Genomic DNA, 56,463 nt, shown 5'->3' on the forward strand with positions numbered 1-56,463 from the left:
TGCTTTTCACGCTCATCATGACGGGGATCGTCTGCATTCTGATGGGCTGCGGCATCCCGACGACGGCCAATTACATCATCATGGCGACCATCGCCGCGCCCGCGCTGGGGCTGCTGGGTGTGGAGCCGATCGTGGCCCATTTCTTCGTCTTCTATTATGGCGTGCTGGCGGACATCACGCCGCCTGTCGCGCTCGCCGCTTATGCGGCGGCGGGAATGGCGGGCGCTGATCCGTTCAAGACCGGCAATACAGCCTTCCGGCTCGGTCTCGGCAAGGTGCTCGTGCCATTCGTGTTTGTGTTCTCTCCGTCGCTGCTGCTGGTCACGTCGGGTTTCAACTGGCTGGATTTCTCCGTGGCCTTCCTCGGCTGCGCCATCGGCATCACCGCGCTTGGCGCCGCACTGTCGGGCTTTTTCCTGGTGCGCACCAAGGCATGGGAAAATGTCCTGCTGATCGTGGCCGCGATCCTTCTGGTTGCGCCGGAGATTTACTCATCGCTCGTGGGGCTGGCGCTGCTTGTGCCGGTTGTGGCTCGCCACCTCGCGTCGGTGCGACAGCCTCAAGCTGCTTGAGGCGCATCGCGAAAATTGCCTGTCCGGTTCAGCCAGTCATCATCCGATAGATCGCTGGCAGAGCGAATGGCAGTTTCGACAGTTTGGCGACGAGCGCATAGTTTCTCCGCCCAAAAAGTGCGGGGAGATAGCTGCTCGCCTCGCGGTCGACCGTCACGGCAAAGACATTGACGCCTTTGGCGCGCGCTTCCTGGACTGCCCGGCGGCTGTCTTCCAGCGCGAACCGGCCTTCATAGTGATCGACGTCATTCGGTTTGCCGTCGGTCAGCACCAGCAGAAGCTTCTTTCGGTTGGGCTGTTCGGCAAGCTTTGCCGTCGAATGGCGGATGGCTGCTCCCATGCGCGTGTAGAAACCGGGTTTCAGCGCCGCAATGCGGTGTTCGACGGCTGGCCCGAAAGCTTCGTCAAAGTCCTTCACCGTCTCGACCCGCACCCATGAGCGGCGGCGCGAGGTAAACGTCTGGATCGAACAGCGGTCGCCGCAGGCGGCAATGCCATTGGCCAGAACCAGAAGCGCCTCCTTTTCCACATCCAGCACGCGCCGGTTGTCGATCCACGCATCGGTGGACAGCGACACATCGACCAGAATGGTGACCGCAAGGTCGTTCGCCTTGGGGCGGCTCATCAGATGCACGCGGTCGCTGCCCTGACCGCCAGCGGCAAAGTCGCAGCGCGAACGGACCACGGCGTCGAGGTCGAGATCGTTGCCATCGAGCTGCGCCCGCATCAATTCGCGGCCCGGACGCAGGATCTCGAACTGGCGGCGCACGCGGCGGACGAGGCTTCGCGCTTCGTCATCCAGTTCCAGAGCGTCTTCGCGGGCCTGCGCCGGTGCTGCCAGAACGCTGCAATGATCCTGAAGATAGGTCGCCTTGCGGTAATCCCATTCCGGATAGGTCAGTTTGGCGGAAAGAGCCGCCCGGTCGACGGCTTCGGGCGGCAGGTCGAGGTCGAACCGGAAACGCGCAGCCGGTCTGCCCTTGCGCTCGCCCAATGTCAGATCGTCAAGCTCGTCGGCGGATTTGGCGTTCTGCTCGTCGCTGTCGTCGGTTGGCCGGTCGACACTCACCATCTCCGCCATGGCCAGGATTTTTTCGAAGCGGTTGAGAATGAACGGGTTCCGGTCGGCCAGTCTCGGATCCTGCTTCTCGCGGTTGGCGATCTGCCGCCCGGTTTCGACGGCTTGCACCTTGCTGCCGGGCACCGGTTGGTCATCGCTGTCACGCGACGCGGTTTCCTCCCGTCTTGTCAGTTCCGGCCAGAGCGGAACGGGCAGGGCGGGCAGATAGCCCGCTGGCGCGCAATGCGGAAAGATCGTGGGAAGACTGTCGTCCGGCAATCCCGCTCCCTGCTTCAGAAGCGCCAGAATACGCTCCTCCACTTGCCATTCCGCACCATGGAGCGAACGTTTCGGACGCGCAGCAAGCACCGCTTTGCAAAGGCGCGCATAACGCTTCTGCAAACCGGGAAAAATCTCGCAGGTCTTGGCAACCGTTTCCGACGCCACTGCAAGCGACGCAAGATTGCGGCGCAGCGGATCGGCGTGAAGCTTGCCTATTTGCACCGGCATGACCGCCATGTAACCGGCAAGCCAGAGATAAAGGTCGTGATTGAGGGCGCTGTCGGGAAAGAGCGCGATCTCCGGCGGCAGCATCAGTGTCGCTTCGTCCCGCGATGGCTGGCTTAGTTTTTCCTCGCCCAAAGCCATCCGCTGTCGCAAGCCCAGCCTGTGCCCGGAGGTCCGGGCGCGGGCAGGGGCAATCTGCACCGCAACATCGCCGCCAAAACCACGAAAACAGATGGCAAGCTTCTGGCGGATATCGCCAAGTTGCACGGCGTGCTCGGGATAATGCGGCCACGATCCCGTCTTGCCGATCAGGCGATGCCACGCCCGGCCGACTGTTTCCTCCAGTTCCAGAAAATCCAGCATTGCGCGCCCGCCTATTTCAGCATTGCATCGGCAACTTCAATCAGGGCGGCTTTCACATCCGGCTCGTCGGTCAGCGGCTCGATCATCGCGGCGCGCGCCGCTTCGTGTTGCGACATGCCTGCCGCGATCAGCGTCGCGCAGTAAACCAGCAGGCGCGTGGAAACGCCTTCTTCCAGATCATGCCCTTTCAAGCCGCGTAAGCGGTGTGCCAGCGCCACCAGCGGCGCGACCTTGTGGGCCGCGAGACCGCTTTCCTCGCTCACCACTTCGATTTCCTGCTCCTGGGGCAGAAAGTCGAACGCGATGGCGACAAAGCGCTGGCGTGTGCTTGGCTTGAGGGACTTCAGCAGGTTCTGGTAACCCGGATTGTAGGATACGACGAGCATGAAGTCGTCGGGCGCTTCCAGCAATTCGCCGGTGCGTTCCAATGGCAGAAGTCGGCGGTCGTCGGTCAGCGGATGCAGAACCACGGCCACGTCCTTGCGCGCCTCGACAATCTCGTCGAGATAGCAGATGCCGCCTTCGCGCACGGCGCGGGTCAGCGGGCCGTCGACCCATAGGGTGTCACCGCCTTTCAGCAGATAACGCCCGGTCAGGTCGGCAGCAGCCAGATCGTCATGGCAGGAAACCGTCGAAAGCGACAGGCCGAGCTTTGCGGCCATATGGCTTACAAACCGCGTCTTGCCGCAGCCGGTCGGACCTTTGAGAAGCAATGGCAGCTTGCGCGTCCATGCCATTTCAAAGAGCGCGCATTCATTGCCCGACGGGCTGTATGGCGGGATCGAGGCATTGGCATTTTCTACATTTCTGAGAATGGGGTTCATGGCCGTTTTCCTTTGTGTCAGGCAATGAAGCCCCGCCGTGAGGCGGGGCCTGCGTCGATTATTCGGCGGGCTGTATCAAGGTCCTTGCATTGTCAGGGCGTTCCTTGCCCGGCACGAGCACGGCCCAGATGAACATCAAAACCGAGATCACCACCACAACGCCGGAACCGAGGCGTATCCAGTAGAATACGGCCAGCTGGTCCTGCACAGTCATGAATGCTTCTCCGAGCACGCGCTGAAGGTGGGTCTGCACGACGCCCGCGAAGGTGAGCGCAAAGGTCATCACGGACATGGCGGTGCACATGGCCCAGAAGCTCACCATGGAGAGCATCTGGTTATAGGGCGCGCGCCCGCGGATCTCCGGTATCGCATAGGCCATGACCGCGAGGTTGAGCATGACATAGGCGCCGAAGAAGGCGAGGTGCCCGTGGGCGGCGGTCAGCTGCGTGCCGTGGGTGTAGTAGTTGACCGACGACAGCGTATGCAGGAAGCCCCATACGCCCGCCCCGAAGAAGGCCATCACCGAACAGCCGATGGACCAGAGAAGGGCGGCACGGTTCGGGTGTTTGCGACCGGCCTTCCATGTCATCACGAAGGTAAAGATGACCATGGTGAAGAACGGAGCGACTTCCAGCGTGGAGAACAGCGAGCCGATCCACTGCCAGTACCCGGGCGCGCCGATCCAGTAATAGTGGTGACCGGTGCCGAGAATGCCGGAAAACAGGGCAAGGCCGACAATGACATAGAGCCATTTTTCGACGACTTCGCGGTCGATGCCGTTGAGCTTGATCATCAGGAAGGCGAGGATCGACGCCATGATGAGTTCCCACACGCCTTCAACCCACAGATGGATGACGTACCACCAGTAGAGCTTGTCGAGCGCGAGATTGATCGGATTGTAGAAGGCGAAGAGGAAGAACAGCGCCAGCCCCCACAGACCGAACAGAAGAATGTTGGTTACGGTGGTCTTGCGGCCCTTGAGCGCCGTCAGCGTGATGTTGAACAGGAACATCAGGCAGACAACGACGATGCCGACCTTGATGATGAATGGCTGTTCAAGAAATTCACGCCCCTCGTGAATATGGAACAGGTAACCGACAACGGCGATACCTGCGGCCACGAAGAACAGCCAGAACTGGATGACGGCAAGGTTGGTGCTGTAAAGCTCGGTTTCCGTTTCTTCCGGCAAAAGATAATAGGTCGAGCCCATGAAGCCCATCAGCAGCCAGACGACCAGCGCGTTGGTGTGGATCATGCGGACGATGTTGAAGGGCAGAAGCTCGGAGAGCGTGTTGGGCAGAACATAGATCGTACCGGCGAGAACACCGAATGCGACCTGCGCGACGAACAGGACGAGCGCTCCATAGAAATAGAGCATCGCGACCTTTTGGCTTTCATATTTCATGTTGTGTAACTCCGTTCATCCTGCGCTCAGCCGGCCTCATTGGGCGGCCAGTCCTGCGTCTTGATGCGGCTGGTCCATTCAAGAAAATCAGCCAGATCGTTGAGTTCCTGTTCGCTCAGGTTGAACTGGGGCATCTGCCGACGCCCTTCGATCCCCGTGGGTTGCGACTGCATCCATGCTTTCATCGTCTCGCGCGCGCCCTCGGAATCTTCTTCCCCGCCCCAACGCTTCCAGACATTGCCAAGCTCGGGCGCGAAATAGGCGCCTTCGCCAAGCAGGGTGTGGCAGTTGATGCAGGAGTTTTTCTCCCAGATGTGCTTGCCGCGGGCGACCGATGCCGTCAGCGTGGATTCATCCGTGGATGTCGTTTTCATGTAGTAGTGGCTGTGCGCCGTCAGCCCCACGAAGATCGCGAAAAAGAAAATAGACCCGCCATAGAAGACGTTTCGGGCGCCGGTCTTGGTTAGGCGTTCTGCCATCCCTTCGTCCTTTCATTGGCCGGGGACAAGGCCCGGCAATTCCCCCGTCGATAATGTGGCTGGTCATTCCCCTCGCCAGCATCACGGGACGCGACTGTTCTATCGGGCGGGCGAAAGCCTTCTTTGCGATTTGGCAAACACCGGCACGGTTGTCAGAAGAGAACGCGCACGAGGATGGAGCGCGCCAGAGCAAGCGCCAGCAGAAGGGCGGGCCAGGCCAGCAAGGCGGGTTTCAAAAGGCCATCGGTTCCGCGCATTTCCATGAAATCGAGGATGACGAACCAGCCTTTCGCGAAGGCTAAAATCAGGACGGTGACAACCGCCGCGAGCGTTCCGGCGCCGGTGGCCGCGACGAATGCACCGCTCACCGCAAGGAGAACGAGAACAAGGAATGTTCGGGTGAGCGAAGGAGCGCGGTCGGACACTGTGGGCCTCAGGCAAGATAAAGGACGGGGAACATCACCAGCCATACGAGGTCGATGGCGTGCCAGAGCGTCGTGATCAGCAGAACATTGGAGCGCGTCGGTCGCCATGCGACAAGCGCCAGAACGAGCGAGCCGAACAGCACATGCAGCAAGTGAAAGCCGGTCAGCAAAAAATAAAGCTCGAAGAAGGAACCGGCGGCGCCATCGCCTGCGAACCCGATCTCGTGCGAATATTCAACGAGCTTGATCGCGACAAAAGCCAGACCGAAAAACGCGGCATATAAAAGCGGACGGCGCGCCTGGCTCAGATCATCGCGCCTGCGCACGGCGATGGCCGCCTGCCAGCCGCTCATCAAAAGCACGACCGTATTGGTCGCGGCAAGGGCAGGGCTCAGATGCGAACGCAACCGCGCCACCCCTTCCACGTCAATGATCGACATCACCATGAAAGCGGCCAGCAGGATCGCAAAGGCGACAAGTTCGCTCCATACGAGAATCCAGAGCAGAAGATCGTCTTCCGGGCGATCCCCTGAACCCGTTGCAACCATGGTCAAATCTTCGGTTCCAGACATGGAACATGCCTAGCGCCCGCAATCGGGGGCTTCTTTGCGTTTTGGCAAAGAACGAGCGCACTGACGGCGACATTGTATCGCCGCCATAGCAAAGGAAATCTCAATGACGGACGCACAGATCGGACTCATGGTCGCGACCCCGGCAATCATCGGCTTTTCGCTGGTTCTCTACCGTATGGGGGCCTTGCAAGGCGCTGGCACCCTGTCCGCCGTCGCGGCTTCCATCGCGATTGCCGCGGTTCTTTTCCTCGGTCAATAAATGGTGGAGAGGCCTGTGGACACGCCGGTCCTGCACGCGGTCGATATCAGCCGCCTGGAAGCGCACCATCACGAGCTTCTGGAGCTGTGCCTGCAATTGGAGGAAATAGCCGATGACCGTGAAACCGGCTCTGCCGGTCAGGAGTGTCGGCGCATCGCAATGCTCATTCCCCGCCTGGTCGGCGAAACCCATGCGCTTGAAGAAGAGGTCCTGTTCCCCGATTTTCGCCGGCAGGCCCATTCGCATTTTGCCAATGCCATCATCGAACGGCTGAAGGCGGAACATCGTTGTGACCGGTTGGCTGCCGAGGAATTGTCACAGGTCCTGATCGCGCTTGCAGAAGGGCGTTGCAGTCTTGCGCCCGACACGATTTCATACATGGTGCGCGGCTTTATCGAGAGCGTGCGCCGCCATATCCTGTCGGAGAAGCTGATGATAGAAGCGCTGCTGGCGGCGAAATCCGGGGACCGTGAGGTTTTCGAATGAAACGAAGGCCACACCCCTGAATCGCATCGGGAAGATATTGCTTCAAATGTTTGTTTTTATTGTATTTTAGCGAATAAACGTCGGGGTATTTCCGCCTGAAACTTCACCTTTTTCCGTTGTTTTATCGCTCGCCATCGGCAAGCCGCCTGATGCCCGACATATTGAGAACGGTCAGTTTCTGGCGTCCGCCGCGAACAAAACCCAGCGCTTCCCAACCGGTGAGGATGCGCGACACCGTATGCAGCGTTGTCCCGGTCATTTCGGCGATATCCTGCTTCGTGATCGGAAAATCGATGCGGATACCGTCTTCCTCTTTGCGTCCGGCCTGACGCGCAAGGCGCAGAACCGTGTGCGCGACGCGCCGCTCCACTTCTTCCGTCGACATTTCGCGAATGCGCGTATGGGCTTCTTCCAGCCGCTTGCCGATGGTCTGGATCGCATTCATGGCCAGACCGGGGTTCTGCTCGACGAAATAGTCCCAAAGCTCGGTCGGCCACGCAAGCACAATGCTCTCCATGACAGCGACTGCGGTGCCGGGATAATCGCTTCTCTGCAAGGCGCGCGCAAAGCCGAAAAGGTCGCCCGGATGCACCATGCGGACGATGATCTGCTGTCCGTCCGGCGTCACCTGATTGACCTTCAACCGCCCGTGCAGGAGGAGATAGAACATGACGGCATCGTCGCCCTGTTCAAAGATCGCCTCTCCCGGCAGGACACGCTTTGTGGTTGCATATGAGACGAGTTTGTCGAGTTCGCCGTCATTCATTTTTGCGAACAGCGACAGTTTCCTGACAAGTCCGCGATCTATCATGGACATTGCATTTCTCACACTCCAAGACCCATATTTACCTTAGCACAGCAACGCGGGCTTGGAATTGTTTTCGGAGCCGGGGACCGGGCGTTCACAGTTAATCCCTCATGCGCCAATGTTCCTGATACGCTTCCATACCACGGCATGCCAGCGGTTGTCGCGCACCAGCCTGAAGCCGAGATTATCGGGCGGAACGCCAACGCTGCACCCCCCGGTTTTCGGGTTGCGGATGAACGAACTGATCGCCGCGCGGTGCTGGCCGTTGGCCACGTAAACGCCGCATGAAGACATTTCCGCAACCTGCTTGCCATAGGCATCGATATTGACACGGCGGTGGCAGGTCTGCGTCCATTCCCACACATTGCCTGCAATGTCGGCTACGCCCAGTTCGTTGACGCCGAAGGCACCGGCGGGGCGTCTCGCAGGGCTTCTGTCCTGCTTGCGGGCGCTTTGTTTTTCATAATCCTTTAGCCAGCGCAGTGCGGGATTGCTTGCGGCATCGTCCTCGATACCGAGCGCATCGTCGGGAAAGCGCGAGCCGGCTGCGAAAGCCCATTGCTCGTCGGTTGGCAGATGCCAGATCTCTCCGGTCTTGCGCGATAGCCAGTCGGCATAGGCCTGCGCATCGTCATAGCTCACGCCCACGATCGGCGCCCCGGCGGCGGGTGCATCCTGGTTATGCGGCAGGACCTCCGCCGGCTGGCACGCGCCATCCGACACGCAACGTTCGTAGTCGGCTGTGCTGACCTGATATTTCATGATCTCGAATGCCCGTGACAGCTTGCGCGTCGTCAGGGGGGCATCGACCGGATAATTGTTCTTCTGAAAGTCACCATTGGCCCTGTAGGTCATGGTGCGCGGCGCGATGACAACCGTTTCAGGACGCAGCACGGACGCATCCGGCTGCGATTGGCCCGCACGCCCCACGGCGTCAACGACGAACAGTCCCGCGACAACCGCCAACAGAACCGCCGGAACGGCTATGGCAAGCTCACGCAGGCACTTTTTTCCTGTGCACTTGGTCATCGGATTAACAAGGGACTGCACCCATTCGGGAGGCAGACGGATGCAGCCCTAGCCTTTCTTCGCAAAGCGACAGATGGAGCGGTTCTATCGATTCCGTTAGGCAGGAACCGCTCAGGGAGGGTTTGCCAAGGCGCTTCGGGAGGCAAAGCGCCTTCATGCATTGGTTACATGCCAGACGGCGCGAGAACCGATGTCATCAGGTCGTCGTTCCATTCGCCCGTGACCTTGAAATGGGCTGCTGCGCCAAGTTCAAAAGCCTCGATCAGGTTGTGGTTCACATAGGCATAGATACCGGGCTGCTCGAACGTATAGAGGGCTGCTCCGGCTGTGCCGCCCGGAATGAACCAGGTTTCCTGATCGACATCGGGCGGCGTGTTGAACTTGCCGTTCGCCCAGACATAATCCCCGTGGCCGCCGATCAGATGCGGCCTGGTATCGCGATTGGCCTGCGAATGGACGATGAAGACCCTCTCGCCAACCGCCGCCGTCATCGCCTTGTCGCCGGTCAGCGCGCCGACAGCGCCGTTGAAAACGACATGGGTCGGGGTGAGGGTGCGCATGACTTTGAGCGTGTCTTCATACGAGTCGCCCGGTGCATCGTATTTCTTGTATTTGCCATTCTCGTCACGCGGCACATAGAAATCCTGCTCGCCGACATAGTAGATCTTGTCGTAGGTCAGGGCCTTGCCCTTGCCGTCGTGCAATCCCTCGCGAGGCAGCACCATGACCGCGCCGTTCATGCCCGAAACGACATGCCACGGCACCATTCCGGTAGGCGCGCAGTGGTAGACGAAGACGCCAGGCTTGGTGGCCTTGAAACGCAGGATCGTCTTCTCGCCCGGATTGATTTCGGTCAGCGCGCCGCCGCCCAAGGCACCCGTCGCCGCGTGGAAATCGATATTGTGCATCAGCGTGTTGGTTTCGGGGTTGATGAGGGTCAGCTCGAGATAATCGTCCTGATGCACAACCATCAGCGGGCCCGGAACAGTGCCGTTGAACGCCATGGCGTGAACTTCCGTTCCCGCATCGTCGATGATGATTTTCTTTTCCTCGATCACCATGGTGAATTCGACCACCTTGGGGCCACCCTCCGCGACCTGGGTGTGAGCATGCACGAAGGGAGGGTCCACCAACTCCACCTTCTGGCGCGGCAGTGCCGCTATCTCCGCAGCGCTTGCCTTCCGCACCGCGCCCTGTCCCCAGGCCGATGTGGTTGCCAGCACCGGCCCGAGCGCCCCAGCCAGGGCGGCTCCGGCCAATATGCTGCGGCGGCTGATTTGCATCTGGTCGACCATCGATACTCTCCTTTACGATAGGACCGAGCATTTCCTGCTCTGTCCTCACGACTATAAAAAAGGCCGTATGGATGGTCCTTGACTGCGATCAAGGTGGTGCGGAAAATCGGTCAATATTAATACTTAAGTATCAAAGGGTTATGCTGATTTGTTGATTAATGTTCTGTCTTGTTTGCGCTGGCGCAAAGGCTCAGCGGCACGTTCCGGTCAAAGAGAAACCAGCGGACGGTTGGCACCGTTCGCTGGTTTCGAGGATGGCTGGAGCGGTTGCTTTTTAAAAGGAAATGTTGAAACCGCGATCTCCTGTTTTCCGATTACGCGCCAAACCGGGCCTGTACTTCAGGCGCTGCCATTTCCGGAATCCACTGCGGTTCGTAGACGAGTTCCACCTTCACCGCGTGAACGCCTTCGACAGATGCGGCGCTGGCGCGCACGGCCTCGGTGAGGAAGCCGGCCGCAGGGCAGCCGGGCGTGGTGGTCGTCATGCAGATATCGACAATGCCGCCGTCCTTAATGTCGATGCTGTAGATCATGCCGAGATCAATCAGGTTGAATCCGAGTTCGGGATCGAGCACCAGACGCAGATTTTCGACGATCTGCTGCTCCATACCGGCATGGGCTATGGCATCCATGGCAGCTACCTCGGCTCTGCGACGCGGATCATGATGCGATAGGCATTGCCGGTCTCGTCGAGATTGCCGACCCATGCGTGGCCGCGTTTTTCCAGCTCTGGAAAGAGAAACAGGGGCTCGCGGTGCAGGAGGGCGAAGAGAACGGCGCCGACGGGCATAGCCTCCACTTCGGCAAGAATGCGCACCATGGGTTCCGGCGGCTGCATGTCCGAGCAGTCGAGATAGCGCGAGGGTTCCGGCCAGACTTCCGGCGAAACGACATTCTGCGAAAACTGCAATTCTCGCTTGGCGTCCGCGACGGGGCAAAAAAGCACCTGCCAGTCGCCGTTCTCCAGAGGCTCGGCTTTTGCGGAAAAGCCTTTCCGTTCCATGACGCTGAAAAGCGGTGCCGGTTTGAACGGCGCGATCAATTGCAGGCTTTGCCCCGGGGCAAGACCGTCCACTGCTTCCATGATGGCATTGAACGGCTCCACGCCGCCCCTGATCAGCGGGCGCACGTCCAGCACATAGTGTGCGATGTCCTGAACTGAGGGTTTCATTTCGATCTCCTGAAAATTGGTTCACCGGCGTAGATCAGATGCGGCAGGCTTGCCCCTTTTGGCAGACGCAGGCCGTTGGGTACATCAAGAAGCCGCCGGGCGCGAAAGAAGTGCACGGTCAAGGCAAATATGGCGATGAGATTCAAACTTGCGGCCACGCGGAACACGGTCGGATAAGCGGCGATCAGGGCCAGCGTCCCGATTGCGACGCCGCTATAATAAAGAGCGAACCATTGCCGCGCACGGTGTTCGCTGACCATATCCTGCACGCGCGGCGTCGGCGCGCGTCCCATGAAAGGGCCATAGCATTCCAGCCAGGTCAGGAACGGTATGATCTTGTAGAGCTGGGCGAGGCTGAGGCCGCTCAGCCAGCCGAAGGCGAACAGATAGACCAGAGCGGCGATCATCTGGTCGGACATGCCAGTCCGGAACAGGGCAATCGCCAGCAGGAGCGAAAGTCCAAGCGCAATGAAAGCCGGAATACTGGCGGCGCTGTTCAATTCAATCGTCTTGCGTTTGCGCTGCCGGTAGATCGCCTGAATATCGATCATATAAAGGGCGATGCAGGCGATGCCGGGAACGAGGGCCGCTGTGACGGCAATCCCCACCGATCCCGCTTCCAGCGCTGCGATGACGATCCCGGCTGCAAGGATGGTAAGGGCGGCAACGCCCTCCCACCAGAGGATTCGGGTTGTCTGCCGCACGGCATCGGGCGACAGCATGAACATGGTCAGCAGCCTGTAGCTGACGCCCATGGCGGTAAAGGTCATCCACCCGCCAAGGCCAAGCGCGGCGTGAACCGGCAAGGCCGCTCCCGCAATATCGAGCAGAATGGCCTGTTCCGCCAGTCCGGAAAGCGCGAAGGTGAAAACGCTGCCAAGAAGGGCGGTTGTCAGAAGGCAGCAAATACCGGCTGCGACGAACCGCGCTGGCATGGCGATCGGGCGGGCAAGCCAGAGCGTCATGCCCAATATTGCAAAAATGATCGAGAAGCCGCAGGTCAGCAGAATGCCGGAGACCGGCAGCAGCCAAGCCGGGCTTTCCGCCAGCCCCGCCATGCCCGCAAAGCCGGTGAGCAGGCCGCAAAGGCCCGTCACCAGCAAAAGCAAGGCGGGGAGGCTTGCGCCGCTTCCCCATAAGGGCCTGTTCACCAGAACCGGCACGAATTGCATGAGCGCGCCGCTCATGAGCAAGGCCAGCCATCCGATGGAAATGGCGTGCACGACGATGAGCGTTTCGGCGGCGCGTATTCCATGAGCCGGAAAGCCGAAACCGCCTGCCATCAATCCAAGCCCAAAGACGAGGAAAGCCAGCGAAGCGGTAAAATAGGACAGGGTCCAACGGGAAAGCGTCGCGCCGATCATCTCAATTCGTCCCGGACATTGCGCCTACAAGACTTCAGTGATTGCCGCAGCTACATTCGTGGTCCGCGCCGTGATGAACTTTCTGGCGGCCGATCTCGACCCGCCACAACGGACCAGTTTCCTTGTAGACCCACGAGAACAGGCCTGGATTGCGGGTTTCGAGCTGGCGGCGCAGCGGAATGGGATCGTGATCGTTGATGATTTCCAGCGCATCGCCGGGTTCAAGCGCATCGATCATTGAGAAGATCGTCGCGTGCCGCGAAATGGGCGGTATGGTGCGAACGTCGATTACCGGGGAGGGGGAGACAGGTTCTGCCGACATCTTGTTGTTCCGTGGCTGTCAGGCTTCGAAGCATGATGACGACAGCCGCATCATCATTCGAGCCATTCTAGAGTGACAGGCGCAGACCGGATTTGTTGTATCTCAAAGAAGACGGGAAATTCTGTCCGATATTCATTCGATCGATGATGCGGGGCGGGCAGTCTTGTTGCCCCCCGCACTGATTCTTGAAACGGCGTTACTGGTTGATTTCCGGCTCGACGAGCTTCTTCAGCTTTTCGAGGGATTCCTGCCAACCGAGATAGCAGGCTTCGGCCGGAATTATATCCGGCACGCCTTCCTGCTCGATGTTGATTTCGGACCCGACCGATACGGCTTTCAGCGTGATCGTGACTTTCATTTCGCCCGGCAGGTTCGGATCGTCGAAACTGTCCGTATAGACGAGCTTTTCTCCCGGAACGAGCTCGACATATGTGCCGCCGAATGAATGGCTTTGGCCCGTCGTAAAATTCCGGAAAGACATTCTGTGCTTGCCGTCCACTTTTGCCTCCAGCTCATGGACAGTGCAGACAAAGCCATAGGGCGGCAGCCAGCTTGCCATGGCGTCCGGCTCGATGAAAGCGCGATAGACCTTCTCCGGCTTGGCGGCGAAGACACGGTGCAGGCGAATTGTGCTGGGCATGGTTTCCTCCCATTGCGTTTCAGCGGGTATTGGCGGGTTGCTTGAAGAGCAGGCTTATATATCGCTTGAGATGGTCGATGCTCTCGACCGCACGCTGCGGATCGCCGCTTGCCTTGGCGATGATGAAGGCACCCTGAATAACCGCCTGCGTATGCAAAGCGAGGCTTTCGGCGGTGAAATCACCGGCAATCGGATAGCGCTCCATCGCGGCTGCAATGTCGGGGACAAGCGTGTCCGCATGGCTTGAAATGCTGGCCCAGCAGGCCTCCCGGATAGGGGCATTGGTCTCGTAGACCTCCTGCGTCATGGTGCCGACGAGGCAGGTGAAATCCGGCAATTCGCCCTGAACGAGTTGCTTGCGCAACTCGACATAGGCCAGCACGCGCTCAAGCGGGTCTTCGGGAGCGTGATAGGCGGCTTCCGCAAAAAGCGCGCCCGTTGTTTCCGACCAGTAGTTGGCGGCGGCAACGGCCAGATCTTCCTTGCTGGAGAAATGGTGAAAGAAAGCGCCCTTCGACAGCGATGCCTTCGCGCAGATGTCATCGACCGACGTTGCAGCATAACCCTTGGTGCGAATAACACCGAGCGCTGCATCAAGCAGATTGGACCGGGTCGATGGGTTCTGTTTGCGTGCCATTTTCGTACTCCCTTATCATATCATACCAACCGGTCGGTATTAAATCAAGAGGGGAGCGAACCTCGTGCTTCGGTGCTCTGGAAGCGGGCAGGATAGGGATTGGAATGAACTGCCGGTATTGCATCTACGGCGCAATGCCGGCAGCGCAAAAACGCGGGCTATCAGTCGATCTGGACGTTTGCATCCTTGACGACCGGCGTCCATTTGGCGATTTCGGCCTTCACATGGGCGGCGAGTTCTTCCGGGGTCGAGCCGACGATGGTGGCGCTGAACTCCTTCATGCGCTCCTTCACCGTCGGATCTTCCATGGCCTTGTTTGCGGCTTCGTTGAGCTTGGCCACGACCTCGGGCGGCGTTCCGGCCGGTGCGAACAGCGCGTTCCATGTATAGGTCTCATAACCGGGGATCGTCTCCGCGATCGTCGGCACATCGGGGAAGGATGGCGCACGCTCCTTGGTGGTGACGCCGAGGGCCTTCAATGTGCCGCCCTTCATGTGCGAGGACGAAGAGGGCAGGTTGTCGAACATGATCGGAACCTGATTGCCGATGACGTCATTGAGGGCCGGGCCGGACCCCTTGTAGGGGATGTGCTGCATTGAAACGCCCGCCATCTTCTTGAAGAGTTCGCCCGACAGGTGCAGCGGCGTGCCGTTGCCGGATGAGGCGTAGCTGTATTTTTCCGGCTCGGCTTTCAGCAGGTCGACAAGTTCCTTCACCGAGTTCACCGGAAGTTCCGGATTGACCACCAGCACATTGGGAACGATGACGAGAAGCGAGATCGGAGCGAAATCCTTTTCCGCGTCATAGGGCTTGGTTTTCAGAATCAGCGGGTTGAGCGCGTGTGTGGCCACGGTGCCCATCAGAATCGTATAGCCGTCCGGGTCGGCCCGCGCGACATTTGCCGCGCCAAGGCTGCCGCCGCCGCCGCCGACATTCTGGATAATGACCTGCTGGCCGAGAATGTCCGACATTTTGGCCGCGATGACGCGGGCCACCACGTCCGTCGAGCCGCCAGCCGCAAACGGCACGACCATGGTCACCACCCGGTCGGGAAAGGTCTGGGACCGGGCAGGGCTGCCAAGTGCGAATGCTGACAGGATGGAAAGGCCGAGCGCGAGGCTCATGCGCCGTGTGATCCGATAAGCCGACATATATTCTCCTCCCAATGTCGAAACTCAATTGAAGTGTCCGAAAGTAGAAACCTGCTTCGGAAAAATGCGATGCGTACAAACAGAGAGATATTACGCCCGACACAGTAGTTTCGGGGCCGGGCGCCCAGATATGGCCGGGATCGATTGTCCGTATGATTGTCTTTTATTGAACTCCGGTCCGTTTTCAGTGAACTACGTCACTTGCCTGAAAGCAAGCAACGAGATTCTAGCGCTTTAATAGCGGGGAAGCAGGCGCTCTCCATTGCCGGCGGCGATGATTCTGGAAACCGGGCCGATTCCGGTGGGCTGGCGGCGCTTGTGGATAAGTTTGATGTCATTGAAAACGCCCGGAAATCGGGCGCTCCACGGCAAAATCGAAAATTCTTATCCTTTCTTCGTGACCCTTGCTTGACACTTGTTCGAGAACCCCTTAAACGACCGCTCACACCGGACGGAAACGCCGGTGCGACGCAGCCTCAGGGTTGCCGAGAAATGCGCGGGTGTAGCTCAGTTGGTTAGAGTGCCGGCCTGTCACGCCGGAGGTCGCGGGTTCGAGCCCCGTCACTCGCGCCACTTTCCTCTCAACAGATCGATAGATTGAACGTTGACACGAAAGTGGCGCCGAACCGCCTTTTCACTTCTTTTCACGCCTGAATTTGCTGACATCCAACGGGCGTTGAAACGTCCTGTGAATGATTTTTCCAATATCGCAAATCTTCTCCAAACACGCGCTTGACACTTGTTCGAGAACCCCTTAAACGACCGCTCACACCGGACGGAAACGCCGGTGCGACGCAGCCTCAGGGCTGCCGAGAAATGCGCGGGTGTAGCTCAGTTGGTTAGAGTGCCGGCCTGTCACGCCGGAGGTCGCGGGTTCGAGCCCCGTCACTCGCGCCACTTTCCTCTCAACAGATCGATAAATTGAACGTTGACACGAAAGTGGCGCCGAACCGTGCGCCTGCTACTTCGAGAACTGTTTCCAGGAAAGATACGCCACCGACAGGATAATGGCGGCAATGACCAGAAGATCGCCGCTGGCGAGCAGATAATGACTCATGCGTGATCTCCTTTCGCTGCTCTGGCCGACTATACAATCATGATAGCCGGTGCGAATGCGATCTGAAGGCATCGCTTCGCAAAGCCATCGCCATCCCGAAGGTTTCCATTCCAAGTTTGACCGCAAACGCGAACGGAATTTTCCGTCGTCTTGCAGGCGCCCTTTCGCCTTGAATTGTCGCGGCGCAAAGCGGCCGTCTTGTCCTTGCATTGCCAAGGACCTGATTTCCTGTTTTCAATCGCGTGGAACCGGATCACAGGAACGGATCGCTGCGACGATGACCCGACACGCTTTTCTTGGTGTGCTTGCAACGTTTTTGATTCTTTCCGGCTGTGACACGCCGCGCGCCGTGTTGTGGCACGGGCCGAATTCCAGCCCGCAATCGGTGGCAGCGGCTGAAGCCGCCATCGTCAAGCCTGCGAAACCGGCGGCGGTGGTCCCCATCTATGTTGCGACGAGCCGCCAGCGCTCGAACGACTTCTCGCAGCCCTACAATTCAAATCGCTCGAAGACGCTGAATTTCGCGCAGGTCGATGTCGGCATTCCCGCAGCCCATGTCAAAGGACAGGTCGAGTCGACCGGCTACAAGCCGGACCCGGCCAGGAATTTCGCGGCCACCGCATTCCAGCCCTACGACAATGCGGAGCAATTTCTCGCACAATTGAATGTAGCCCTGGCGAAGCAGGGGCCGAGGGACAGGGAAATCCTGATCTTCGTGCACGGCTACAACAATAATTTTGCCGACAGCACATTCCGCACCGCGCAGTTTGTTCATGATTACAAGATGAAGTCGGTGGCGGTCGAATATGCCTGGCCATCGGGCGGCGATCTGGGCCTTTATGTCTATGATCGCGACAGCGCCGACTTTGCGCGGGACGGTCTGGCGCGGCTGCTCGAGCTTGTCGCTCGCAGCAATGCTGAACGCATTGTTCTGGTTGGCCACTCCATGGGCGGCTTCGTCACCATGGAGGCTTTGAGAACGCTGTCGCTTCGGGGCGAGAAGGAGGTGCTGCGCCGCATCACCGCGCTGCTGCTCGCCGCGCCCGACATCGATCTGGACGTCTTTGAAAAGCAGGTAAAGGATATAGACCCGATGCCGCATCCGACCGCGGTGATGACATCGCGCAGCGATCGGGCGCTCGGCGTCTCTTCGTTCATTACCGGCGGTCATGCGCGGGTGGGGGATGGCACCAGCATTCCGACGCTCCAGAAATACGGAATTGCCGTGATCGACGCGACCCATCTGGATGGTGGCGCGCACAATGTCTTTGCGTCTTCGCCGTCACTCATGGCTCTGGTCAGCGACGGCACTCTTTCGCTGGGTGCATTGAACGCGCGGGCAAGCCAGGCGACCGGTGAGGCGGTGCTGGCGGACAGCGCTTCTGCGATCAGGGGTGCGGCATCGCTTGTGCTTTATCTGCCGGGCAGGTTGGTCGGTGCGGGGGCTTCCGCCGCTCCATGAGCGCATCCGGTACATTTCATGCGGGTGCAGACCGGCTGATTTTCATTTTAAATTGCGGGCAATTGATTCTCCCGGCAATTGCCAAGTGGGGCAGGCCGTGCGACATTTGCTCACGAAATTATGATCTTTTCATGTTATAGGGATTTTAAGGGGGATAAGCGGGCTGGATGCATGGCTTGTTAAGCATCTTGGCTCGACTTTGCCCAATAGATCGTGCCGGAGGGGTTGCGCTTGCGCGTGCGCTGCGATAACCGTCCCGGCGAAAAGCGCTTAGTTCGCACGGTATGCCTTTTGAAGCTGCTTGGGCGACGAGGTTGCAGCAGATGCAATGTGTCGCATGGCCGTGAGCTTCAAAAAGCTTATGACAGGCGGCGCAGCCTCGTATTCAAGCCGGATAAAGGACCATGAACGAGCTTTTAAGTTCCTACCTGCCGATCGTCATCTTCCTCGGCATCGCGATGATAATTGGTGTAGCCCTCCTGGTTGCGCCGTTTCTTGTCGCTTACAGACAGCCCGACCCGGAAAAGCTTTCCGCTTACGAGTGCGGCTTCAATGCCTTCGATGACGCCCGTATGAAGTTCGACATCCGTTTCTATCTGGTGTCGATTCTCTTCATCATCTTCGATCTGGAAGTCGCCTTCCTTTTCCCATGGGCCGTGTCCTTTGGTGAAATCGGCTGGTTCGGCTTTGCATCGATGATGGTGTTCCTTGGCGTTCTGACCATCGGCTTCATCTATGAATGGAAGAAGGGAGCGCTGGAATGGGATTGACCAACGCCAACACGACACTCGTGGCTCCGCAGCCGAAGGGCATTCTTGACCCGCGCACGGGCAAGCCTGTCGGTTCCGACGATGCATTCTTCAACGATCTGAACAGCGAGCTTTCCGACAAGGGATTCATCGTCACCTCCGCTGACGCTCTGATTACCTGGGCGCGTACCGGCTCGCTGATGTGGATGACCTTCGGCCTCGCCTGCTGCGCCGTGGAAATGATGCACATCTCCATGCCGCGTTATGACGCCGAGCGTTTCGGTATCGCGCCGCGCGCATCTCCGCGTCAGTCCGACGTGATGATCGTTGCCGGTACGCTCACCAACAAGATGGCGCCCGCTTTGCGCAAGGTCTACGACCAGATGCCGGAGCCGCGCTATGTTATCTCGATGGGTTCCTGCGCCAATGGCGGCGGCTACTACCACTATTCCTATTCGGTGGTGCGTGGCTGCGATCGCGTGGTTCCGGTCGATATTTACGTTCCGGGCTGCCCGCCGACCGCTGAAGCGCTGCTCTACGGCATTCTCATGCTGCAGAAGAAGATCCGCCGCACCGGCACCATTGAACGCTAGGGCCGAAGAAAAGGACATTTGATCATGAGCGAAGAAGCTCTCGGTGAACTTTCCGGCTACATCAAGGAACGTCTCGGCGATGCGATCGAAGAGGCGAAGCTGGCTTATGGCGAGCTGACCCTGTCGGTTCCGGCCGCCAGCATCATCAGCGTTCTGACCTTTCTGCGCGATGATGTGCAGTGCCAGTTCGTCAACCTGACGGATATTTCCGGCGTCGACTATCCGCAGCGCGCCAAGCGCTTCGATGTCGTCTACCAGCTTCTGTCTCCGCGCCAGAACCAGCGCATCCGCGTCAAGGTTCAGGCTGACGAAGACACGCTGGTGCCGTCCGCGGTTCCGGTCTTCGTTGGCGCTGAATGGTTCGAGCGCGAAGCCTACGACATGTACGGCATCCTGTTCTCCGGCCATCCGGACCTGCGCCGCATCCTGACCGACTACGGTTTTGAAGGCCATCCGCTGCGCAAGGACTTCCCGCTCACCGGCTTCGTCGAGGTTCGTTACAACAACGAGCTGAAGCGCGTCGCCTACGAGCCTGTGCAGTTGCGCCAGGAGTTCCGCAACTTCGACTTCCTCTCGCCATGGGAAGGAACGGACTACGTTCTGCCGGGCGACGAGAAAGCCAAGGCGAACTGAGGACATACTCATGGGCGCAGGCGAGAGATTGAACGGTCAATGTCTTTGCGGAGCGGTGAAGTTCACCGCTGTTCCGGCAAAGATGGAAATGGATGTCTGCCATTGCAGCATGTGCCGGCGCTGGTCCGGCGGCACGTTCATGGCTGTCATGTGCGACACTTCGGTCCAGATCGAGAACGAAGCCGCGCTCAGCGTCTATCGTTCCTCGGAATGGGGCGAGCGCCTGTTCTGCTCGACATGCGGTTCGTCGCTGTTCTGGCGCGGCGTGCATGACGGCAAGATGGCCGTTTCCATGCAAGCCTTCGCCGAGCCGGAGCGTTTCCATTTCGCCGAAGAAATCTTCATCGATAACAAGCCTGCGAATTACGATTTTGCCAATGACACCCACCGGATGACCGGCGAGGAGTTCTTGGCGGCTCTTGCAGCCAAACAGGAAGCTGAACATGGCTGAGACTCAGGTCCGCAATTTCAATATCAACTTCGGTCCGCAGCACCCTGCCGCGCACGGCGTGTTGCGTCTGGTGCTTGAGCTCGACGGCGAAGTGGTCGAGCGCGTCGATCCGCATATCGGTCTGCTGCATCGCGGCACCGAGAAGCTGATGGAAGCCAAGACCTATCTTCAGGCCCTGCCTTATCTCGACCGCCTCGATTACGTGGCGCCGATGAATCAGGAACATGCCTATGCGCTCGCCGTCGAACGCCTGCTCGGCATCGACGTGCCGAAGCGCGGCCAGCTCATCCGCGTTCTCTATTCGGAAATCGGCCGTATCCTGAACCACCTGCTGAACGTGACCACGCAGGCCATGGACGTTGGCGCGCTGACGCCGCCGCTCTGGGGCTTCGAGGAACGCGAAAAGCTGATGGTGTTCTATGAACGCGCCTGCGGCGCGCGCATGCACGCGGCTTATTTCCGTCCGGGCGGCGTCCATCAGGACCTGCCGGATCAGCTCGTTGAAGACATCGGCAAATGGATTGATCCGTTCTTCAAGACGCTCAACAATCTTGACGACCTCATCACGCCGAACCGTATTTTCAAGCAGCGTAACGTCGATATCGGCGTCGTGAAGCTCGAAGACGCATGGGCGTGGGGCTTCTCGGGCGTCATGGTTCGCGGTTCGGGCGCTGCATGGGATCTGCGCAAGTCGCAGCCTTATGAGTGCTACAACGAGATGGAATTCGACATTCCGGTCGGCAAGAACGGCGACTGCTACGACCGTTACCTGATCCGCATGGAAGAAATGCGCCAGTCGGCGCGCATCATGCGCCAGTGCGTCGACCTGCTTCTCGGCAAGGAACGCGTCGGTCCGGTCTCCAATGCCGACAACAAGATCGTGCCGCCGAAGCGCGGCGAGATGAAGCGCTCGATGGAAGCGCTTATCCATCACTTCAAGCTTTACACGGAAGGCTACCATGTGCCTGCCGGTGAAGTTTACGCAGCAGTTGAAGCGCCGAAGGGTGAATTTGGCGTCTTCCTCGTATCGGATGGCTCCAACAAGCCTTATCGCTGCAAGCTGCGCGCGCCGGGCTTTGCCCATCTTCAAGCCATGGATTTCCTGTGCCGCGGCCATATGCTGGCTGACGTGTCGGCAATTCTTGGCTCGCTCGATATCGTGTTTGGTGAGGTTGACCGCTGATGTCCGTTCGCCGTCTCGCAGATGATGCCGTCCAGCCAGCCGCTTTCGCGTTCAACGCGGAAAATCAGGCCTGGGCGCACAAGACGATTGCAAAATTCCCTGAAGGCCGTCAGCAGTCGGCTGTCATTCCGTTGCTCATGCGCGCGCAGGAGCAGGAAGGCTGGGTTACGAAAGCCGCCATTGAACACGTTGCAGGCATGCTCGACATGCCGCTGATCCGCGTTCTGGAAGTTGCGACCTTCTATACGCAGTTCCAGTTGAAGCCGGTCGGCACGCGCGCCCACATCCAGGTTTGCGGCACTACGCCGTGCATGTTGCGCGGTTCGGAAGCGCTGATGGATGTCTGCCGCCACAAGATCAATCACGACCCGTTCGAGCTCAATGCGGACGGAACGCTGTCGTGGGAAGAGGTGGAATGCCAGGGCGCCTGCGCCAATGCGCCGATGGTCATGATCTTCAAGGACGCCTATGAAGACCTGACGCCGGAACGCCTCGCCGAAATCATCGATGCGTTTGAAGCCGGCAAGGGCGATACCGTCAAGCCGGGTCCGCAGATCGATCGTGAAACGTCCAATCCGATCAACGGCCTGACGTCGCTGACGGAAGATCTGGACTACAAGAAGATCGGCCTCGAAACCCGCAAGGCATCGGACGCAGCCGCTGCCAAGGCGAAGGCCGAAGCGGAAGCGAAGGCAAAGGCGGAAGCCGAAGTTGCGGCGGCTACGCCGTCGAATACGGCAAAGCCCGTGACCAACGCGCCAGAAACCGCTCCGGCGCTCAAGTCGCCCTCTGATGTCAAGGTTTCAAATGCAGCCGAAAAGGCCGCTTCAGTTGAGGCCAAGCAGGTATACAAGCTTGACGACAAGAACCGTCCGGTTGCCATGGAGCGCCCGGAAGTGGTCGATGACCTCAAGCTGATTGCCGGCGTCGGTCCGAAGATCGAGGCGACCCTGCACGAGCTCGGCATCTTCACCTACAAGCAGGTTGCTGCCTGGAAGAAAGCCGAGCGCGAATGGGTCGACGGTTATCTCAGCTTCCACGGCCGCATCGAGCGCGAGGACTGGGTGAAGCAGGCCAAGGCTTTGGCCAAGGGCGGCGTCGAGGAATACATCAAGGTATTCGGAAAGAAGCCGGTATGATGACTTCGATATTGGCAAACACGAACGGAAACAGGTGAGACATGCTGGCTGATAAAGATCGCATCTTCACCAATATTTACGGCTTCAAGGATCGCTCCCTGAAGGGCGCCATGTCGCGCGGCCATTGGGACAACACCAAGGGCCTGATCGAGAAGGGCCGTGACTGGATCATCGAGGAGATGAAGGCGTCGGGCCTGCGTGGCCGCGGCGGTGCTGGCTTCCCGACCGGTCTCAAGTGGTCGTTCATGCCCAAGCAGAGCGACGGTCGCCCGCATTATCTGGTCGTCAACGCCGACGAATCCGAGCCCGGCACCTGCAAGGACCGCGAAATCCTGCGCCACGATCCGCATACGCTGATCGAAGGCTGCGTGATCGCCGGTTGCGCCATGGGCGCACACACCGCCTATATCTACATGCGCGGTGAATTCATGCGCGAGCGTGAAGCTCTTCAGGCGGCAATCGACGAATGCTACGAAGCCGGTCTGCTGGGCAAGGGCAACAAGTGCGGCTGGGATATGGACATTTTCGTCACCCACGGCGCTGGCGCTTACATCTGCGGCGAGGAAACGGCTCTGCTCGAAAGCCTTGAAGGCAAGAAGGGCCAGCCGCGCCTCAAGCCTCCGTTCCCTGCAAATATGGGCCTTTACGGTTGCCCGACCACCGTCAACAACGTGGAATCGATTGCCGTTGCGCCAACGATCCTGCGTCGTGGCGCTGCATGGTTCTCGTCCATCGGACGCCCGAACAATGTCGGCACCAAGCTGTTCCAGATTTCCGGTCACGTGAACACGCCTTGCGTCATCGAAGAGGGCCTCGGCATCCCGTTCCGCGAACTGATCGAAAAGCATGGCGGCGGCATTCGCGGCGGCTGGGACAATCTGCTGGCGGTCATTCCCGGCGGCGCGTCGTGCCCGGTCATCAAGGGCGAGGACATGATGGACGCCATCATGGACTTCGACGGCATGCGCGACAAGAAATCGTCGTTCGGCACCGGCGGCCTGATCGTCATGGACAAGTCCACCGACATCATCAAGGCGATTGCCCGTCTGGCAGCGTTCTTCAAGCACGAAAGCTGCGGCCAGTGCACGCCGTGCCGCGAAGGCACCGGCTGGATGTGGCGCGTGATGGAACGCATGGTCAAGGGTAACGCGCAGAAGCGCGAGATCGACATGCTGTTCGACGTGACCAAGCAGATTGAAGGACACACGATCTGCGCGCTCGGCGACGCGGCTGCATGGCCGATTCAGGGCCTGATCCGCAATTTCCGTCCGGAAATTGAAAAGCGCATTGACGATTATACCCGCAACGCCGTTCAGAGCCGCAATATCCGTCTGGAAGCGGCTGAATAAGTTGTGTGAGCCTGCCCGGCAGGGCATGGCCCCGAAAAGTGCCTGGCGGTTTTCGGAAAAGGCCATGCCAAACAAGGGCAGGGCAAGAGTTTGAGATCTGGAAGATGCGGCTTGAGCCGCAGGTTTGGATAAGCGATGGCAAAGATCAAGGTTGACGGCACAGAGATCGAAGTACCCGATCACTATACGCTCCTTCAGGCTGCCGAAGCCGCGGGCGCGGAAGTCCCGCGTTTCTGTTTCCACGAACGGCTTTCCATCGCCGGAAACTGCCGTATGTGCCTGGTTGAAGTGAAGGGCGGACCGCCGAAGCCGGCGGCCTCCTGCGCCATGGGCGTGCGCGATCTGCGTCCCGGCCCGAATGGCGAGGCGCCTGAAATCTTCACCAACACGCCGATGGTCAAGAAGGCCCGCGAAGGCGTGATGGAATTCCTGCTCATCAACCACCCGCTGGATTGCCCGATCTGCGATCAGGGCGGCGAGTGCGACCTGCAGGATCAGGCAATGGCGTTCGGCACCGACGGTTCGCGCTATCGCGAGAACAAGCGCGCGGTCGAAAACAAATATATCGGCCCGCTCGTCAAGACGGTGATGACACGCTGCATCCACTGCACGCGCTGCGTCCGCTTTACGACGGAAGTTGCAGGCATTTCCGAACTCGGCCTCATTGGCCGCGGTGAAGACGCCGAGATCACCACCTATCTCGAACGCGCCATGACCTCGGAATTGCAGGGCAACGTCATCGATCTTTGCCCGGTCGGCGCTCTGACCTCGCGTCCTTACGCTTTCCAGGCCCGTCCGTGGGAACTGAACAAGACCGAAACCATCGACGTGATGGATGCGGTCGGCTCGAATATCCGCGTCGACACCCGTGGCCGCGAAGTGATGCGCATCATGCCGCGCGTCAATGAAGCGGTGAACGAAGAGTGGATTTCCGACAAGACCCGCTTCATCTGGGATGGCCTGCGCACCCAGCGCCTCGACCGCCCATATGTCCGCAAGGATGGCCGTCTGGTCGCCGCAAGCTGGCCGGAAGCCTTCGCCGCTATTGCCGCCAAGGTTTCTGCAACGTCGGCTGATAAGATCGGCGCTGTTGCAGGCGATCTGGCTTCGGTTGAGGAAATCTATGCGCTGAAGGGTCTGATGGCTTCGCTCGGCACCGCCAATATCGATAGCCGTCAGGATGGCGCAGCTCTCGATCCGGCTCTGGGCCGCGCAACCTATCTCTTCAACTCGACCATTGAAGGCATTGAAAACGCTGATGCTTTGCTCATCATCGGTTCCAATCCGCGCGTTGAAGCCGCTGTTCTGAACGCCCGTATCCGCAAGCGTCAGCGCATGGGCCATTTCCCGGTCGCCCTGATCGGCGAACAGGCTGAACTGCGTTACAATTACGAATATCTGGGTGCTGGCGCCGAGACGCTCGCAGCCGTGGCTTCCGGCAGACACGCTTTCCGCGACGTGCTGGCCAAGGCTGAGCGTCCGCTGATCATCATCGGTCAGGGCGCGCTCACCGGCGAAAACGGTCGTGCCGTTCTGTCGGCTGCTGCCAAGCTCGCCCAGGACGTCGGCGCGATCAAGGATGAGTGGAACGGCTTCTCCGTTCTGCACACCGCCGCTTCGCGCGTTGGCGCTCTGGACCTCGGCTTCGTGCCGGGTGAGGGCGGCAAGGCCGCAGGCGACATGCTGGGCAATCTCGATGTCGTGTTCCTGCTTGGCGCAGACGAACTCGACATGACGAAGAAGGGCTCGAGCTTCGTCGTTTACATCGGCACGCATGGCGATGCCGGTGCACACGCCGCCGATGTCATCCTGCCGGGCGCAGCCTATACGGAAAAGTCGGGCACCTGGCTCAACACCGAAGGTCGTGTGCAGCTTGGCAACCGCGCCGGTTTCGCACCGGGTGAGGCAAAGGAAGACTGGGCGATTTTGCGCGCTCTTTCCGACAGCCTTGGCAAGCGCCTGCCATTCGACAGCCTGCAGCAGCTTCGCGCCAAGCTTTATGCGGATTATCCGCATATGGCGGCCATCGACACCATCACGCCTGCTTCCGCCGACGATCTCGTCGCGCTGGCGGCGAAAGCATCCAATCCGGGCAACGGCGCTGCGTTCGTTTCCCCGGTCAAGGACTTCTACCTGACGAACCCAATCGCGCGCGCTTCCGCCGTCATGGCCGAATGCTCGGCGCTCGCGGCCGGCGGCTTCCAACAGGCAGCTGAGTAAGCGAGAGAGAGACGGAACAATGGAAGGAATTTTTGCAGCTTACGTCTTGCCCGCGCTTATCATAGCGCTGAAGTCGGTCGTTCTGCTCGTCGTATTGCTGATCGTCGTCGCTTACCTGCTTTACGCGGATCGCAAGATCTGGGCGGCGGTGCAGCTTCGTCGCGGCCCGAACGTTGTCGGTCCCTGGGGCCTGTTCCAGGCCTTCGCCGACTTGTTGAAGTTCGTCTTCAAGGAACCGATCATCCCGTCGGGCGCAAACAAGGGTGTCTTCCTCCTTGCGCCTTTCGTTTCCGCCGTTCTCGCAATGGCTACCTGGGCGGTCATTCCGGTCAATGAAGGCTGGGCCATCGCCAATATCAATGTCGGCATGCTCTATATCTTCGCCATTTCTTCGCTCGAAGTTTACGGCGTGATCATGGGCGGCTGGGCCTCCAACTCGAAGTATCCGTTCCTCGGTGCGCTTCGTTCGGCGGCGCAGATGGTTTCTTACGAAGTTTCCATCGGCTTCGTGATCGTCACGGTTCTCCTGACGGTCGGCTCGCTCAACCTGACCGACATTGTGCTGTCGCAGAACACCGGCCTTGGCACCATGCTCGGCCTGCCGGCCTCGTTCCTCGACTGGAACTGGCTCTGCCTGTTCCCGATGTTCGTGATCTTCTTCATCTCGGCGCTTGCCGAGACGAACCGTCCGCCTTTCGACCTTGTCGAAGCGGAATCGGAACTCGTGGCCGGTCACATGATCGAATATTCGTCCACGCCGTTCCTTCTGTTCTTCCTCGGCGAATATGTGGCGATCACGCTGATGTGCGCCCTGATGACGACGCTCTTCCTCGGCGGCTGGCTGCCTCCGGTGGACGTGTGGTTCCTCAACTGGGTTCCGGGCATCATCTGGTTCATGCTGAAGCTTTGCTTCTGCTTCTTCCTCTTCGCAATGGTGAAGGCTTTCGTTCCGCGTTATCGCTACGACCAGCTGATGCGCCTTGGCTGGAAGGTGTTCCTGCCGATCTCGCTCTTCATGGTTGTCGCAACCGCGACCTTCCTCAAAGTCTTCGGTCTGGCGTAAGGAGTAAAACTCATGGCTTCATTCGCTCAAGCGGCCAAATCGCTCCTTCTCAAGGAATTCGTCGGCGCGTTCTTTCTTTCCATGCGCCAGTTCTTCGCGCCCAAGGCGACGCTGAACTACCCGCATGAAAAGGGCCCGGTCTCTCCGCGCTTCCGTGGCGAGCACGCGCTGCGCCGTTATCCCAACGGTGAAGAACGCTGCATCGCCTGCAAGCTTTGCGAAGCGATCTGCCCGGCGCAGGCCATCACCATCGAGGCCGGTCCGCGCCGCAACGACGGCACTCGCCGTACGGTGCGTTACGACATCGACATGGTGAAGTGCATCTATTGCGGTTTCTGCCAGGAAGCATGCCCGGTAGACGCCATCGTGGAAGGTCCGAATTTTGAATTTGCGACCGAAACCCGCGAAGAACTTTACTACGACAAGGAAAAGCTCCTTGCCAATGGCGACCGCTGGGAACGCGAAATCGCGCGCAATATCGCGATGGATGCGCCATATCGCTGATTGGTCCTGCCGAAACCCGGTTTCGGCATCCGGTTTGAAAAGCGGCAACAGGAAGGGGAGGCCCGTCTTGTTGCTGGAATTTAAGTTTCGCGAATATTCGCGGCAAACAAAGACTAAAGCGAGCAAGGCAATAAGGCTTTGTTCACGGAAAGGTGTTGGGGGATCCCCATGCTGACAGGTATTGCGGCAGCGTTCTTCTATCTGTTCGCCTTCATCATGATCGCGTCCGCGTTCATGGTGATCGCGGCACGCAACCCCGTGCATTCGGTGCTGTTTCTGATCCTCACATTCTTCAATGCGGCGGCGCTGTTCCTGCTGACGGGGGCCGAGTTCCTCGCCATGATCCTGCTCGTCGTTTATGTCGGTGCGGTGGCGGTTCTCTTCCTCTTCGTCGTCATGATGCTGGACGTGGATTTTGCCGAACTGAAGCGCGGCGCGCTGCAATATGCGCCCGTCGGCGCTCTGGTCGGGCTGATCCTGCTGGGCGAACTGATCTTCGTGTTCGCAAGCCGCATGTTCACGCCGAAGCTGGGGCAGGGTGCCGTCCCGATCCCGAATGTGGCCGAGCGGACCAATACCGCTGCTCTGGGCGACATTCTCTACACCGACTACGTCTTCTACTTCCAGGTTGCTGGTCTCGTCCTTCTGGTCGCGATGATCGGCGCCATCGTTCTGACGCTGCGGCACAAGCCGAATGTCAAGCGCCAGTCCATTCCGGCCCAGGTTGCTCGCACGCCCGAAACGGCGATCGAGATCAAGCGGGTCGAAACGGGCAAAGGCATCTGAGGATAAGCATATGGAAATCGGTATCGCCCATTATCTGACCGTTTCGGCCATCCTGTTCACGCTTGGCGTCTTCGGCATCTTCCTGAACCGCAAGAACGTCATCGTCATCCTGATGTCGATCGAATTGATCCTTCTTTCGGTCAATCTCAACTTCGTGGCGTTTTCCAGCCAGCTCGGCGATATGGTCGGGCAGGTCTTCGCCCTTTTCGTTCTGACCGTTGCGGCTGCTGAAGCGGCCATCGGTCTGGCAATTCTCGTTGTTTTCTTCCGTAATCGCGGCTCCATCGCGGTGGAAGACGTCAATGTTATGAAAGGTTGACGGGCAAATGCTCTACTACGCGATCGTCTTCCTTCCGCTTCTCGGCTTCCTGATTGCCGGTCTCTTCGGCAATCAGATCGGAGCCAAGGCGAGCGAATACATCACTTCCGGTTTCATGGTCATCGTCGCGATCCTGTCATGGGTCGTGTTCTTCCAGATACCGCTCGGCCACGACGCGGAAACCGTCCGCATCCCGGTCCTGCACTGGGTAACGTCTGGCGCGCTTTCCTTCGATTGGGCTTTGCGCATCGATACGCTTACCGGCGTCATGCTGGTGGTGGTGAACTCGGTGTCGGCTCTCGTGCATATCTACTCCATCGGTTATATGCACCACGATCCGCATCGTCCGCGCTTCTTCGCCTATCTGTCGCTCTTCACCTTCGCCATGCTCATGCTGGTCACGTCGGACAATCTGGTCCAGATGTTCTTCGGCTGGGAAGGCGTGGGTCTGGCTTCGTACCTCCTGATCGGTTTCTGGTTCCAGAAGCCTTCGGCAAATGCCGCCGCCATGAAGGCCTTTGTCGTCAACCGCGTTGGTGACTTCGGCTTCTTGCTCGGTATCTTCGGCGTGTTCGCGCTGTTCCAGTCGGTCGACTACAACACGATCTTCGCTGCTGCCGCCAATTACCTGCCGGCTGACGGCGCTGCCGATGCCAACCAGGTCGTTTTGAACTTCCTCGGCTACCAGCTCGACAAGCAGGGCGCGATCACCATCACCTGCCTGCTGCTCTTCATGGGTGCGATGGGCAAGTCGGCGCAGTTCCTGCTGCACACCTGGCTTCCGGACGCCATGGAAGGCCCGACGCCAGTTTCGGCGCTCATTCACGCCGCTACCATGGTTACCGCGGGCGTGTTCATGGTCGCCCGCATGTCGCCGATCTTTGAACTGTCGCAGACCGCGCTTCTGGTCGTGACCATCATCGGCGCGACGACCGCCTTCTTCGCGGCAACCGTCGCCCTCGTGCAGAACGACATCAAGCGCGTCATCGCCTATTCGACCTGTTCGCAGCTTGGCTATATGTTCGCGGCGCTTGGCGTCGGCGCTTATGGCGCCGCTGTGTTCCACCTGTTCACGCACGCTTTCTTCAAGGCGCTTCTGTTCCTTTGCGCCGGTTCGGTCATCCATGCCGTTTCGGAAGAGCAGGACATGCGCCGCATGGGCGGCCTGCGCAAGCTGATCCCCATCACCTACTGGATGATGGTCATCGGTACGGTCGCCATTACCGGCCTCGGCATTCCGGGCACGGTTATCGGCACCGCCGGTTTCTTCTCCAAGGATGCGATCATCGAATCCGTCTTCGCTTCGCACAGTGCTGCCAGCGGCTACGCTTCGACGCTTCTCATCATCGCCGCGCTCTTCACGAGCTTCTATTCATGGCGCCTGATTTTCATGACCTTCCACGGCAAGCCGCGCGCTTCGGCGGAAGTCATGCATCACGTCCATGAATCGCCTGCCGTCATGTTCGTTCCGCTGCTAATCCTCGGCGTCGGCGCGCTCTTTGCCGGTGTGGTGTTCAAGGAGCTCTTCTTCGGCCACGAATATGCCGAGTTCTGGAAGGGTGCGCTGTTCACCTCGGCTGCCAACCAGATCCTTGAGGAATATCACCATGTTCCTCTGTGGGTTAAGCTGTCGCCGTTCGTTTCGATGGTTCTCGGCTTCATCGTCGCCTGGATCTTCTACATCCGTTCGCCGGAAACGCCGAAGGCGCTGGCTGCCCGTCATCGTGGCCTCTACCAGTTCCTCCTCAACAAGTGGTACTTCGACGAGCTGTACGATTTCCTCTTCGTGCGTCCGGCTCGCTGGCTTGGCCGCCTGTTCTGGAAGGGTGGCGACGGCTGGCTTATTGACGGCTTCGGCCCGGATGGCGTCTCGGCCCGCGTGCTCGACGTTACCAACCGCGTCGTCAAGATGCAGTCCGGATACCTTTATCACTACGCATTCGCGATGCTGATCGGCGTCGCCGCGCTCGTCACTTGGATGATGCTCGGGAGCTCTTTCTGATGACCGACTGGCCAATTCTCTCAACGGTCACGTTTCTGCCGCTCGTCGGCGCGTTACTGATCCTTCTGATCAAGGACGACAGCGAGGCTTCGCGTCGCAATATCCGCAACGTCGCGCTGCTGACGACGATATTCGTCTTCATCCTGTCGCTCGTCGTCTGGGCCGGTTTCGACAATTCGAACGCCGGCTTCCAGATGGTCGAGCAGGTCGACTGGATGGGCGGCGGCATCAGCTACCACATGGGCGTGGACGGTATTTCCGTCCTGTTCGTGGTGCTTTCCGCTTTCCTCATGCCCTTCTGCATTCTGGCAAGCTGGGTGTCGGTGGAAAAGCGCGTCAAGGAATACATGATCGCGTTTCTCATTCTGGAAACGCTGATGATCGGCGTGTTCTGCGCGCTCGACCTGTTCCTGTTCTATGTCTTCTTCGAAGCAAGCCTTATCCCGATGTTCATCATCATCGGCGTGTGGGGCGGCAAGCGTCGCGTCTATGCAAGCCTGAAGTTCTTCCTCTACACGCTTCTGGGCTCGGTGCTGATGCTCATCGCCATCATGGCCATGTACTGGCAGGCTGGCACGATGAACATCGTCGAGCTTTTGAAGTACGACTTCCCGGCCGGTATGCAGACATGGCTATGGCTTGCCTTCTTCGCGTCCTTCGCGGTGAAGATGCCGATGTGGCCGGTCCACACCTGGTTGCCGGATGCGCACGTTGAAGCACCGACGGCGGGCTCGGTCATTCTGGCCGGTATCCTGCTGAAGCTCGGCGGCTACGGTTTCATCCGCTTTTCGCTGCCGATGTTCCCGCTGGCTTCCGCTGATTTCGCGCCGTTCATCTTCGCGCTGTCGGTCATCGCCATCATCTACACCTCGCTCGTCGCGATGGTGCAGGAAGACATGAAGAAGCTGATCGCCTATTCGTCGGTTGCGCACATGGCCTATGTGACCATGGGTATTTTCGCAGCCAACGAGCAGGGCCTGCAGGGCGCCATCTTCCAGATGCTGTCGCACGGTATCGTGTCGGGTGCGCTCTTTCTCTGCGTCGGCGTGATCTATGACCGCATGCATACCCGTGAAATCGCGGCGTTTGGCGGTCTGGTGAACAACATGCCGAAATATGCGGTGGCCTTCCTCATCTTCACGATGGCGAATGTCGGCCTGCCGGGTACTTCTGGCTTCATCGGCGAGTTCCTGACGCTGTTCGGCGTGTTCCGGGTCAATACCTGGGTGGCGCTGTTCGCAACCACGGGCGTCATCCTCTCGGCGGCCTATGCGCTCTGGCTCTATCGTCAGGTGATCTTCGGCGCGCTGACCAAGGAAAGCCTGAAGGCGCTCCTCGACCTCAGCCCGCGTGAGAAGCTCATTCTCTATCCGCTTGTGGTGCTCACCATCTTCTTCGGCGTCTATCCTACCCCGGTCTTCAATGTGACCGCCGGTGCCGTGAACGCCCTGGTCCAACATTACGACGCAGCACTCGCGGGCTCCGCGAGCGCCGTGCTGGCACAGTAAGAAATAAAGGCGTAGGTCATGCAGACTGATCTGATAGCTCATCTGACCCTTGCAGCACCGGAGGTTCTCCTTGCTGTGGGCGCCTTGGCACTGCTCATGATTGGCGTGTTCTCCGGCGAACGGGCGACCACGCTCGTCAACGGATTATCCGTCGCGGTGCTTATTGCGGCGCTGGCACTGGTCATCCTTTTCCCGGCAAACGGCGCCGCATTCGGCGGAGCCATCGTCAATGACGGTTTCAGCCGCTTCATGAAAGTGCTGACGCTGATCGGCTCCATCGTGACGCTGATCATGTCGGTCGGTTTCGCCAAGGCGGAAAAGTTCGACAAGTTCGAATTCCCGGTCCTGATCGTGATTTCCACGCTCGGCATGCTGCTGATGGTTTCGGCCTCCAACATGCTGTCGCTCTATCTCGGCCTCGAACTGCAATCGCTGGCGCTCTATGTGCTGGCCGCGTTCAACCGCGATAGCGTCCGTTCGACGGAAGCCGGCCTGAAATATTTCGTCCTTGGCTCCCTGTCCTCGGGTATGCTGCTTTACGGCATTTCGCTCGTCTATGGTTACACCGGTCATATCGGCTTTGTCGAAATCGCGCAGGCCGTCTCCGGCGGACAGCGCGAGCTGGGCCTGGTGTTCGGTCTGGTCTTCATTCTGGCCGGTCTGGCATTCAAGATTTCCGCCGTTCCGTTCCACATGTGGACGCCGGATGTCTATGAAGGCGCGCCGACCCCGGTAACGGCATTCTTTGCCGCCGCTCCGAAGATGGCCGCCATGGCGCTCATCATCCGCGTCGTCTCCGAAGCCTTCGCCCCGGTCACCCATGACTGGCAGCAGGTCGTGATCTTCATCGCGCTTGCCTCGATGATCCTCGGTGCCTTTGCCGCCATTGGCCAGCGCAACATCAAGCGCCTGATGGCTTATTCCTCGATCAGCCATATGGGTTATGCGCTCGTTGGTCTGGCCGCCGGAACGGTGATCGGCGTGAAGGGCGTGATGATCTACATGGCGATCTACCTTGCCATGACGCTCGGCATCTTCGCGTTCATCCTCGCAATGCGCACCAAGGACGGCAATGTCGAGAACATCGATGATCTGGCCGGTCTGTCCCGCACCAATCCGGTGCTGGCAACGATCATGACCATCTTCCTGTTCTCGCTCGCTGGCATTCCGCCGCTCGCAGGCTTCTTCGGCAAGTGGTATACCTTCCTTGCCGCTGTGCAGGCCGGTCTCCTGCCGCTCGCCATCATCGGTATCGTGGCTTCGGTCGTGGGCGCGTTCTACTACCTGCGCATGATCAAGATCATGTGGTTCGATGAGCCGACGGGCGGTTTCGTTCCGGTCGCGGGCGAGCTTCGCCTCGTTCTCGGCGTAACGGGTGCCTTCGTGCTCTTCTACGTCTTCATTGCTGGCCCGATCGGTGGCCTTGCCGAAGCCGCAGCCAAGACGTTCTTCTGATTAATGCATGAGGCGGAAGCATAGATGAGTTTTGCGCTTTCGCCTGTTGCGGCAAATGAGGGCTACCGTCTCGAAAGCTTCGAGACGGTAGGTTCCACCAACGCTGTTGCCCTTGAACGGGCAGCCGCCGGTGATCCGGGCAGGCTCTGGCTTGTCACGAAGAAGCAGGAAAGCGGCCGCGGGAGAAGGGGCCGTGCCTGGTCCACGCCGGAAGGCAATCTTGCCTCCACGCTTCTCCTCGTCGAATCCTATGAAATGAAGACGGCGGCGACGCTTGGTTTCGTCGCCGGGCTGTCGCTTGCCGATGCGCTTGACGCGGTATTCGCCGCAACCGGGCCTGCCGTGCCGCCGACGATCGGCCTCAAATGGCCAAACGATGTGCTGCTGAATGGCGCCAAACTGTCTGGCATCCTGCTCGAATCCTCTATTCTGGCGACAAACCTGTTCGCCGTTGCCATCGGCATCGGAACGAATGTAGTCGCCTTTCCCGACGATTTGCCCTACGCGGCCACGTCCCTGCGTGCGCTCGGCAGCAAATGCGATGCGGAAACCTTGTTCGCGGCCCTGTCGGATGCATGGTCTGTCAATTATCGCGTCTGGAACGAGGGGCGCGGCCTTGATGACATTCGCAAGCGCTGGCTGCAGCGCGCCCATGGTCTTGGCCAGCGTGTGACGATGCAGGTTGAAGGCCGTATCGTCGAAGGCCATTTTGATACGATTGACGAGTCATGCCGTTTTGTTATTCGCGAAGATGACGGCTCGCGGGTTGCGGTAACGGCTGGCGATGTCTATTTCGGAACTGCTGCTACAATACGCAAATAATTTGCTTTGTTTTGTCTTGCCAGGGTTGCAACAGGACAACTTTAGGTCCAGTTGATGCGGCAAGACCGCTCGATAGTCATAGAGGAAATTTCATGGCCCGATCCAATACTACGGAACTCGTCTTTCTGCCGCTTGGCGGCGTGGGCGAAATCGGCATGAATTTGGCCATGTACGGTTACGGTCCCGCGGATAATCGCGAGTGGCTGGTGGTGGATATGGGCGTGAGCTTTGCGGGGCCGGAACAGCCCGGCGCCGATCTCATCCTGCCGGATATCCGCTATCTTGAGGCTGAAAAGCACAATCTGCGCGGCATCGTCATCACCCATGCGCATGAAGACCATTTTGGCGCGCTGCTCGATCTGTGGCCGCGCCTGAAAGTGCCTGTCTACGCGACGCCTTTCACCGCCGGTCTGCTTGAAGCCAAGCGGCAGTCGGAAGACGGCGCGCCCGAAATCCCGATTACCGTTTACAACGCGGGCGGGAAGTTCGAGGTCGGGCCTTTCAAGGTCGAAGCGGTGGCCGTTACCCACTCGATTCCCGAGCCGGTTTCGCTGGCCATTACCACGCCGCTCGGTACGGTCGTGCACACGGGCGACTGGAAGATGGACCCGGAGCCGTCGCTGGGGCCGGTTATCGACGAGGCGCGTTTCCGCGCTATCGGCGATGCGGGCGTGCTGGCGCTGATCTGCGATTCCACCAATGCGCTGCGCGAAGGTGAATCCCCTTCGGAGCGGCAGGTCGGCGAGAGCCTGCGTGAGTTGATTGAAAATGCGCGTGGCCGCGTTGCGATTACGACCTTCTCCTCGAATGTCGGGCGCATCCGCTCCATCACGGAAGCCGCGCGTGACGCGGGCCGTCAGGTGCTGGTGGTTGGGCGTTCGATGAAGCGCGCAATCTCCGTTGCGACCGAGCTTGGCTATATGGAAGGCCTGCCGGAATATCTCAGCGAAGAGGATTACGGCTATATTCCACGCGAGAATGTGGTGATGATCCTGACCGGCAGTCAGGGTGAACCGCGTGCCGCGCTCGCCAAGCTGGCGCGTGACGAAATGCGCAGCCTTGCCTTGTCGGCGGGCGACACGGTCATCTATTCATCCCGCGCCATTCCGGGCAACGAAAAGGCCATTCTCGACATCAAGAACCGCCTGATCGATCGCGGCATCAAGATCATCGGCGATGAGGATGCACTGGTCCATGTGTCCGGCCATCCGCGCCGCAACGAATTGCGCCGGATGTATTCCTGGGTTCGCCCGCAAATTCTGGTGCCGGTGCACGGCGAGGCCGCTCATCTGGTCGCGCAAGGATCGCTCGGCGCGATGGAAGGCATCGAGCAGGTCGCGCAGGTGCGTGACGGCGACATGCTGCGTCTTGCCCCCGGCAAGGCCGAAATCATCGATGAAGCGCCGGTAGGCCGCATCTACAAGGACGGCAAGCTGATCGGCGACGAGGAAGAAATCGGCATGGTCGAGCGCCGCAAGCTCGCCTATGTCGGCCATGTGGCCGTCTCTGTTCTGCTGGATCGTGACCACAAGATCGTCGATGAGCCTGACCTTGTGACGTTCGGCGTGCCGGAAGAAAACGCCGTCGGCGACCTGATGGAAGACATTCTTCTGGACGCCGCAATCGAGGCCATCGACAGCATTCCGCGCGTGCGCCGCAAGGACCTCGAGCTGGTGCGCGAATCCGTGCGCCGTGCCGTTCGTGCTGCGGCAAATGAGGCATGGGGCAAAAAGCCGGTGGTGACCGTATTCGTGAATAGGATACGCTGAACCATAGCTGATAACAGCAAGGGAGGTGCTGATGCTCGAACGCTTGAACCACGTGGCGATTGCCGTTCCGGATATTGAGGCCGCCGCAGCGCTTTATCGCGGCAAGCTCGGTGCCAAGGTCACCGAGCCACAGGCGCTGCCCGAACATGGCGTGACCGTGGTTTTCATCGACGTCGGCAATACCAAGATCGAATTGCTGGAGCCGTTGGGCGAGGGGTCGCCCATCGCGGCATTTCTGGAAAAGAACCCGTCGGGCGGGATGCATCATCTGTGCTACGAGGTCACAGACATCGTTGCCGCGCGCGACCGTCTGAAGGCGGAGGGCGCGCGCATCCTCGGTGACGGAGAGCCGAAGACCGGCGCGCATGGCAAGCCGGTCCTGTTTCTCCATCCCAAGGATTTCAATGGCACGCTGATCGAGCTTGAAGAGGTGTAATCATGTCTCTGGTTTCGGGAATAGCCATCTATTTCATCATCTGGTGGACCACGCTTTTCGCGCTCCTGCCGGTGGGCCTGCGCACGCAGGCCGAAGAAAATGAAGTGACTTTGGGCACGGTCGCCAGTGCTCCCGCCAAGCCGCGCATCGGACGCGCCTTCCTGCGCACCACGGCCGTCGCAACGCTCATTTTCCTGCTCTATTATTACCTCACCCAGGTCAGCGGTTTCGGCCTTGACGACATTCCGCATTTCTTCCCGGACCTGACGTGATCTGACCCGTTCTCGCGATACGGATTTGGAGGCTGCTTAAAAATTAGGCAGCCTCTTTTTTGTATAAAGAAAAGTGGACTGATCCACCAAAAGTTGTAGTCGACAACAGCGGCCAAGCGTAACCCGTTGAATTTGCGGCGGGCTGCAACCTGCCGTCATTTGCGGGGCCGATGCAATTTCCCGGGCAATTTTGCATGCATAAATCGTTTTATACTTAAGTGAAATTTAATACTTGCAGGTGCGAAAGGCACCGTGATAAATCCCACAAAATCAATGTGTTATTCGCACATAAAAAACAGCGAAATTGCGGAGAAGGCGGCCATTCTGCAAGTGCAAAAAAAAAGCAAGGCTTTCGCCTTGCTAATCAAATACGCGTTCGATCCGTTTCCATTTGACTGGCGGCTGCGAAAGTCGCGCCTGGATCCATCCTCCCAAGACTTTGACCGCGTGAAACCAACGGTTTTATTCCGTTGTTGCTCTTATGCTGAAAAAAATAGCGAACTGCACAGCTTTTGTCACGAAAAATCTTCTTTGGCGTCATATTTCTTTCGCAAATTTTCGCGAGCGACGGTGATATATCTGTAATATATTGAATTTGAATGTGAATCTGGAAGCCCAATTTTGCGTGGCCAGTTCTTTCGGCAGGCTATCATGGCTGTGGATGGGGAAATCCGCTGCCCCGAAAGCTTTTCCAGGCGGGTTTCCAACCGGTCTATAACCCGGTAAGAAACCGACGAATATGCTTAATTTTTGCCTGATTCTTGAAGCACTCAGGCAGTCCCTCTTGATTGGTGGTTACAATGCGTCTGTCGCGGTATTTTTTGCCTATTCTGAAGGAAAACCCCAAGGAGGCGGAAATCGTCTCCCACAGGCTGATGCTGCGCTCGGGCATGATCCGTCAACAGTCGGCCGGCATTTATGCCTGGCTGCCGATCGGCCTGAAGGTGCTGAACAAGGTCTGCGACATCATTCGCGAAGAGCAGAACCGCGCCGGCGCCAATGAAATCCTGATGCCGACCATCCAGTCCGCCGAGCTGTGGCGCGAAAGCGGCCGCTATGACGCCTACGGCAAGGAAATGCTGCGCATTCAGGACCGGCAGGAGCGCGAAATGCTCTTCGGCCCGACCAATGAGGAAATGGTCACGGATATTTTCCGGTCCTATGTGCGCTCCTACAAGGATCTGCCGCTCAATCTCTACCACATCCAGTGGAAGTTCCGCGATGAAGTGCGCCCGCGTTTCGGTGTCATGCGCTCACGCGAATTCCTGATGAAGGACGCCTATTCGTTCGACCTCGACTATGAGGGCGCGAAAATGGCTTACTACCGCATGTTCGTGTCTTATCTGCGCACCTTCGCCCGCGTCGGCTTGCAGGCGATCCCGATGCGCGCCGATACCGGCCCGATTGGCGGCGACCTTTCCCACGAATTCATCATTCTGGCGGAAACCGGCGAAAGCCAGGTTTTCTGCGACAAGGCCTATCTCGATCTGGCCGTGCCGGGCGCGGACACCGATTTCCGCAACGATGCGCAACTCACCGACATCGTTCAGCGCTGGACGACGCCTTATGCGGCGACCGACGAAATGCATGACGAGGCCGACTGGGCCAAGGTGAAGCCTGAAAATCAGGTTTCCGCGCGCGGCATCGAAGTCGGCCACATCTTCCATTTCGGCACCAAATATTCCGAACCGATGGGCGCGAAAGTGCAGGGCCCGGATGGTAAGGAACATCTGGTTTCCATGGGTTCCTACGGCATCGGCCCGTCGCGCCTTGTCGCGGCCGCCATCGAAGCCTTCCACGACGATGCAGGCATTATCTGGCCGAAGGCCATCGCGCCGTTCGGTGCCGGCATCGTCAACATGAAGCCGGGCGACGAAGGCTGCGACGCCGTGAGCGAAAAGCTCTACGAGGCGCTGACCAATGCAGGCGTCGATCCGCTGCTCGACGACACGGACGACCGTCCGGGCGCGAAATTCGCCACGATGGACCTGATCGGCCTGCCGACGCAGGTGATCGTCGGACCGCGCGGCGTCGCCGCCGGTGAAGTCGAAATCAAGGATCGCAAGACCGGCGAACGCCAGAACCTGAGCGTCGAAGCCGCGATCAATCTCTTGACGGCAGAAGCATGAGCAACGCGGCGGCAGCAAAATCCGGGGACAAGGCAAAGGTGGCCCAAAAGGCTCCCAAGTCCGGTCCATTCTCGGCCTATGAGCGGATGATCGCCTGGCGATATCTGCGCGCGCGCCGCCGCGAGACTTTCATCTCGGTCATTGCCGGGTTTTCCTTCACTGGCATCATGCTGGGCGTGGCGACCCTCATCATCGTCATGGCGGTGATGAACGGCTTCCGCGCCGAGCTGCTAACCCGCATTCTCGGCATCAACGGCCATCTCATCATGCAGCCGATTGACCGTCCGCTGGACGATTATGCCGATCTCATCAAGCGGATCGACGCTATTCCCGGCATCAAGTTCGCCATTCCCGTCGTGGAAGGGCAGGCGCTTGTGCAGGGCAATATCGGCGCTGGCAATGGCGCGCTGATCCGTGGCTTGCGTGAGGAAGATCTGGACAAGCTCAAGCTCGTTTCCGGCAATATTCGCCAGGGTACGCTCCAGGGCTTCGATCAGGCCGGCGGCGTCGCCATCGGCACCCGCATGGCGGAAAATCTCGGCCTTTCCATCGGCGATACGCTGCGCGTGATCTCGCCGGACGGCGATGTCACCCCCTTCGGCGTCAATCCGCGCGTGAAGGCCTATCCGATTGTCGCCATCTTCGAGATTGGCATGTCGGAATATGACGCCTCCATTGTCATGATGCCGCTTTCCGAGGCGCAGCTTTTCTTCAATCAGGAAGGCAAGGTGCAATCGCTTGAAATCTTTGTCGATAATCCCGACAAGGTGGATGCGATGCGCGCGCCTGTGGAAGAGGCGGCGGGACGCCAGCTTTCGCTTGTCGACTGGCGCCAGCGCAACCAGACTTTCTTCTCGGCGCTGGAAGTCGAGCGCAACGTCATGTTCATGATCCTGACGCTGATCGTGCTCGTGGCGGCGCTCAACATCATTTCCGGCCTCATCATGCTGGTGAAGGACAAGGGGCATGATATTGCGATCCTGCGCACCATGGGGGCAACTCGTGGCGCGGTGATGCGCATATTCCTGATGACGGGCGCTGCCATCGGCGTCACCGGCACGGTGGCCGGTGTGGTTCTGGGCGTCGTCGTGTGCCTCAATGTCGAGCGAATCCGCGAGTTTTTCTCGTGGCTCTCCGGCACCACGCTTTTCAATCCGGAACTTTATTTCCTGAGCCAACTGCCTGCAAAAATGGACCCCGGCGAAACGATTTCCGTCATCGTCATGGCTCTGGTGCTTTCGTTCATCGCCACCATTTTCCCGGCCTGGCGCGCTGCCAAGCTCGATCCGGTCGAAGCATTGAGGTATGAATAATGGCGGCTGAAATCATCATGCGGCTGCAACGCGTCGGCCGCGCCTATAAGGAAGCCGACCGTGAACTGGTGATCCTCAAGGATGCCGATTTCACGCTGCGTCGCGGCGAGATGGTTGCGCTTGTCGCGCCATCGGGCGCGGGCAAGTCTACCTTGCTGCACACCGCAGGCCTTCTGGAACGTCCCGATGAGGGAGAGGTTTTCCTTGACGGGCGCTCCTGCAGCAAGCTTTCCGATGATGAGCGGACGGCGGTGCGCCGCAACGACATCGGCTTCGTCTATCAGTTCCATCACCTGCTCCCGGAATTTTCCGCGCTGGAAAATGTGATGATGCCGCAGATGATCCGCGGACTGTCGAAGAAGCAGGCAGCAGAGCGCGCGCAGCAGCTTCTTGAATATATGAAGATCGGCAAGCGTGCCTCGCATCGCCCGTCGGAACTTTCCGGCGGCGAGCAGCAGCGTGTCGCCATTGCCCGCGCCGTCGCCAATGCGCCGCTTGTTCTTCTGGCGGACGAGCCGACCGGCAACCTCGACCCGACGACTTCGTCTTATGTCTTCGGTGCTCTGGAAGCGCTCGTGCGCCAGTCCGGGCTTGCTGCCCTGATCGCCACTCACAATCACGAACTGGCTGGCCGCATGGACCGGCGCGTGACGCTCAAGGACGGTAAGGTCGTCGACCTTTAAAACTTCCACATTACAGTAGCACCTCATCCTGAGGAGCCGCCTCAGGCGGCGTCTCGAAGGGCGAGGTGCGGCTCCGCTATCAGCGCGTTCGTGTTTGGTCGAACAGGCCAGCGTTCCCATCTATTCTACTGTGCGTTTGATCGGGCAGGACCTTTGGGCCTTCCTATATATTCCCGTGCCCCTTGTCTTGGCGTTCAGGACGTCATGCAACCGCCCCGCCAGCACCTCATCCTGAGGAGCCGTCGTAGGCGGCGTCTCGAAGGGCGAGGTGCGGCTCCGCCTGAACAGGCTCTCGTTCAGCCTCGCAACGTTCCCATCCCACTGTTCTTCCGTAGCCTGTCCTGCGGTTGTGTATTCACTATTCGTAAACCCTAAAATAAATGCCGGTGCAAAACGGGTGTTGACTTGCGAACAAAAATAGAACAAAAAATAAACATACGTGAACACAGAGGAGTTTCTCACATGACCGATCTCGTCCACGACGTTCTGTCTTTCATTTCGGTAAGCCTGTTCATTGCAACCTTCGCCATCTGGGTGAGCGCGATTTGAAGGAAATAGAGCATGTCTTCCAAAAAGCGGGAACCGGTTTTGGGAACAAAGACATGCGTAAAAGATAGGGCATTTCCGGTGATTTCGGAAAACTGGAAATGCTTTGGCGGGTTCCTGTGAACCAGCGCCAGCGCGGCGATAGTCTTACTGGACATAGCCGCATCATTCCCCGAAACTGATGCTTTCAGGCGACAGAGTCGCCAGCCGCGATGAATCACGAATGTGGTTCATGCTTGAAGCAATGTGCTATCAGGCGGCTACTGTATCGGCTCGAAGATCGAAATCGATTTTCGGATAGTCCGATGCATGGATTTGGAGCGTCGGATGTATGTCCATCCGGGCGGCTCGGCAGATGATCGGGGTCGATGGAATGAGTGATGCAGCAGCAGCCAGTGCAGCAAATGACGGTGCTTTGACGCCACGTTTCGTGCATCTGCGCGTACACTCGGCCTATTCCTTGCTGGAGGGCGCGTTGCCGCTCGGCAAGATCATCAAACAGGCGATTGCCGATGAGGCCCCGGCTATCGCAGTCACCGACACCAACAATCTGTTCGGTGCGCTTGAATTTGCGCAGAAGGCATCGAAGGACGGGCTGCAGCCGATTATCGGTTGCCAGATCGATGTTGCCTTCGGCGATCATGCCGACAATGGACGCAGCGCCAATCGCCGCGTCGCGCTGGACCTTGCCCCCATCGTGCTGCTCGCGGCGACGGAGGAGGGCTATGCGAATATCGTGCGGCTCGTCAGCCGCGCCTTTCTGGACACCCCGGCGGGTGATCCGGTGCATGTCGAGGCGGGCTGGCTGCCGCCATTGGCGAAAGATGTCATCGTGCTTTCCGGCGGCGCATTGGGGCCGATCGGTCGCGCTTTTGCCGCCGACCGCCCCGACAGGGCCGAGGCGCGGCTTGCCTTTCTGCGGGAAGCCTTCGGCGACAGGCTTTATGTCGAGTTGCAGCGTCAGGCAGGCTATGACCGTGCGCTGGAAGCAAAGACCGTGGCGCTTGCCTATGAGATGGACCTGCCTCTGGTGGCCACCAATGAGGCTTTCTTTCTCAAGGCGGAAGATTTCGAGGCTCATGATGCGCTTCTCGCCATCGCGGAAGGGCAGATTCTCTCAAACGATGATCGCCGCCGCCTGACGCCGGATCATCATCTGAAAAGCCGTGCGGAAATGGCGGCGCTCTTTGCCGATCTGCCGGAAGCGCTTGAAAACACGGTGGAGATTGCCCAGCGCTGCAGCTGGTACACGCAGACGCGCAAGCCGATCCTGCCGCGCTTCACGGGCGAATCGGACGATCCGGAAGCGGCGCTTCAGGCCGAGGCTGACGAACTGGCGCGGCAGGCGCGTGAGGGCCTGAAAATGCGGCTTGAAACGGCGGGCCTCGCGGAAGGCTATACGGCGGAACAATATGCCGAGCGTCTCGAGTACGAGATCGGCATCATCACCCGCATGAAGTTTCCCGGCTACTTCCTGATCGTTGCCGACTTCATCAAATGGGCCAAGGCCCATGGTATTCCGGTCGGGCCGGGCCGTGGTTCGGGTGCCGGTTCGCTCGTCGCCTATGCGCTGACGATTACCGACGTCGATCCGCTGCGTTTCTCCCTGCTTTTCGAACGCTTCCTCAACCCGGACCGCGTTTCGATGCCCGACTTCGATATCGATTTCTGTCAGGATCGCCGCGAAGAGGTGATCCGCTATGTGCAGGAAAAATACGGGCGCGATCAGGTTGCGCAGATCATCACTTTCGGAACCTTGCAGGCCCGCGCTGTGCTGCGCGATGTGGGGCGCGTTCTGGAAATGCCTTATGGTCAGGTCGACCGCCTGTGCAAGCTGGTGCCGCAGAACCCGGCCAATCCGGTGTCGCTGGCGCAGGCCATCGAGACCGAACCGAAGATCAACGAAGAGCGCGAGAAGGAGCCGGTCGTCGGGCGGCTTCTCGATATGGCGCTCAAGCTTGAGGGGCTTTACCGCCACGCCTCGACCCACGCTGCCGGTATCGTGATCGGTGACCGTCCGCTGTCCGAACTGGTGCCCATGTATCGCGATCCGCGTTCCGACATGCCGGTCACCCAGTTCAACATGAAATGGGTCGAGCAGGCGGGACTGGTCAAGTTCGACTTTCTCGGCCTCAAGACGCTGACCGTTCTGGAAACGGCGGTCAAGCTGGTGGCGCGCAAGGGCATTGAGATCGACCTGTCCCATGTGCCGCTCGATGATCCGCTCACTTATGAAATGCTGTCGCGCGGCGAAACGGTCGGCGTGTTCCAGGTTGAAAGTGCGGGTATGCGCAAGGCGCTGCTCGGCATGCGCCCGGACCGGATCGAGGACATTATTGCGCTTGTGGCGCTTTATCGTCCCGGCCCGATGGAGAACATCCCGACCTATAATGCGCGCAAGAACGGCGAGGAGGAGATTGCCTCCATTCACCCGAAGATCGACCACCTGATCAAGGAAACGCAGGGCGTTATCGTCTATCAGGAACAGGTGATGCAGATCGCGCAGGTGCTTTCGGGCTATTCGCTCGGTGAAGCCGACCTTCTGCGCCGCGCCATGGGCAAGAAGATCCGCGAGGAGATGGACAAGCAGCGCGTCCGTTTTGTGGACGGCGCGATTGAGGGCGGCGTCGACAAGGCGCAGGCCAACATGATCTTCGACCTCTTGGCCAAGTTCGCCGACTATGGCTTCAACAAGTCGCACGCCGCCGCTTATGCCATCGTCTCCTACCAGACGGCCTATATGAAGGCGCATTATCCGGTCGAGTTCCTCGCCGCGTCGATGACCTACGATATGTCGAACACCGACAAGCTCAACGATTTCCGCCGCGAGGCGAACCGTCTGGGCATTGAGGTCGTGCCGCCGTCGGTGATGACTTCTTTCCGTCCGTTTGAGGTTGGCGAGAAAAAGATTTTCTACTCGCTTGCCGCCATCAAGGGCGTCGGCGAGGCGGCCGTCGATCATATTGTCGCGGTGCGGGCCGAAAAGCCCTTTGAAAGCCTTGAGGATTTCTGCGAGCGGGTCGATCCGCGCATCGTCAATCGTCGGGTGCTGGAAAGCCTCATCAATGCCGGCGCGATGGATTGCTTCGGTCGCGAGCGCCCGGCCATGAGTGCTGGCATGGACCGCATCATGGGCTTTGCCCAGCGCACGCAGGAAAATGCCGCAAGCGGCCAGTCCGATATTTTCGGCCTGTCCGGCGCGCCCAAGGAAAAGCTTATCCTGCCGCAGGCAGCACCTTGGCTGCCTTCGGAAATGCTGCATCGCGAGTTTCAGGCGGTCGGCTTCTATCTGTCGGCGCATCCGCTCGATGAATATCGCGACGTGCTGAACCGGATGCGCGTTCAAAGCTGGGCGGATTTCTCCGCCGCCGTCAAGCGCGGCGCCAATGCCGGGCGTCTGGCGGGCACCGTGACCGCCCGTCAGGAGCGCAAGACCCGCACCGGCAACAAGATGGGCATTGTGTCATTGTCGGACGCCAGCGGCCAGTTCGAGGCGGTGCTGTTTTCGGAAGGGCTCGCGCAATATCGCGATCTGCTGGAAAGCGGCAAGTCGGTGGTGATCACGGTTCAGGCGGAAAACCGACCCGAAGGCATTGGCTTGCGCATACAGACGGTGCAGTCGCTCGAAGATGAGGCCTGCCGGATGCAAAAGGCGATGCGGCTTTATCTGCGCTCGGCCGATGCGGTCCGTCATATCGCGCCGCATTTCAACACGCGCGGTGACGGTCAGGTGAGCCTCATCGTCATCAAGGATAACGGCCAGCGCGAAGTCGAAATCGAATTGCCGCACCGTTATCGCGTCAGCCCGCAGATCGCCAGCGCCATGAAATCCATTCAGGGCGTCGTGGACGTGGAGCTGGTCTGAGATAATTAAGGCAAAACGGGAACGTGCCCGTTTTGCAGTCTTCTTGCACGTAAAACCGGCGGTAATGTCGGTATTTCACCACGGATTTTGTGGCGAACGCCCGTCAAAAATGTGGCATTTTTGTGATTTCGCTCAATAGGCGGCGGTGAAACGCTTGCGGATATGCTGGCCTTTTTCAGCCTCGTCCAGAATGGCGACGGCCAGATCAGCGACCGAAATCTTGCTTTCACCCTTGTCGTCGAACACGGGTTCGTCTCCGCCGAGACGATATTTTCCGGTGCGTTCCCTCGGCTGGAGAATGATTGCGGGCGACACGAATGTCCATTCCAATCCATCCTCGCCGCGCAGGTCTTCCAGTGCCTGACGCGCCCCGAGTGCGCCTTCCTTCCATTCGGCGGGGAATTCGGGCGAGTCGACCAATTGCTTGCCGTTGATCGAAAGGCTGCCAGCGCCGCCAACAGCTATAAGGCGCTTGACGCCCGCCTTTTTGGTGGCTTCCGTGATGGAGCGGCTGCCATTGATGTGGTTTTCGCGGATATTCTCGTCGTTCCAGCCCGGATTGTAGGCCGAAATCACGATGTCGTGGCCTGCAAGCTGGCCCGCAAGCGCATCGGTGTCGAACACGTCGGCCTTCACCGCTGTTACATTGGCAAGCTTTTCCACTTTCTCGGGATGGCGAACCAGCGCGGTCACCTGATTGCCGCGTGCGGCTGCTTCCTTCAAAATTGCGGCGCCTACAAATCCCGTTGCGCCGATCAGTGCGATCCTGGTCATGGCATTTTCCTTTCCGATCTTCTCGTATCGAACGAATTGAGGTATGTTTCGTAATCAGGTTATTTCTGATAACCAGATAAGCGATGCTGCCATGCGTGTGAAGAACGCACTTTTACATGTTCAAGGTACATGGAAGTAACTGCGTCGAAGGCAAGTATTGGGAACAGGGCGATGAAGCCGAAAGGTAAATTCGATCTATCCGCTTGTTTTCATATAGTTTTGTCGGCGACGATACCCGGAATGGTGCGAAATTGGCGCGGCTCGGACGATGAAGCGCACGTCAGCGGGCAGGCGGCCTGCGCCAGGAGAAACAGATGACGATATCGACACGACCGGATGGCAAAACGCCCTTGCTCTCGTCGACCCCGGCGTTCAAAACCGACGGCGATGGCGCGTGTCCGATCCGCGAGGTGCTGGACCGGGTGGGTGACACGTGGAGCATCCTTGTCATTTTCAATCTTCAGGCAGGCTCGATGCGCTTCAATGCATTGCGGCGATCCATTGAAGGCATTTCGCAGCGCATGCTGACGGTCACGCTGCGGTCGCTGGAGCGGGACGGGCTCGTTTCCCGGCATGTTCGCCCGACATCTCCGCCCGAAGTGGAATATGCGCTGACCGGGCTTGGGCATTCCCTGGCCGTGCCGATCGATGTGCTCGGCCAATGGGCGGTGAAAAACCGCGATCTGCTGCGCGATGCACGTTCACGTTTTGATGCAGGCAACGAATAGAAGGAACCGGTCCAAATCCCATCCGTTTGTTCGTCAGACAGGAGGGAAAGCCATGCCCGCAAAATCACAGGCCCAACAGAAAGCAGCCGGCGCGGCCCTTGCCGCCAAGCGCGGTGAAATGAAGAAGAGTGAACTCTTTGGTGCGTCGAAACAAATGTATGAATCGATGACCGAAAAGGAACTGGAAGAATTCGCGGAGACTAGACGCAAGGGCTTGCCGCAGCACAAGGAAACCGAGAAGAAGCATTGAATGGACTGGCGAGCGCCATCTGGCACTCGCCGAATTTTGGAACCTTACTTTCCGGCCTTGGCGGGAGCAAGTTCGATTGCGTTCAGCTTGCCGCCGGAAATGCCGCAACGCAGCGTGATGCTGTCCCACGTCGCGGAAACGCCCTTATTGCGCGCTTCGCCCGGAACTGAAATCACCGCTGACACGTCGCGCGGGTCGCGGGAGCTGAATTTCGATGATTTGTCATCGGTTTTCGCGTTGGACATATCGTCTTTGGTGAAGCCGAGACGGTCATATTTCTTGCTCTTCTTCACATAGTCATAGCTGCTCGCGATGCAGTCCGCGATCTGCGGCGCGACCTGCTGGTCTTTGACGAGCGTCTGGTAATTGGCTGTAAAATCCTTCGATCGCTTGGGAACGGCATCGGCGTGAGCGGCAGCCGAAAAACCAAGTGCGAAAATGACAGAAAGTATGAGATTGGTCGATTTCATGCCGATATCCTTCTGGATGCCCGTCTTCCACTCGCGCTCAGGCGGGACTGAACCGATAATGGAAAGCAGCTTACAGACGCAATTCTGATTTTTTTATGAAATTCCGATGCTTGCGATAGCTCATTGGCAAATGCGTGCAAGACAGGATTTGCCGTGGCATCCCTGATCGAGATGCATGTTGGTGCGATGGGCCGCATCGCCATCCGGGCCGATGACGGTCATGAAAAGCTTGCAGCTTGCACTGTGCACCGCGCGCCAGAAAGCCTTTTCCTTATCGCTGCCATTCCAGCCGCTTTCGAGTTGGGTTTTGCTGCCGTCCGAAAATGTGAACGACATGATGTCCAGTGCATTCCCGAAGGCATGTTCGGAAACCCGCCCCGACGAGGCCCCATTTACCTTCCGGCATTGATAGTCCGAACCGACGCCGATTTCCGTGATTTTTGAACCCGGACCGTAAACATCCTTCGCGGCCTTTGCCACTTCGCTGCTCCACTGCGAAAGCGTAACGGCCATCGCGCAATTGGTGGTCACTGCATTGGCGAATTTCAAAGGCTCTTCCTTGCCGATAGCTGTCAGAGACAAGGGGGAATGAACGCCGCATTGTTCGCCGTCCTTGATGGGCGGCAGGAGCTTGCCCTCAACTTCTCCGGAAATCAGCGCCGGGCAAGCCACCTGGTAAATGCGCCCCTCGCTTTCCGGCTTCGATTCCTGACGCTGTTTGTCCGTCTGCTCCGGATTGTCGGTCGGTTCTGAAGGTTTTGCCGGAAGATTCGCAGGTGGAGGAGGAGCGGTGTGCGGCTGCTCCTGCGGTTCCGTATCCGGCTTTTCCTCGGGAACGGGCGCGGTTTTCGGTTCCGGTTTAATCTTTCCCGGTTCCTCCGGGCGCGAGGCGGGCACGGGGATGGCGATGCCGGGCGCGGGTTTTGCTTCGGCTTTCGGCGCGGGTGCTGCTTGTCTTGCCGCCTGTTTCGGGGCGGATTTCCTTTGTGTGTGTCTCGCTGCCGGGCGCTTGCGATGCTGCTTTGCCTTTTGCGCGTCCTGTTTAAGAATGCGTTCGATGAAGGTCTGCGCTTGCGCCTCGCCGGAAAAAGTGCCGGATAAAGACGATATCGCAACGAGGCCAAGCGCGATCAGAGCGGTAAATGCACCCTTGCAGGACGGACGAAAAGACAAAGCCATCGAAGCCTCATGAATAGCGGTTCCATCAGGACTAATGATGAAAGAAGGAATGGCGTTCCTTCACGCTTGATGGCAGGGCGTAGCAAATGGTAGGAAATGCGCGCCGAACACCGGTTTTTCCGGCTTTTTCGGCGGCGCTGCTTGACAAGATAACAGCTGCATGACTAAAAGCCGCCCATCGCTGGCGCGTATTCGCACCGGCGTTTCATTTGACGTGTCCCGTGGATGAAGATTGCGCTCGCGCGCTTCATCCTGTCAGTTCTCCGAAAGGAGGGCAGAGGAGGGCGCGTTTCCTCCAGCGCCTTCCGGCGCTATAACTCTTTGAAGGAAATGCGATGAGCAAGCGCGAATCCGCTAAGTACAAAATTGATCGCCGTCTTGGCGAAAACATCTGGGGCCGTCCGAAGTCCCCGGTAAACCGTCGTGAATACGGCCCGGGCCAGCACGGCCAGCGCCGCAAGGGCAAGCTGTCGGACTTCGGTGTGCAGCTGCGCGCAAAGCAGAAGCTCAAGGGCTTCTACGGCGACATCTCCGAAAAGCAGTTCCGCAAGACCTATGAAGAAGCCGCTCGCCGCAAGGGCGACACCGGCGAAAACCTGATCGGTCTGCTGGAATCGCGTCTCGACGCAGTCGTATACCGCGCCAAGTTCGTTCCGACGATTTTCGCTGCCCGCCAGTTCATCAACCACGGCCACGTGAATGTGAACGGTCGCCGCGTCAACATCCAGTCCTACCGCCTGAAGGCCGGTGACGTTGTTGAAGTCCGCGAAAAGTCGAAGCAGCTCGTTATCGTTCTCGAAGCTGTTCAGCTCGCAGAACGCGATGTTCCGGACTACATCGAAGTCGACCACAACAAGCTGGTTGCGACCTACTCCCGCGTTCCGACCCTTTCGGATGTGCCTTACGCCGTCCAGATGGAACCGAACCTGGTCGTCGAATTCTATTCGCGTTAATTCCGGGCGCGCTTTGGCGCGCTGGATATATGCCGAGATCGAAAAGCCGCGCTGTCCGTCAGCGCGGCTTTTTCCTTTCCAGCAAAAGTGCGAAGCGGTTTCGCGTCTGGAAATGTGCGGGACGGATCGATTAGGCATTTCAGGGCAAAGAATTGCGGTTTCCCGGTTTTCCCTGCGCCAGCTTTTCGGTATGAAGCCTGCAACATCCTCAATTTTTCGGGAAGCCCGATGAACGCTTTCGATCCTGATATTGCCGAAGACGCCGACGGCAGCGGCTGTCATCCCCTGTTCCGCGATGTGCCGGCCACGGTGGAATTCAACAAGTTGCGCAAGCGCCTCCTGCGTTTGACGCGACAGGCCATCGAGGATTTCTCGATGGTGAAGCCCGGCGAGCGCTGGATGGTCTGCCTTTCAGGCGGCAAGGATTCCTACGGCCTGCTGGCGCTGCTGCTGGATCTCAAATGGCGCGGCCTGCTGCCGGTCGAGCTGCTGGCGGTCAATCTTGATCAGGGCCAGCCGAATTTTCCCAAGCATATTCTGCCGGATTTTCTCAATCGCTACGGGATCGAACACCGGATCGAATATCAGGACACTTATTCCATCGTCACCGACAAGCTGCCGGAAACGAGCACCTATTGCTCGCTCTGCTCGCGCCTGCGTCGCGGCAATCTTTACCGTGTTGCGCGTGAGGAAGGCTGTTCGGCGGTGGTTCTGGGTCATCACCGGGAAGACATTCTCGAAACCTTTTTCATGAACCTGTTCCATGGCGGACGGCTGGCCGCGATGCCGCCGAAGCTTGTTAACGACGAGGGCGACCTGATGGTGTTCCGCCCACTGGCTTACGCGGCGGAAGACGACCTCGAAAAATTTGCGACTGCGATGCAGTTCCCGATCATTCCATGCGATCTGTGCGGCAGCCAGGAAGGGTTGCAGCGCAACGCGATGAAAGCCATGCTGACCGACATCGAAAAGCGCATGCCGGGCCGCAAGGACACGATGATCCGCGCCATGACGAATGTTCGTCCAAGCCATCTGCTGGATCGCAAACTGTTCGATTTCGCAGGATTGGCGCTGAACGATGCAGGAGAGGGCGATCATGCGCTTTGATGAAGGACAGATGGACTGGCTGGCCGATCTGCTGGCCGATGCGGCGCGCGAGGAGATCATGCCGCGATTCCGCAGGCTGGATGCGGGCGATATACGGCAGAAGACGTCAGCCGCCGATCTGGTGACGGAAGCGGATGTGAATGCTGAGCGGTACATCACCGCAAGGCTCAAGGAACGCTTTCCAGATGCCGTGATCGTGGGCGAAGAAGCGTGTTCCGAAAATGAGGCGCTGCTGGACGGGCTGGGCGACGCGGAACTTGCCTTCACGATTGACCCCGTCGACGGCACTTTCAATTTTGCTTCTGGCGTTCCACTTTTTGGCGTGATGCTTGCGGTTGTGTCGAAAGGCGAAACCGTCGCCGGTATCATTCACGATCCCGTCGGCAATGACTGGATCATGGCTTCAAAGGGCGGTGGGAGCTACATTCGCCGCGCCAGTGGCGATGTGGGCCGGGTCAGCGTTGCCGAACCGGCTCCGATCGATCAGATGACCGGCTCGATTTCATGGCAATATACGGCCGAGCCGATGCGGTCGCGGCTGGCGCGCAATCATACGAAATTCCTGTCGCAGATTGGCTATCGCTGCGCGGCGCACGAATATCGGATTATCGCAACAGGCGGCGCGCATTTCGCAGTCTACAACAAGCTGATGCCGTGGGACCATCTTCCCGGAGCGCTGATCCATCAGGAAGCGGGCGGCTATCTGGCGCGCTGGGATGGAAGCGCATATCTGCCGTCCCACACCGGCGGCGGGCTTCTGGTGGCGCCGAGCAAGGAGAGCTGGCAGTCCATTCAAGCCGCGCTTTGGGAAGAATAGCAGGCCATAGCCTACTCCCAACCCGTTTCGCTTCCGTAAAGAATATGACCCGCACGTAGCATTGCCAGCCCGTGCGGGTTTTCTTTATCGTCAGCGTGATCAGATCACGTGTTCTGCGCGCGGGTTCTGCGCCCGGAACAACCGTCCGCGTTCAGCGATCAGAACGCAGCCGAGCGCCACAAATCCGAGCACGCAATAGCCGGTCGCAACGGGCGTCGTGGTGCCGTCGAAAGCCTGACCGATAACCGCGCCGAGCGCCGCGCCGATCACGGTCTGGGCAAAGCCCAGAACAGATGAGGCCGTGCCTGCGACTTCGCCGAGCGGCTCCATCGCCAGCGCGTTGAAATTGGCGGTCACGAGGCTGAACGAGAACATGATGGTCATGTAGATCGCCATCAGCAGCGGGAAGGGTACGGGGCCTTCCAGCGTGACGGACAGGACCATCCACAAGAGGCTGAAACCGGTGAAGACCAGCAGCATTGTCTGCGAAATCCGGCGCATACCGAAACGGCCGACAAGGCGCGAGTTCATGAACGAGGCAAGCGCCAGCGTCATGGCGACCGCAGCGAATGCCAATGGGAACAGGGCGCCGAGCTTGTAAATATCTACAAAGATTTGCTGCGCCGAGTTGATATAGCCGAACAGCGCGCCGAGGATGAACGACGTGCCGAGCATATAGAACAGGGCCACGCGGTTCGACAGGACGATGCCGAAGCCGCCGATCACGCTCTTGACCGTCAGCGGACGCCGATTGGAAGCGGGCAGGGTTTCGGGCAGGCGAAAAAACGCCCACATGCCGACCACAAGCGCCATCAGCGCCATCGACAGGAAGATCAGGTGCCATTCGCCGAACAGCATGATGAGCTGGCCGGTTGCAGGCGCAACGACGGGCAGGATCATGAAAACCATCATGACGAGCGACATGACTTCCGCCATCTGGCGACCGGCGAACTTGTCGCGCACCACGGAAACGGCAATGACGCGCGTTCCGGCGGCACCAAGCCCTTGCAGGACGCGCAGGACGATCAGCGTCGTAAAATCGGTCACGACAGCCGCTCCGAGAGCAGCCGCGATATAGATGGCCAGTCCGCCGAACAGCGGCAGGCGGCGACCGAAGCGGTCGCTCAGCGGTCCGTAGAACAGCTGGGAAACGCCGAAGCCAAGCAGATAGGCGGTGATGACGAACTGGACATGGTTTTCCGACTGCACGCCGAGGCTTGCGCCGATCTGCGGCAGGCCGGGCAGCATGATGTCGACTGCCAGCGCATTGATGGCCATGATGGCGGCAATGAGCGCGATGAACTCCCCGCGTCCGCGCATGGATGTTTTCTGGTCCGGCGAACCGTTCTTGATGTCGAGCGGCATGACTGGCATTCCCTGGCAAGGTGGCGCATCGCGTCGAGGGACACGATACGAAAGACAAAATTTAGAAAGCAGAAGCCGACAGATGGAAATCCGTCGTTGAACATCTAGCAAAACGCAAAAGGCGCCGTGGAACGGCGCCTTGGAAAGGTGAGGCTGAAGCCGTATAACCGGCAATTAATCCTCAAGCTGCCTTGGTGGCAATACCTTTGTCGGTAAAAAGTGCCTGCAATTCGTTCGATTGGAACATTTCGCGCACGATATCGCAGCCGCCGACGAATTCGCCCTTCACATAAAGCTGGGGGATGGTCGGCCAGCTCGAATATTCCTTGATGCCCTGACGCAGTTCGTCGGAGGACAGGACGTTGACGCCCTTATATTCCACGCCGAGATAGTCGAGGATCTGGACGACCTGACCGGAGAAACCGCACTGCGGGAAACCCGGCGTGCCCTTCATGAAAAGCACGACGTCGTTGGTCTTTACTTCGTTGTCGATGAAATCATTGATGCCGGTCATTTGCGGTCCTTTCAAAATGCCGGCCCAAATTCCGGCACAGGATGGGAGGATATCTCCCATATAGTCGCTTTGAATGCTGGTAACCACCCGGATCGGGAGAAAGCAAGTCAAATGCGCGAGAAATTTGCTTTCGCGGGAGCAACATCTTGCCGCAGCCGATGCCCCTCCCGCGAAAGGGATTTGCGTTATTCCGGTACGCTCGTCTGCAAGGCGAGCGCGTGCAGCACGCCGCCCATATTGCCCTTCAACGCATCATAGACCATCTGGTGCTGCTGCACGCGGGACTTGCCGCGGAAACTCTCCGCGACAACCTCGGCGGCATAATGGTCTCCGTCACCGGCAAGGTCGCGGATCGTCACCTTTGCGTCGGGAATCCCCTCGCGTATCAGTTTTTCGATCTCATGTGCGTCCATAGCCATGCAAAATCTCCTGCCGTTTCCGGCCTTTTCTTATCGTTCTGTCGAATCGTAACGCACCATCGTGGAACGTCAACAACCATCTGTCTAACGCTTAAATCAAAGACAAGCAAACCGCCCGGACAGGGTTTCCATCCGGGCGGTAAAAGGTATCAACGATGCGAAGGACGATCAGTTGTCGGTTGCAGGCTCGCCGCTCATGAAGGCCGGGAACCAGCCTTCAAAAGCGTTGGTCAGGTCGGCAACGCTGACATCGACCAGATCGCCAATCTTCAGGCGGTCGCCGCCAACCGTGCCGAGCACGCGGAACGGAACGCCTGCGCCTTCGGCATTCAGCGCAATGAGCTTTGCCATTTCCGCCGTGGCCGCGACGACATAACGCGCCTGATCTTCACCGAAAAGAACGGCATGGGGCAGGCCGTCGCCGGCATCGAGTTCAGCACCCTTGCCGGACTTGATCGCCATTTCGGCGACCGTAATCGCCAGACCGCCATCGGAGAGGTCATGGCAGGCCGTGACCTGACCGTTGCGGATGGCAGAGCGGACAAATTCGCCGTTGCGCTTTTCAAGCGCAAGATCGACCGTTGGGGCAGGGCCATCAGCGCGGTCGAACAGATCACGCAGATAGACCGACTGGCCGAGATGGGTGCCGTCACCGCCAAGCAGAACCAGCGTATCGCCGTCCTGCATGCCGCCGATCTTCGCCATTTGCGACCAATCCGGGATGAGTCCGACGCCGGCAATGGTCGGCGTCGGCAGAATGGCCTGGCCGTTGGTCTCGTTATAAAGCGAGACATTGCCGGACACGATCGGGAAATCCAGCACGCGGCAGGCTTCACCGATGCCTTCGATGGCCTTGACGAGCTGGCCCATGATTTCCGGCTTTTCGGGATTGCCGAAATTCAGATTGTCGGTCGAAGCCAGCGGTTCCGCCCCGGTCGCGGTGATGTTGCGCCAGCATTCGGCAACGGCCTGCTTGCCGCCTTCAAACGGATCGGCTTCGCAATAACGCGGCGTAACATCGGATGAGAAGGCGAGCGCCTTGGTTTCATGGCCTTCCACGCGGATCACGCCCGCATCACCGCCCGGAACCTGCAGCGAGTTGCCCTGAATGAGCGTATCATACTGTTCGTAGACCCAGCGGCGCGACGAAAGATCGGGCGAGCCGATGAGCTTGAGCAGGGCAGCGGAATAGTCTTCCACCTGCGGCACATTGCTGGCAGGAAGCGGGGCGTGCTTGCCGGGCTCCATCCATGGACGGTCATATTCCGGCGCTTCGTCGCCCAGATCCTTGATCGGCAGGTTGGCGACTTCCTCGCCCTGATGAATGACGCGGAAGCGCAGGTCGTCAGTGGTCTTGCCAACGATAGCGAAATCGAGGCCCCATTTGCGGAAAATGGCCTGAGCTTCTGCTTCCTTTTCCGGCTTGAGAACCATGAGCATCCGCTCCTGGCTTTCCGAAAGCATCATTTCATAGGCCGTCATGTTCTCTTCGCGGACGGGAACATGGTCGAGGATCAGTTCGATGCCGAGATCGCCCTTGGCGCCCATTTCGACGGCAGAGCAGGTGAGGCCCGCCGCGCCCATGTCCTGAATGGCGATGACCGCGCCGGAAGCCATCAGCTCAAGGCAGGCTTCAAGCAGGCATTTTTCGGTGAAGGGATCGCCCACCTGAACGGTCGGGCGTTTTTCCTCAATCGACTCATCGAATTCAGCCGAAGCCATCGTCGCGCCGCCGACGCCATCGCGGCCTGTCTTCGCGCCGAGATAAACGACCGGCAGGCCGACGCCTTCGGCCTTGGAATAGAAAATACCGTCGGTCTTGGCGAGGCCCGCAGCGAAGGCATTGACGAGGATATTGCCGTTATAGCGCTTGTCGAAATTCACTTCGCCGCCAACGGTCGGCACGCCGAAGGAATTGCCATAGCCGCCGACGCCCGAAACGACGCCCGACACGAGGTGGCGGGTTTTGGGATGGTCCGGTTCGCCGAAGCGCAGCGCATTCATGGCTGCTACAGGGCGCGCGCCCATGGTGAAAACATCGCGCAGGATACCGCCGACTCCGGTCGCCGCACCCTGATAAGGCTCGATATAGGAGGGGTGGTTGTGGCTTTCCATCTTGAACACGATGCAATCGCCATCGCCAATGTCCACGACACCCGCATTCTCGCCGGGACCCTGGATGACGCGTGGTCCGCTGGTCGGCAGCGTGC

At 59.0% G+C, this 56,463-nt stretch carries 56 protein-coding genes and 2 tRNA genes (2 of these 58 cut by a window edge); 34 read left to right on the forward strand and 24 right to left on the reverse strand.

Annotated elements, in window-relative coordinates; translation table 11 throughout:
- Positions 1–572, forward strand: the 3' portion of a protein-coding gene (locus F9K78_RS15935; protein WP_121986084.1) for a TRAP transporter permease. Its footprint begins 1,480 nt before the window's first position; 572 of the gene's 2,052 nt are visible here — the last part of the coding sequence; the start codon falls outside the window, past its left edge; it ends in the stop codon at positions 570–572.
- 28 nt (positions 573–600) lie between these two features.
- Here F9K78_RS15935 and F9K78_RS15940 read toward each other — a convergent pair whose 3' ends face one another.
- The 6 genes from F9K78_RS15940 to F9K78_RS15965 all read right to left on the reverse strand — a co-directional run bounded on the left by F9K78_RS15940 (position 601) and on the right by F9K78_RS15965 (position 6,207).
- Complete coding sequence (locus F9K78_RS15940; protein ID WP_121986083.1) at positions 601–2,502, reverse strand: nitric oxide reductase activation protein NorD; 1,902 nt, start codon at positions 2,500–2,502, stop codon at positions 601–603.
- A gap of 11 nt (positions 2,503–2,513) precedes the next feature.
- On the reverse strand, positions 2,514–3,326 hold the full coding sequence (locus tag F9K78_RS15945) for a CbbQ/NirQ/NorQ/GpvN family protein (protein ID WP_121986082.1): 813 nt from the start codon (positions 3,324–3,326) through the stop codon (positions 2,514–2,516).
- A gap of 58 nt (positions 3,327–3,384) precedes the next feature.
- Positions 3,385–4,731: a cbb3-type cytochrome c oxidase subunit I gene (locus F9K78_RS15950; protein ID WP_121982512.1), complete on the reverse strand. Its 1,347-nt coding sequence runs from the start codon at positions 4,729–4,731 to the stop codon at positions 3,385–3,387.
- A gap of 26 nt (positions 4,732–4,757) precedes the next feature.
- Positions 4,758–5,210, reverse strand: a complete 453-nt coding sequence (locus tag F9K78_RS15955; protein ID WP_121986081.1) for a c-type cytochrome — start codon at positions 5,208–5,210, stop codon at positions 4,758–4,760.
- 152 nt (positions 5,211–5,362) lie between these two features.
- A complete protein-coding gene (locus F9K78_RS15960) occupies positions 5,363–5,635 on the reverse strand; it encodes a cytochrome C oxidase subunit IV family protein (protein WP_121986080.1) in 273 nt (90 codons plus the stop codon).
- An 8-nt stretch (positions 5,636–5,643) separates the two neighbouring features.
- Positions 5,644–6,207, reverse strand: a complete 564-nt coding sequence (locus F9K78_RS15965; protein ID WP_121986079.1) for a cytochrome c oxidase subunit 3 — start codon at positions 6,205–6,207, stop codon at positions 5,644–5,646.
- A gap of 103 nt (positions 6,208–6,310) precedes the next feature.
- On the opposite strand from F9K78_RS15965, the gene F9K78_RS21910 reads away from it, so the two are divergent.
- A complete protein-coding gene (locus tag F9K78_RS21910) occupies positions 6,311–6,466 on the forward strand; it encodes a hypothetical protein (protein WP_162929756.1) in 156 nt (51 codons plus the stop codon).
- A gap of 15 nt (positions 6,467–6,481) precedes the next feature.
- A complete protein-coding gene (locus F9K78_RS15970; RefSeq protein ID WP_121986078.1) occupies positions 6,482–6,952 on the forward strand; it encodes a hemerythrin domain-containing protein in 471 nt (156 codons plus the stop codon).
- A 121-nt stretch (positions 6,953–7,073) separates the two neighbouring features.
- Here F9K78_RS15970 and F9K78_RS15975 read toward each other — a convergent pair whose 3' ends face one another.
- The 10 genes from F9K78_RS15975 to F9K78_RS16020 form a co-directional block, all read right to left on the reverse strand.
- Positions 7,074–7,769, reverse strand: a complete 696-nt coding sequence (locus F9K78_RS15975) for a Crp/Fnr family transcriptional regulator (protein ID WP_121982517.1) — start codon at positions 7,767–7,769, stop codon at positions 7,074–7,076.
- Positions 7,770–7,868: 99 nt separating this feature from the next.
- A complete protein-coding gene (locus F9K78_RS15980; protein ID WP_121982518.1) occupies positions 7,869–8,789 on the reverse strand; it encodes an SUMF1/EgtB/PvdO family nonheme iron enzyme in 921 nt (306 codons plus the stop codon).
- A 164-nt stretch (positions 8,790–8,953) separates the two neighbouring features.
- Entirely contained in the window at positions 8,954–10,084 is a 1,131-nt protein-coding gene (gene nirK, locus F9K78_RS15985; protein ID WP_121982519.1) for a copper-containing nitrite reductase, read from the reverse strand.
- Between the two features lie 314 nt (positions 10,085–10,398).
- Positions 10,399–10,716: a metal-sulfur cluster assembly factor gene (locus F9K78_RS15990; protein WP_121982520.1), complete on the reverse strand. Its 318-nt coding sequence runs from the start codon at positions 10,714–10,716 to the stop codon at positions 10,399–10,401.
- A 5-nt stretch (positions 10,717–10,721) separates the two neighbouring features.
- On the reverse strand, positions 10,722–11,255 hold the full coding sequence (locus tag F9K78_RS15995) for a DUF2249 domain-containing protein (RefSeq protein WP_121982521.1): 534 nt from the start codon (positions 11,253–11,255) through the stop codon (positions 10,722–10,724).
- A complete protein-coding gene (locus tag F9K78_RS16000) occupies positions 11,252–12,619 on the reverse strand; it encodes a hypothetical protein (protein ID WP_121986076.1) in 1,368 nt (455 codons plus the stop codon). Before F9K78_RS16000 ends, F9K78_RS15995 begins: the two co-directional genes overlap by 4 nt.
- A gap of 34 nt (positions 12,620–12,653) precedes the next feature.
- Positions 12,654–12,941 carry a DUF2249 domain-containing protein gene (locus F9K78_RS16005; RefSeq protein ID WP_121982523.1) on the reverse strand — a complete coding sequence of 96 codons (288 nt, stop codon included), beginning with the start codon at positions 12,939–12,941 and terminating at the stop codon, positions 12,654–12,656.
- Positions 12,942–13,137: 196 nt separating this feature from the next.
- Positions 13,138–13,581 (reverse strand): SRPBCC family protein, encoded by a 444-nt coding sequence (locus tag F9K78_RS16010; protein WP_151682404.1) that lies wholly within the window; start codon positions 13,579–13,581, stop codon positions 13,138–13,140.
- A gap of 19 nt (positions 13,582–13,600) precedes the next feature.
- Positions 13,601–14,218, reverse strand: a complete 618-nt coding sequence (locus F9K78_RS16015; RefSeq protein ID WP_121982525.1) for a TetR/AcrR family transcriptional regulator — start codon at positions 14,216–14,218, stop codon at positions 13,601–13,603.
- Between the two features lie 161 nt (positions 14,219–14,379).
- Positions 14,380–15,369: a Bug family tripartite tricarboxylate transporter substrate binding protein gene (locus F9K78_RS16020; protein ID WP_121982526.1), complete on the reverse strand. Its 990-nt coding sequence runs from the start codon at positions 15,367–15,369 to the stop codon at positions 14,380–14,382.
- A 496-nt stretch (positions 15,370–15,865) separates the two neighbouring features.
- Between F9K78_RS16020 and F9K78_RS16025 the strand changes: the two genes are divergently transcribed.
- The 25 genes from F9K78_RS16025 to F9K78_RS16145 all read left to right on the forward strand — a co-directional run bounded on the left by F9K78_RS16025 (position 15,866) and on the right by F9K78_RS16145 (position 41,266).
- A tRNA-Asp gene (locus tag F9K78_RS16025) sits at positions 15,866–15,942 on the forward strand.
- A gap of 247 nt (positions 15,943–16,189) precedes the next feature.
- Positions 16,190–16,266 (forward strand) — tRNA-Asp (locus F9K78_RS16030).
- Between the two features lie 437 nt (positions 16,267–16,703).
- A complete protein-coding gene (locus F9K78_RS16035) occupies positions 16,704–17,888 on the forward strand; it encodes an alpha/beta hydrolase (protein ID WP_121982528.1) in 1,185 nt (394 codons plus the stop codon).
- A gap of 404 nt (positions 17,889–18,292) precedes the next feature.
- Complete coding sequence (locus F9K78_RS16040; protein ID WP_043062179.1) at positions 18,293–18,658, forward strand: NADH-quinone oxidoreductase subunit A; 366 nt, start codon at positions 18,293–18,295, stop codon at positions 18,656–18,658.
- Positions 18,649–19,230: a NuoB/complex I 20 kDa subunit family protein gene (locus F9K78_RS16045; RefSeq protein WP_121982529.1), complete on the forward strand. Its 582-nt coding sequence runs from the start codon at positions 18,649–18,651 to the stop codon at positions 19,228–19,230. The genes F9K78_RS16040 and F9K78_RS16045 overlap by 10 nt, the downstream gene beginning before the upstream one ends.
- A 24-nt stretch (positions 19,231–19,254) precedes the next feature.
- Complete coding sequence (locus F9K78_RS16050; RefSeq protein WP_121982530.1) at positions 19,255–19,863, forward strand: NADH-quinone oxidoreductase subunit C; 609 nt, start codon at positions 19,255–19,257, stop codon at positions 19,861–19,863.
- A gap of 10 nt (positions 19,864–19,873) precedes the next feature.
- The gene (locus F9K78_RS16055; protein WP_121982531.1) at positions 19,874–20,314 is read left to right on the forward strand and encodes a GFA family protein; all 441 of its coding nucleotides are present in this window, start codon (positions 19,874–19,876) and stop codon (positions 20,312–20,314) included.
- On the forward strand, positions 20,307–21,497 hold the full coding sequence (locus tag F9K78_RS16060; RefSeq protein WP_121982532.1) for an NADH-quinone oxidoreductase subunit D: 1,191 nt from the start codon (positions 20,307–20,309) through the stop codon (positions 21,495–21,497). The genes F9K78_RS16055 and F9K78_RS16060 overlap by 8 nt, the downstream gene beginning before the upstream one ends.
- Complete coding sequence (locus F9K78_RS16065; protein ID WP_121986075.1) at positions 21,497–22,636, forward strand: NADH-quinone oxidoreductase subunit E; 1,140 nt, start codon at positions 21,497–21,499, stop codon at positions 22,634–22,636. Before F9K78_RS16060 ends, F9K78_RS16065 begins: the two co-directional genes overlap by 1 nt.
- 41 nt (positions 22,637–22,677) lie before the next feature.
- The gene (gene nuoF / locus F9K78_RS16070; protein WP_121982534.1) at positions 22,678–23,985 is read left to right on the forward strand and encodes an NADH-quinone oxidoreductase subunit NuoF; all 1,308 of its coding nucleotides are present in this window, start codon (positions 22,678–22,680) and stop codon (positions 23,983–23,985) included.
- Between the two features lie 135 nt (positions 23,986–24,120).
- Positions 24,121–26,205 (forward strand): NADH-quinone oxidoreductase subunit NuoG, encoded by a 2,085-nt coding sequence (gene nuoG / locus F9K78_RS16075; RefSeq protein WP_121982535.1) that lies wholly within the window; start codon positions 24,121–24,123, stop codon positions 26,203–26,205.
- A gap of 19 nt (positions 26,206–26,224) precedes the next feature.
- Entirely contained in the window at positions 26,225–27,268 is a 1,044-nt protein-coding gene (gene nuoH, locus F9K78_RS16080) for an NADH-quinone oxidoreductase subunit NuoH (protein ID WP_021585007.1), read from the forward strand.
- Between the two features lie 12 nt (positions 27,269–27,280).
- Positions 27,281–27,772 carry an NADH-quinone oxidoreductase subunit NuoI gene (gene nuoI, locus F9K78_RS16085; protein ID WP_006466596.1) on the forward strand — a complete coding sequence of 164 codons (492 nt, stop codon included), beginning with the start codon at positions 27,281–27,283 and terminating at the stop codon, positions 27,770–27,772.
- Positions 27,773–27,940: 168 nt separating this feature from the next.
- Positions 27,941–28,558: an NADH-quinone oxidoreductase subunit J gene (locus F9K78_RS16090; RefSeq protein WP_121982536.1), complete on the forward strand. Its 618-nt coding sequence runs from the start codon at positions 27,941–27,943 to the stop codon at positions 28,556–28,558.
- Between the two features lie 10 nt (positions 28,559–28,568).
- The gene (gene nuoK, locus F9K78_RS16095; protein ID WP_006466598.1) at positions 28,569–28,877 is read left to right on the forward strand and encodes an NADH-quinone oxidoreductase subunit NuoK; all 309 of its coding nucleotides are present in this window, start codon (positions 28,569–28,571) and stop codon (positions 28,875–28,877) included.
- 7 nt (positions 28,878–28,884) lie between these two features.
- On the forward strand, positions 28,885–30,879 hold the full coding sequence (gene nuoL, locus F9K78_RS16100; protein WP_121982537.1) for an NADH-quinone oxidoreductase subunit L: 1,995 nt from the start codon (positions 28,885–28,887) through the stop codon (positions 30,877–30,879).
- The gene (locus tag F9K78_RS16105; RefSeq protein ID WP_121982538.1) at positions 30,879–32,387 is read left to right on the forward strand and encodes an NADH-quinone oxidoreductase subunit M; all 1,509 of its coding nucleotides are present in this window, start codon (positions 30,879–30,881) and stop codon (positions 32,385–32,387) included. Before nuoL ends, F9K78_RS16105 begins: the two co-directional genes overlap by 1 nt.
- Before the next feature lie 18 nt (positions 32,388–32,405).
- Positions 32,406–33,842, forward strand: a complete 1,437-nt coding sequence (gene nuoN, locus F9K78_RS16110; RefSeq protein WP_151682405.1) for an NADH-quinone oxidoreductase subunit NuoN — start codon at positions 32,406–32,408, stop codon at positions 33,840–33,842.
- Positions 33,843–33,866: 24 nt separating this feature from the next.
- Positions 33,867–34,664, forward strand: a complete 798-nt coding sequence (locus F9K78_RS16115) for a biotin--[acetyl-CoA-carboxylase] ligase (protein WP_121982540.1) — start codon at positions 33,867–33,869, stop codon at positions 34,662–34,664.
- A 92-nt stretch (positions 34,665–34,756) separates the two neighbouring features.
- On the forward strand, positions 34,757–36,433 hold the full coding sequence (locus tag F9K78_RS16120) for a ribonuclease J (protein ID WP_121982541.1): 1,677 nt from the start codon (positions 34,757–34,759) through the stop codon (positions 36,431–36,433).
- A gap of 31 nt (positions 36,434–36,464) precedes the next feature.
- Complete coding sequence (mce, locus tag F9K78_RS16125; protein WP_121982542.1) at positions 36,465–36,869, forward strand: methylmalonyl-CoA epimerase; 405 nt, start codon at positions 36,465–36,467, stop codon at positions 36,867–36,869.
- Between the two features lie 2 nt (positions 36,870–36,871).
- Positions 36,872–37,141 carry a DUF1467 family protein gene (locus F9K78_RS16130; RefSeq protein WP_121982543.1) on the forward strand — a complete coding sequence of 90 codons (270 nt, stop codon included), beginning with the start codon at positions 36,872–36,874 and terminating at the stop codon, positions 37,139–37,141.
- An 800-nt stretch (positions 37,142–37,941) separates the two neighbouring features.
- On the forward strand, positions 37,942–39,270 hold the full coding sequence (proS, locus tag F9K78_RS16135) for a proline--tRNA ligase (RefSeq protein ID WP_121982544.1): 1,329 nt from the start codon (positions 37,942–37,944) through the stop codon (positions 39,268–39,270).
- Positions 39,267–40,583, forward strand: coding sequence for a lipoprotein-releasing ABC transporter permease subunit (locus tag F9K78_RS16140; RefSeq protein WP_121982545.1), 1,317 nt, complete (start codon positions 39,267–39,269; stop codon positions 40,581–40,583). Before proS ends, F9K78_RS16140 begins: the two co-directional genes overlap by 4 nt.
- Positions 40,583–41,266: an ABC transporter ATP-binding protein gene (locus F9K78_RS16145; RefSeq protein ID WP_006466608.1), complete on the forward strand. Its 684-nt coding sequence runs from the start codon at positions 40,583–40,585 to the stop codon at positions 41,264–41,266. Before F9K78_RS16140 ends, F9K78_RS16145 begins: the two co-directional genes overlap by 1 nt.
- A gap of 458 nt (positions 41,267–41,724) precedes the next feature.
- Here the strand turns inward: F9K78_RS16145 and F9K78_RS16150 are convergent, their stop codons facing one another.
- Positions 41,725–42,033, reverse strand: a complete 309-nt coding sequence (locus F9K78_RS16150) for a hypothetical protein (RefSeq protein WP_144897709.1) — start codon at positions 42,031–42,033, stop codon at positions 41,725–41,727.
- Positions 42,034–42,185: 152 nt separating this feature from the next.
- Between F9K78_RS16150 and dnaE the strand changes: the two genes are divergently transcribed.
- On the forward strand, positions 42,186–45,677 hold the full coding sequence (gene dnaE / locus F9K78_RS16155) for a DNA polymerase III subunit alpha (protein ID WP_121986099.1): 3,492 nt from the start codon (positions 42,186–42,188) through the stop codon (positions 45,675–45,677).
- A gap of 132 nt (positions 45,678–45,809) precedes the next feature.
- Here the strand turns inward: dnaE and F9K78_RS16160 are convergent, their stop codons facing one another.
- Positions 45,810–46,451 carry an NAD(P)-dependent oxidoreductase gene (locus F9K78_RS16160; protein WP_121982547.1) on the reverse strand — a complete coding sequence of 214 codons (642 nt, stop codon included), beginning with the start codon at positions 46,449–46,451 and terminating at the stop codon, positions 45,810–45,812.
- A gap of 314 nt (positions 46,452–46,765) precedes the next feature.
- Here F9K78_RS16160 and F9K78_RS16165 point away from each other — a divergent pair, with 314 nt between their 5' ends.
- Both F9K78_RS16165 and F9K78_RS16170 read left to right on the forward strand, forming a co-directional pair.
- Positions 46,766–47,179: a winged helix-turn-helix transcriptional regulator gene (locus tag F9K78_RS16165; RefSeq protein ID WP_121982548.1), complete on the forward strand. Its 414-nt coding sequence runs from the start codon at positions 46,766–46,768 to the stop codon at positions 47,177–47,179.
- 52 nt (positions 47,180–47,231) lie between these two features.
- Positions 47,232–47,429 carry a DUF3008 family protein gene (locus F9K78_RS16170; protein WP_121986073.1) on the forward strand — a complete coding sequence of 66 codons (198 nt, stop codon included), beginning with the start codon at positions 47,232–47,234 and terminating at the stop codon, positions 47,427–47,429.
- Between the two features lie 44 nt (positions 47,430–47,473).
- On the opposite strand, the gene bspC is transcribed toward F9K78_RS16170, so the two are convergent.
- Both bspC and F9K78_RS16180 read right to left on the reverse strand, forming a co-directional pair.
- Positions 47,474–47,899, reverse strand: a complete 426-nt coding sequence (bspC, locus tag F9K78_RS16175) for a type IV secretion system effector BspC (protein WP_121986072.1) — start codon at positions 47,897–47,899, stop codon at positions 47,474–47,476.
- Between the two features lie 120 nt (positions 47,900–48,019).
- The gene (locus tag F9K78_RS16180) at positions 48,020–49,078 is read right to left on the reverse strand and encodes an extensin-like domain-containing protein (RefSeq protein ID WP_121986071.1); all 1,059 of its coding nucleotides are present in this window, start codon (positions 49,076–49,078) and stop codon (positions 48,020–48,022) included.
- A gap of 335 nt (positions 49,079–49,413) precedes the next feature.
- On the opposite strand from F9K78_RS16180, the gene rpsD reads away from it, so the two are divergent.
- From rpsD to F9K78_RS16195, 3 genes are all read left to right on the forward strand, one after another.
- Positions 49,414–50,031 carry a 30S ribosomal protein S4 gene (gene rpsD, locus F9K78_RS16185; RefSeq protein ID WP_121982552.1) on the forward strand — a complete coding sequence of 206 codons (618 nt, stop codon included), beginning with the start codon at positions 49,414–49,416 and terminating at the stop codon, positions 50,029–50,031.
- A 228-nt stretch (positions 50,032–50,259) separates the two neighbouring features.
- Positions 50,260–51,138, forward strand: a complete 879-nt coding sequence (gene ttcA / locus F9K78_RS16190) for a tRNA 2-thiocytidine(32) synthetase TtcA (RefSeq protein WP_121982553.1) — start codon at positions 50,260–50,262, stop codon at positions 51,136–51,138.
- Positions 51,128–51,955, forward strand: a complete 828-nt coding sequence (locus tag F9K78_RS16195; protein ID WP_121982554.1) for an inositol monophosphatase family protein — start codon at positions 51,128–51,130, stop codon at positions 51,953–51,955. Before ttcA ends, F9K78_RS16195 begins: the two co-directional genes overlap by 11 nt.
- Before the next feature lie 99 nt (positions 51,956–52,054).
- Here F9K78_RS16195 and F9K78_RS16200 read toward each other — a convergent pair whose 3' ends face one another.
- The 4 genes from F9K78_RS16200 to purL all read right to left on the reverse strand — a co-directional run.
- The gene (locus tag F9K78_RS16200; protein ID WP_121982555.1) at positions 52,055–53,320 is read right to left on the reverse strand and encodes a multidrug effflux MFS transporter; all 1,266 of its coding nucleotides are present in this window, start codon (positions 53,318–53,320) and stop codon (positions 52,055–52,057) included.
- A 181-nt stretch (positions 53,321–53,501) separates the two neighbouring features.
- On the reverse strand, positions 53,502–53,834 hold the full coding sequence (gene grxD, locus F9K78_RS16205; RefSeq protein ID WP_112587901.1) for a Grx4 family monothiol glutaredoxin: 333 nt from the start codon (positions 53,832–53,834) through the stop codon (positions 53,502–53,504).
- A 185-nt stretch (positions 53,835–54,019) separates the two neighbouring features.
- Positions 54,020–54,253 (reverse strand): BolA/IbaG family iron-sulfur metabolism protein, encoded by a 234-nt coding sequence (locus tag F9K78_RS16210; protein WP_006466620.1) that lies wholly within the window; start codon positions 54,251–54,253, stop codon positions 54,020–54,022.
- A gap of 168 nt (positions 54,254–54,421) precedes the next feature.
- Positions 54,422–56,463 carry the 3' portion of a phosphoribosylformylglycinamidine synthase subunit PurL gene (gene purL / locus F9K78_RS16215; RefSeq protein WP_121986070.1) on the reverse strand. 181 nt of this gene lie beyond the right edge of the window, so only the last 2,042 of its 2,223 coding nucleotides appear in the window; its start codon lies off the right edge, out of view; it ends in the stop codon at positions 54,422–54,424.

Origin of the sequence: Brucella pseudintermedia (assembly GCF_008932435.1) — a bacterium.
GTDB lineage: Bacteria > Pseudomonadota > Alphaproteobacteria > Rhizobiales > Rhizobiaceae > Brucella > Brucella pseudintermedia.

Coding starts and splice junctions, on each gene's coding strand:
- F9K78_RS16000 (WP_121986076.1), bottom strand. CDS start 12,619: ATGATCGGCGCGACGCTTTCCCGTTGGACCCTGTCCTATTTTACCGCT.
- nuoH (WP_021585007.1), top strand. CDS start 26,225: ATGGAAGGAATTTTTGCAGCTTACGTCTTGCCCGCGCTTATCATAGCG.
- F9K78_RS16105 (WP_121982538.1), top strand. CDS start 30,879: ATGACCGACTGGCCAATTCTCTCAACGGTCACGTTTCTGCCGCTCGTC.
- F9K78_RS16145 (WP_006466608.1), top strand. CDS start 40,583: ATGGCGGCTGAAATCATCATGCGGCTGCAACGCGTCGGCCGCGCCTAT.
- nuoL (WP_121982537.1), top strand. CDS start 28,885: ATGCTCTACTACGCGATCGTCTTCCTTCCGCTTCTCGGCTTCCTGATT.
- F9K78_RS16115 (WP_121982540.1), top strand. CDS start 33,867: ATGAGTTTTGCGCTTTCGCCTGTTGCGGCAAATGAGGGCTACCGTCTC.
- F9K78_RS15940 (WP_121986083.1), bottom strand. CDS start 2,502: ATGCTGGATTTTCTGGAACTGGAGGAAACAGTCGGCCGGGCGTGGCAT.
- F9K78_RS15975 (WP_121982517.1), bottom strand. CDS start 7,769: ATGTCCATGATAGATCGCGGACTTGTCAGGAAACTGTCGCTGTTCGCA.
- F9K78_RS16195 (WP_121982554.1), top strand. CDS start 51,128: ATGCGCTTTGATGAAGGACAGATGGACTGGCTGGCCGATCTGCTGGCC.
- grxD (WP_112587901.1), bottom strand. CDS start 53,834: ATGACCGGCATCAATGATTTCATCGACAACGAAGTAAAGACCAACGAC.
- F9K78_RS16035 (WP_121982528.1), top strand. CDS start 16,704: ATGACCCGACACGCTTTTCTTGGTGTGCTTGCAACGTTTTTGATTCTT.
- F9K78_RS15945 (WP_121986082.1), bottom strand. CDS start 3,326: ATGAACCCCATTCTCAGAAATGTAGAAAATGCCAATGCCTCGATCCCG.
- F9K78_RS16170 (WP_121986073.1), top strand. CDS start 47,232: ATGCCCGCAAAATCACAGGCCCAACAGAAAGCAGCCGGCGCGGCCCTT.
- nuoN (WP_151682405.1), top strand. CDS start 32,406: ATGCAGACTGATCTGATAGCTCATCTGACCCTTGCAGCACCGGAGGTT.
- proS (WP_121982544.1), top strand. CDS start 37,942: ATGCGTCTGTCGCGGTATTTTTTGCCTATTCTGAAGGAAAACCCCAAG.
- nuoI (WP_006466596.1), top strand. CDS start 27,281: ATGGCTTCATTCGCTCAAGCGGCCAAATCGCTCCTTCTCAAGGAATTC.
- F9K78_RS15955 (WP_121986081.1), bottom strand. CDS start 5,210: ATGGCAGAACGCCTAACCAAGACCGGCGCCCGAAACGTCTTCTATGGC.
- rpsD (WP_121982552.1), top strand. CDS start 49,414: ATGAGCAAGCGCGAATCCGCTAAGTACAAAATTGATCGCCGTCTTGGC.
- bspC (WP_121986072.1), bottom strand. CDS start 47,899: ATGAAATCGACCAATCTCATACTTTCTGTCATTTTCGCACTTGGTTTT.
- F9K78_RS16005 (WP_121982523.1), bottom strand. CDS start 12,941: ATGTCGGCAGAACCTGTCTCCCCCTCCCCGGTAATCGACGTTCGCACC.
- F9K78_RS15980 (WP_121982518.1), bottom strand. CDS start 8,789: ATGACCAAGTGCACAGGAAAAAAGTGCCTGCGTGAGCTTGCCATAGCC.
- F9K78_RS16050 (WP_121982530.1), top strand. CDS start 19,255: ATGAGCGAAGAAGCTCTCGGTGAACTTTCCGGCTACATCAAGGAACGT.
- dnaE (WP_121986099.1), top strand. CDS start 42,186: ATGAGTGATGCAGCAGCAGCCAGTGCAGCAAATGACGGTGCTTTGACG.
- F9K78_RS16210 (WP_006466620.1), bottom strand. CDS start 54,253: ATGGCTATGGACGCACATGAGATCGAAAAACTGATACGCGAGGGGATT.
- F9K78_RS16140 (WP_121982545.1), top strand. CDS start 39,267: ATGAGCAACGCGGCGGCAGCAAAATCCGGGGACAAGGCAAAGGTGGCC.
- F9K78_RS16015 (WP_121982525.1), bottom strand. CDS start 14,218: ATGGCACGCAAACAGAACCCATCGACCCGGTCCAATCTGCTTGATGCA.
- F9K78_RS16060 (WP_121982532.1), top strand. CDS start 20,307: ATGGCTGAGACTCAGGTCCGCAATTTCAATATCAACTTCGGTCCGCAG.
- F9K78_RS21910 (WP_162929756.1), top strand. CDS start 6,311: ATGACGGACGCACAGATCGGACTCATGGTCGCGACCCCGGCAATCATC.
- F9K78_RS16010 (WP_151682404.1), bottom strand. CDS start 13,581: ATGCCCAGCACAATTCGCCTGCACCGTGTCTTCGCCGCCAAGCCGGAG.
- F9K78_RS16200 (WP_121982555.1), bottom strand. CDS start 53,320: ATGCCGCTCGACATCAAGAACGGTTCGCCGGACCAGAAAACATCCATG.
- F9K78_RS16045 (WP_121982529.1), top strand. CDS start 18,649: ATGGGATTGACCAACGCCAACACGACACTCGTGGCTCCGCAGCCGAAG.
- F9K78_RS16090 (WP_121982536.1), top strand. CDS start 27,941: ATGCTGACAGGTATTGCGGCAGCGTTCTTCTATCTGTTCGCCTTCATC.
- nuoG (WP_121982535.1), top strand. CDS start 24,121: ATGGCAAAGATCAAGGTTGACGGCACAGAGATCGAAGTACCCGATCAC.
- F9K78_RS16120 (WP_121982541.1), top strand. CDS start 34,757: ATGGCCCGATCCAATACTACGGAACTCGTCTTTCTGCCGCTTGGCGGC.
- nuoK (WP_006466598.1), top strand. CDS start 28,569: ATGGAAATCGGTATCGCCCATTATCTGACCGTTTCGGCCATCCTGTTC.
- F9K78_RS16065 (WP_121986075.1), top strand. CDS start 21,497: ATGTCCGTTCGCCGTCTCGCAGATGATGCCGTCCAGCCAGCCGCTTTC.
- F9K78_RS15995 (WP_121982521.1), bottom strand. CDS start 11,255: ATGAAACCCTCAGTTCAGGACATCGCACACTATGTGCTGGACGTGCGC.
- nuoF (WP_121982534.1), top strand. CDS start 22,678: ATGCTGGCTGATAAAGATCGCATCTTCACCAATATTTACGGCTTCAAG.
- nirK (WP_121982519.1), bottom strand. CDS start 10,084: ATGGTCGACCAGATGCAAATCAGCCGCCGCAGCATATTGGCCGGAGCC.
- ttcA (WP_121982553.1), top strand. CDS start 50,260: ATGAACGCTTTCGATCCTGATATTGCCGAAGACGCCGACGGCAGCGGC.
- F9K78_RS16055 (WP_121982531.1), top strand. CDS start 19,874: ATGGGCGCAGGCGAGAGATTGAACGGTCAATGTCTTTGCGGAGCGGTG.
- mce (WP_121982542.1), top strand. CDS start 36,465: ATGCTCGAACGCTTGAACCACGTGGCGATTGCCGTTCCGGATATTGAG.
- F9K78_RS15950 (WP_121982512.1), bottom strand. CDS start 4,731: ATGAAATATGAAAGCCAAAAGGTCGCGATGCTCTATTTCTATGGAGCG.
- F9K78_RS15990 (WP_121982520.1), bottom strand. CDS start 10,716: ATGGATGCCATAGCCCATGCCGGTATGGAGCAGCAGATCGTCGAAAAT.
- F9K78_RS16165 (WP_121982548.1), top strand. CDS start 46,766: ATGACGATATCGACACGACCGGATGGCAAAACGCCCTTGCTCTCGTCG.
- F9K78_RS16180 (WP_121986071.1), bottom strand. CDS start 49,078: ATGGCTTTGTCTTTTCGTCCGTCCTGCAAGGGTGCATTTACCGCTCTG.
- F9K78_RS16040 (WP_043062179.1), top strand. CDS start 18,293: ATGAACGAGCTTTTAAGTTCCTACCTGCCGATCGTCATCTTCCTCGGC.
- F9K78_RS16020 (WP_121982526.1), bottom strand. CDS start 15,369: ATGTCGGCTTATCGGATCACACGGCGCATGAGCCTCGCGCTCGGCCTT.
- F9K78_RS16130 (WP_121982543.1), top strand. CDS start 36,872: ATGTCTCTGGTTTCGGGAATAGCCATCTATTTCATCATCTGGTGGACC.
- F9K78_RS16160 (WP_121982547.1), bottom strand. CDS start 46,451: ATGACCAGGATCGCACTGATCGGCGCAACGGGATTTGTAGGCGCCGCA.
- F9K78_RS15965 (WP_121986079.1), bottom strand. CDS start 6,207: ATGTCTGGAACCGAAGATTTGACCATGGTTGCAACGGGTTCAGGGGAT.